Raw genomic sequence first — 57671 nt, 5'->3', positions numbered from 1 at the left:
CCGGCGCAGTAATGTCATTGGTCCGAATACAATGGCCTATCGTGTGGATCGATTTCCGGACGTACGTTTCCCAGAAAACCTGATCCAGGGCGAAGATCGCCTGTTCAAGCTGCGACTAGGTCAAAACAGGCCTCACGTTGCCTTCTCGCCGAGGGTGTACGCGGAAGAGGGCGAAGGGGTAAACATCTTCGACAAGTCTGGCTGGAACACCGAGGGCTACCTTGGGTTGATGGCCAATTACGTCACGTTGGCGCACATGATTCTGGACGAGATTCCGCTTAATGCCAGGCAAAGAGCGTTTGTGCGCGGTCAGCTTGGCAAGTCGCGGCGAGGTTTCCTAGCCGGTGTGTTGCATCAAGTTCGGCATCGCAAGCCGCTGGACTGGTCGGTGGTGGCGAAGACGTTTCGTAATGATCCTGTAGGTGCGCTGCTGGTGGGGCCGAATGTCCTTCGGCTGACTGCGGATCTCCTGACGAACCGGGGGGGCGCCCGTAGGGCGCGAAAGAGCCGCTAAGGGCCGGGTTAGCGCGATTCGCAAGGGGCTTGAAGATTCGTCCAGTTAACGATGAGCTCCGCGTGGTAACGACCACGGGGTAGTTCCATTGAGGGCAGGCTGCGACCGATGGCGCCTGCAGTAGCGGATGGCAGCGGTGTCGCGAGCCAGGCATCGGTAACGGACCTTTGCCGCTGTTTGGCAAGTTCAGACCCCGCCAGAAAATAGGATTCGGAAGCTGCCGTGCTGGTGACCGCGTGGCCGCCGGGATTCAGGTACCGCACGACTTGGCCACCGCGATTCTCTAGGGTCAGGCGTTGTTCGATGCGCGGCCGTTCCAGGTGGATGATCCATTCTAGGTGCCCCGTGACGTGCACAAGCTTCGGGCGGTGTAGCGCGGCCTTGCGGCCCAGCGCGCCGCCCAAGAGGCGCCAGTCCAGCGCGGCCAGCGCGCGTGGGCCCAGGCCGCTCGCGGTGGGGCACAACAGGCCTCGGGGTTGGCCCGAGAGGCGGATCCGGACGGTTTGTTTGCTGCGCTCGATCTCGCTCCAGTCGAAATCGGTCAGACCGAACAGCGTGCCCTCCGTTTCGAATATTGGTGTCCACCCTGCCAATGCCGCGTTGGCCACCAGCGCGTGCCTGGAGGTCCGTATGGGTGCCGGACACAACGGGCGACCTTGCCAGGTGACATGTAGCGGTATGCCCCCGGCGTAGCGCAGTTCTACCTCGCTTCGGCTGAAGGCCTGGGGGGGCTGGCCGCGACCAGACACTAGGGCGAAGGCCGCGCTGGGATTGCCCACACGAAACTGCGCTGCCTGGGGCTCGTCCGTCGTGGTCGGCCCAATGGGTCGCAGGTCGATGGGGAGAGCGGTGCGGTCCGCGCGTGCGGATCGGTCTCTCGCCCAGGCGACGATTGCGGCCGCCCAAGCGTTGTAGACCGAAAGGTGCATGTAGTTGTCCCAGCCTGTTCCAGGTGCATCCCGGTCGGCTGGGTTCAATGCGATAAAACCATCCGGTAGGGCCTGCTTCTGCCAGCGTTGCAGAATGCCCAGTAACATCCGGTCGGCAGGCGTGCCGCGCGCCTGCGCCTGGTTTGCGCCCAGCAGTATCAGGCTGGCCACCAGGCAGGCATCGCCGAACAGGGCGTGGCTGCTGCGGCCGAGACCGCCAACATGACCGTGACCATCCCAAGCTTGCAGGCTCCACTGCAGCAGGCGTTTCACGGTTGGCTGCCAGTCGTTCGCCGTATCGTATTCCGCAGCCGCCACGGCCACGAATAGTGCCTTGTGATGGTAGGCGGCTGGGGTGGCGCCGGCTCTGGCACGGTCCGGACGCGCGGGGTAGTCGATAAAGGCGCCGTCAGGGTAGGACCAGTCGTTCAGAAGATGCAGTAGTCGGCGCGCAACGCGCGTCCTGTGGCTTCCGCGTGCTTCCTGGAGTTCGCAAAGGCGTGCCAGCAATGTCCAGTTATTCGAGGGATACCTTCGCGCGAGGAGGCACTCGCTGCCGCGCGCGCGAACGGGAGCCGAGTTGTGCTGGTTGCCAGTTCTGCTGGCTCGATGTTCGACCAGAAGGTTCAGCAGAAATCGGTTGAAAGGCGCGTGTCCACGTTCCGCCGGGGCAAGCGATCGCCAGGCCTCCAGCGCGTGACGCGCGGCCGCCGAGTCGTCACCTTCCAGGAGGGTCAAGGCGAGCGCCGCGGCGGTTTGACCGTAATGGTCCTTGGGGGTGGATGCCCGGTCCTCGGGGTCCCACAGCCCAATGCCGGGGCTGATGTGATCGCGCAGGGCGCTGGTCAGCTGCCGCAGCGTGGCATCCAGCATGGGGACGTCAAAGGCGGTGCAAGTGCACCCGGAGGATGGCGGTTCGGTCCCCACATCGAGTTCATCGAGTGGAGGGTGCATTGCGACCGGGGTTGCTCATCAGTGAGCCGGACATGACGGTGTCTTGTGGGCCTGGTGTGGGCTCAGCGGGGAGCGCCGGTTTTGCTTGCGGTTCGGAAGGCGCTGACCTGGCGGTACTTACGGTGGTCGTGGCCGTCTGAGCCGTCAGCGGGACACTTTCAAGCTCTCGCCGCATGATCACCGCGAGAGCGATAAATGCATACAGCAGGTTGAAATAGGCCACGTCTAGGAATGCCCCGGCCACCAGATACCCGACCAGGCCGATCTGCAACGCCCATGCGTACTCGGACAGCCAGACTTGCCCCGTACGCCCATGAGCTGTTTTGCGCACGCGGTTCAACGTGGAAAAGGTAAATCCAACTAGCAAGAGAAACACGGCCAGCCCACCAAAGCCGTGCTGGCCCAGGATGCCGAAATAAACGCTATGAGGGGATAGGACGTGTCGCCACCCGCCTTCAAAGTTCGCGTAGGAGATCCACCAGTCATAACCCAGTGCGGTATTTCTAAAGCCCATCCCGGTGAGTGGGCGATCCATGGCCATGTTCCAAGCTACGCCCCACGACTGGATTCGCTGCATGGCAGACTGGTCTTCCTCGTAGGTCTCGATGGTCTGCCAGCGCTCGACGAGGGGCTCCGGTGCAGTCACGCCGACGACCGCGACCAGGAAGAATCCGACAAGCGCCATCAGCCATTTCTTGTGCATGTGCCAGAACAACAGGGGCACGATCGCTATTAGGCTGACGAATGCACCGCGCGAGTGGGTCGCGAGGATGGCGATGACGGTCAGCCAGAAGACGCCGTAGAGGAACCACCCGATCGGGCGCGAGAAGCGACTGAGGAACTCGAAGCCAAGGTTGGCCGACCAGCGCTGATGGAACATCCGGGCGGATACGAGGATCAGCGGCAGGATCATCAGCATGGCCAGCCCGATATAGGTGTTGCCGGACAGATACGATCCGGTGGGGCCGAGGACCATGTGGGCGCCGCCGGTCTGGATGGCGAAGATGCCGCCCTTGAACCCATAGAAGGCGAGCGAGGCGGTAATGACCAGCAGCAGCCAGACGATGCGGCGCTCGCCGTAGATCAGTAGCGGGGTGATGAAGGTGATCAGAAGGATCTTCATGAAATGGAACCAGAAGTCCCACGCCCCGCTGGAGTTGACCGCGAAATAGCTGGTCATCGCGAAGTAGCCCGCAAGAGCGAACAGCATCACCGTCTCGCGGGTGAACGGGAACGGCTTCCGGTCCTTCGCCAGGAACAGTGCGATCAGGGTGGCACCGCCGAAGTAGGTGGCTAGGGGTGCGCCGCGCATGAAGGTCCAGGTGTGCCACTGGGGCGCAAAGAGCCCGACCCAGAACCAGGCCAGGATGCCGATCCACGCGTAGCGCACGATCAGGGGCACGAGCACGACGACGATCAGGGCGAGCAGGTAGTCACGCATGCAGTTCGAACCTCGCGCCGCTGTGGCTGGTTCAGGCGATAGGGGCTGGCTCATGGCCCGTTTCGTCGCATGTTACACGCGGCCGCTCCCGTGTAACCCCGGGCCGACGAACGGGCTACTAACGGTGCGCCTGGGCTGCGGCCGGAAGCCGCTGGTGCCTGGGGTATGATCGAGCCGTCAGTTTCCGATAGCCCCGGGCGCCGAGATGTCCTTTCTTGTGCACGATTCCGTATGGATGCAAGCCGATAGCGCAGCGGCCGCCCCGGCCCTGCGCTTTCGGGAGGAGGGCGAGGACTACGCGACGTTGGCGGCCGGTATCGAGCGGGCGTCTACGCGCCTTCTGGGGTGCGGTCTGGGGCGTCAGGAACGGGTGGCGGTCTACCTCGACAAGCGTCCGGAGACGGTGCATGCCCTGTTCGGCGCCGCCCGGGCCGGTGGCGTCTTCGTGCCGGTGAACCCGTTGCTCAAGGCGGAGCAGGTGGCGCATATCCTGCGCGACTGCAATGTGCGCATCCTCGTTACCTCAGCGGACCGCCTTTCGGCGCTGAGTCCGGTCCTCGCCGGCTGCCCCGATCTGCACACGGTGCTGCTTGTGGGGCGGGAGCCTAGCCAGGACTCGGGCGATGCCGAGGTCGGACGTGTGCGAGTGGATATGTGGGATGCCGCGCCGGAGCATGACGGTCTACGCCCGCACCGGGTGATCGATACCGACATGGCGGCGATCCTCTACACCTCCGGGAGTACCGGGCGCCCCAAGGGGGTTGTGCTGTCGCATCGCAACATGGTGGCGGGTGCGCAAAGCGTTGCGACCTATCTGGAGAACCGGCGCGAGGATCGTCTCCTCGCCGTACTGCCGTTCAGTTTCGACTATGGCCTGAGCCAGTTGACCACGGCGTTTCGCACCGGGGCCCAGACCGTTCTGCTGAACTATCTGCTCCCGCGCGACGTGATTCGGGCGGTGGAGCGTTACGGCATCACGGGGCTGGCGGCCGTGCCTCCGCTCTGGATTCAGCTTGCGCGTCTGGAATGGCCCGAGGCGGCGCGGGAGACGTTGCGCTATCTCACCAACTCCGGTGGCGCGATGCCGAAGGAGACGCTGTCGGCCCTGCGAGCCGCACTGCCCGGAACCGACTGCTATTTGATGTATGGCCTGACCGAGGCGTTTCGGTCCACCTATCTTCCGCCCACGGAGCTCGATCGTCGCCCCGGCTCCATGGGCCGGGCGATCCCCAATGCGGAGATCCAGGTGGTCCGCGAGGATGGCAGCCCCTGCGCCCCCGGGGAGCCGGGTGAGCTGGTGCATCGTGGCGCCCTGGTCGCCATGGGCTACTGGAACGACCCGGAGCGTACGGCCGAGCGGTTCCGCCCGGCGCCGGGCCAGCCGTTCGGTGCTCCGCTGCCCGAGATCGCGGTGTGGTCCGGCGACACCGTGCGCATGGACGAAGATGGCTTCCTGTACTTCGTGGGCCGCCGGGACGAGATGATCAAGACCTCGGGATACCGTGTGAGCCCCAACGAGGTGGAAGAGGCGGTCTATGCCTCCGGGCTGGTGGCCGAGGTCGCCGCGCTCGGGGTGGAGCATCCGACGCTGGGGCAGGCCATCGTGCTGGTGGCCCTGCCGCAGCAGCCGGACTTGAGCCCGGAGGCCCTGATCGATGCGCTGCGCCCCGGCCTGCCGGGCTTCATGCTGCCGGCGCATGTCGGGCTGCGCGCCGAGCCGCTGCCGCGTAATGCCAACGGCAAGATCGACCGCAAGCTGCTTGCCGCGGAATTTGGTGATCTGTTCCGGGAGGGCATTCCGGCATGAACGATACCCGCCCCAGTCACAGTGCGATGGACCAGTTCGTGGTGGTGGACGACTGTCTTCAGATCGGCGACCAGTCGCTCGTGGATCTGGCCGCACGTGTGGGGCAGACCCCTTTCTACGCCTACTCGCGGGAGGCGATGACCCGGCGGGTGGCGCAATTGCGCGCCGGGCTGCCGGACGGTCTGTCGCTGCATTACGCGATCAAGGCCAACCCGATGCCGGCCGTTGTGCAGCATATGGCCGGTCTGGTGGACGGCCTGGATGTGGCCTCGCAGCGGGAAATGCAGGTGGCGCTGGATACCGGGACCCGCCCCGGGGATATCAGCTTCGCGGGGCCGGGCAAGTCGATCCCCGAGCTGGAGGCCGCCATCGCGGCCGGTATCACCCTCAATCTGGAATCGCCCACCGAGCTGGAGCGGGTGGGCGTGATCGCGGCGCGCACCGGGCATCAGGCGCACGTGGCCGTCCGGGTGAACCCGGACTTCGAGCTGAAAAGCTCCGGCATGCGCATGAGCGGCGGGCCCAAGGCCTTCGGCGTGGATGCCGAGCGTGTGCCCGAGCTGCTGGCCCGCATCGGCGAGCTGGGCTTGCACTTCCGCGGGTTTCACATCTTTTCCGGCTCGCAGAACCTGCGCCCGGAAACCCTGGTCGAGGCGCAGGGGCATACCTTCGATCTCGCCCTGCGCCTGGCCGAGTCGGCACCGGGGCCGGTCGAGATGCTGAATATCGGCGGCGGTTTCGGCATCCCGTATTTTCCCGGCGACCAGCCGCTGGATCTCGGGCCCATCGCGGAACACCTGGAGAATCGCCTGCTGGCGGTACGCGATGCGCTGCCGGACGCGGAGATCATGCTGGAGCTGGGTCGGTATCTTGTCGGCGAGGCCGGCATCTACGTGGCCGAGGTGCTGGACCGCAAGGAATCCCGTGGTCAGGTCTTCCTGGTTACGAACGGCGGCCTGCATCACCACCTGGCGGCCTCCGGCAACTTCGGCCAGGTGATCCGCAAGAACTATCCGGTGGTGGTGGGCAACCGCGTGCGTGGCCACGAGCGCGAGGTGGTGAACGTGGTCGGCCCGCTGTGTACCCCGCTGGACGTACTGGCCCAGCAGATGGAGCTGGCGCGTGCCGATGTGGGCGATCTGATCGTGGTCTTCCAGTCGGGTGCCTATGGTTGTACCGCGAGCCCCACACGTTTTCTGAGTCACCCGGATCCCGTCGAAATCTTGGTCTGACGCGGTGAGGGATATCGCGTGGTGGGAGGCCCATTGGGCGTAGCCCGCGCTTGGCTCTTCGCTTTGCGCCCATGCCGCTCAGGGGCCAATCGGTTCTAGCGTGGGTTTAGGCTGCGCGTCTTCCCGGGAATCGGTGAGGTTGCAGGCCTACCGTAGGCCTAAGCGCAAGGAGCTTTTTTCGCAAGGAATTTTGGCGATAGGTATGCAACAGGCGCAAGTCGTTCCGCAGCGTCAGTGCAGCAAGCTGCTCGTGGGCGGCGCATGTTTATATTAGGTTAATCGTGAACTTCTCGAAGCTGCGCCTCAGCCTTGAATCGAATTTGGGTTCCACAATTGTTCTCTTGGCGCTCTGCCATCGCTGACACCCGATTCGCTACAAATGAGGGGGCGTCTTTGTTTTGAGTCATGTTTTATTGGCCTACTAAAAATTCACGCCTGAGTTTTCGGGTTAGAAATCTTGTTTTGGTGGCCGATCTCACCAACAAAGATGGTTTTTTGCGAAGCATCCAGAGCTCCACATGACGCTTTCGAAGGGAGGCATTGTTGGCATGCCCTACGCGATAGCAGGCGGCCCGGTATGGTAGTGGAGTGATCTGGTAGCCGTACGAGGCCATAAGGTCGGCGGTTTTTGTGTGCTCCCCGAGTAAGAGGGGTATATTTTCTAGATTATCGGCATCCTCCGGAGAGCAGAGGCAGTGAAGAAGTTCGGTACGTAGAATATGGGAAGATCCACAGAGCTTGTGAAAGTTTGATTGTTTATGGATCAGCCGGGAGCCCATCCGATACAGCCATCCTTCGGTAATATACCAGCCGGGCTCACCGCGCCCCGCTCTTACCCAGTGGAGTAGTTTCCGGCTAACGAGGTCGTCGGCGTCGACGTTCATAACGTACTCGAATCCACGTCCTCTGGCAGCCTGAAGCCCGGCTAGACGCTTTTTTCCTCTGTCTTCGCGGGTTGCCCGAAGTCGATCACTTTCGTGTTGTCCGCGGGACTTGTAAATCGAAGTGCTTGGGAGCGGTAGATCCAGCTCCAGCACGGAGACGCCGCTCGGCATCGGCGGGAGTGGCGACCCGCGATTGACGCCCACGAAGACGTGGACGGACTCCGTTGGGTGGTCAGCGAGTAGACAATTCACTGTTTCGGTAAGGCGGGCACACACCTCGGGCCATGAGCGCGCGGCGTCTGGATGTACCAGAGGGACAAGAAAAGCCAGTAATCGGTCAGACATTGGTCAACTCATACTTCATTGGCATCACGATGCCCTCCCGTCAGTGTCGTGCGAATTGCACAGAGTTTGTGGACTTCCAGGCCGCGCAGTGCGCACCTTTTTGGTTTTGGTTTTGGTTTTGGTTTAGAAGGTGAATGGTATGAGGTTAGCCAAGCGCTTCCGATCGGTGGGCTGGCAGGAAAACCTGGCTGAGTATGTTTTGCGAGGGGCCTCCCGCGCAGGTGAGCTCATCAGGTTGCGAAGACCTTCCGGAGTTTCATGGCGCTCGCAGTAGAGGGGCGAAGCGCCGACCGGTCGCCGGTTTTCCCGAACGGCAAAGGCCCCGCCGATGCTGAACTCGGTGTCGACGGTGATATGGACGCGGGTGCTCATGCCGCTTGGCGCTCGCGGGGTTCGGCGAGGTTGCGGGCGAGGCGCAGGCCGAAGCGCAGGGGCGTGCGGTCCCAGGGCGTGAAGCGCGGGAGTTGGAACGGGTCGGAATCGGTGCGTGCGGCACCCGCGGCGGTGGAGACAGCGGCGTCGAAGCCGCAGTCGCGCGCGATCTGGATGTGTTCGGCGGCGTAGTCGCGGTCCGGGCGGCCGTTCGGGTAGGCGAACAGGCGCAGGGGTCGGTCCAGCAGGGTTTCCAGATCGGTCTTGCCGCGCTGGATCTCGGTGCGCGCGGTATCGGCATCCACTTCGGTCAAGATCGGGTGGGTGGCGGTGTGCCCGCCGATCCCCATGCCCGCCGTTGCCAGTTCGCGGACCTGGGCGCGGGTCATCATCAGGTCGTCTGGCAGGTCCAGCCCGAAGCGCACGGCCAGTGCCTCGGTGCCGGCCGTGCGCTCCTCGGCGGGCTGGTACTTGAACTGGCCGATCAGGTCGCGGATCAACTCCCGCCGGTCGGCGATCGTGTCCAGCTGCCGCTGTCCCAGGCCCTCCGGCGTCAGATCGATGAGTCCCGGCGGCAGGTGGCGCACGGTCTCGATCAGGGTGTCGTTGAACATGCGTCCGCCGTCGAGATACCCGGTGGCGATGAAGAAGGTGGCCGGGACGCCCTCCTCACGCAGGATGGGCAGGGCGACCTCGGCGTTGTCGGCATAGCCGTCATCGAAGGTCACGCTGACCGCTCGGGCGGGCAGGGTGCCGGCCCGCAGGCGGTCCACGGCTTCCTCCAGCGGAAGCGGGTTCATGGTGCGGGCGAGCAGGCGCATCTGCCAGCGGAAGTCATCGGCGTGTGGATCGCCGGGCAGTAGTGGGTCGGGCGCCGGCAGGACGCGGTGGTAGATCAGGATGGACAGGCGCGCGCGGGAGCCGCCGGGCGACATCAGGGACAGCAGCGAGCGCAGCAGCATGGTGGTCAGCCCGTGGCGCGGGCGCGTGGCTCGTGCCCCAGCCATCGGGCGAGGACGGCCGCGATGCGTTCCCCGGCCCGGCCATCCCAGTACTGCGGGATGCAGCCCTTCTTGCCTCCATGATCCATGACCTCGCGAAAGGCGGCCTGCAGACGTTCCGGATCGTTGCCAACCAGGACATTGGTGCCAGCGTCGATGGTGATGGGCCGCTCGGTATTCTCCCGCAGAGTGATGCAGGGGACGCCCAGGGCGGTGGTCTCTTCCTGCATGCCGCCGGAGTCGGTGAGGACCACTCGCGCGTCCTTCATCAGGCCCAGCATTTCCAGATAGCCCGCTGGTGGCAGTACCGCGATGGCCGCCTCGTTCAGGTGATGTTCCAGCCCGGATGCCCGCAGCCGGTCACGAGTACGGGGGTGCAGTGGAAAGACCAGGGGCAGCTCGCGGGCGATGCTCGCGAGGGTGGTGATCAGGCGTTCCAGGGTTGCCGGATCATCGACATTGGACGGGCGGTGCAGGGTCAGTACGCCATAGGCGCCGTCCGGGGCGAAGCGGGCCGGGTCCACGCCCGCGGCCTGAAGGGATTCGCTCCAGGGGACGGCCCGGTCCAGGTTGTGGAGCTGGGTGTCGATCATCACGTTGCCGACGAAGTGGACGCGCTCGCGATCGATCCCCTCGCGGGCGAGGTTGTCGATGGCGTGTCCTTCGGTCGTGAACAGGAGATCGGAGATCTGGTCGGTCAGGACCCGGTTGATCTCTTCCGGCATGCGTCGATCATAGCTGCGCAGGCCGGCCTCTACGTGGATGACGCCGATCCCCTTCTTGGCCGCGACCAGGGCGCAGGCAATGGTGGAGTTTACGTCGCCCACGACCAGAACGGCCTGTGGATTCAGGCGGTCGAGTACCGGTTCGAAGCGGCTCATGACCTCGGCGGTCTGGACGGCGTGGGAGGAGGAGCCGACCTCCAGGTTGATGTCCGGGTACGGGATGTTCAGATCGGTGAAGAAACGCTCGTTCATCGCCGGGTCGTAGTGCTGGCCGGTATGCACGAGCTGGGCACTGATGCCGGCGTCTGTCAGCGCGCGCATCACCGGGCCAATCTTCATGAAGTTCGGCCGTGCGCCGACCACGCACAGGATTTCGCATTGCGGCTGGGCAGTCATGGGCTATCGAGACATCCTGTGGGCGCATGGGCGGGCCCGCTCGCGACGACGCCAACGGGCGCGGCTCGGCATCCTTGTCGGGTTCGTCGGCCCGGTCCGGATCCCTGTCGAATCACTTTATCGTTTCGGCAGGAACGCGCGGCACCGTTCGTGAATAGCTCGTTAGATCCGGGATGCGGGTTTGCGCGTGACAACCGAGTGGGAGGCGCTCATCGTTGGATCCAGAAGACGGGTGCGGCACGAACTGCGTGAATCCGCATACCGGTACCGAGGTTCGGTGATGGGGTGTTTCGAGCACGTACTGCTTAAGTGGCTTTGCGCAATGTTTGCGGCGTGCGTCTTGCTGCTTTGGATGCCGGTGGCCGCTGCCGGTATCGTCGCTGAGGCGGTATCGGCGAGTCCTGGCGGTGGTCTGCCGGATGAGGGCTGGAATGTCGTTCAGGCTGGGCCGGAGGACTACCGGGCGGCGGTGGCTGCGCTGGGGCCCGGTGACTGGTTGCAGCTGGAGCCGGGGGACTATCCGCGTTCGCTGCGGTTGCACGGGGTGCGCGGGACGCCGGAGCGGCCCATCGTGATCAGCGGGCCGGCGGCGGGTGAGCCGGCCGTGCTGCGCGGGCGACGTGGGGAGAACACGATCAGCCTGGTGGATGCGGAACATCTGGTGATCCGGCATCTGACGCTGGATGGCGGCGGGGAACCGGTTGCGGGGGTGGTGGCGGAGGCGCGCGGTGACGGGGTGCATCACGTGACGCTGGAGCACCTGACCATCCGCCATTATGACCGTTCGCAGGGCAACACGGGGATCACGACGCGCGTGCCGGCCTGGGGCTGGGTGATCCGGCACAACGAGATCCATGATGTGGGTACCGGGATGTATCTCGGACAGCCGGATGGCACCAGCCCGTTTGTCGGTGGCGTGATCGAGCACAACCATGTGCACCGCACTCTGGGGTACAACATCCAGATCAAGCACCAGACGGAAAGGGAGATGATTCCGGATCAGGACCCGGGCCCGCGCGAGACGCGGATTCGCTTCAATTTTCTGAACAAGGCAGAACGCGGGAGCGACGGGGCCCGGGCCCGCCCCAATCTGCTGGTGGGGCATTTCCCGCCCACCGGCCCGGGGTCTGAAGACCGCTATCGCATTGAAGGGAATCTGTTCTATCAGAACCCGCACGAGCGACTGTTCCAGGGCGAGGGCAACCTCCTGATCCACGACAACCTGTTCGTGAATGATGTCGGCGATGCGGTGCTGGTCCGCCCGCACAATCACCTGCCTCGCGAGGTCCGCATTGTGAACAACACGGTCCTGGCAAGCGGGTTCGGGATTCGGATGGACGAGCCCGACCAGGCATACGAGCAGGTGGTGGAGGGCAATGCCGTGTTTGCCGGGAACCCCCTGCAGCTTTCAGGCGGTATCGCCGGTGACCACAACTACACCGCACCGCGGGAAGACGCGGCCCGGTATCTGGAGGCACCGGATGCGGGACTGGATGAGCTGGATCTCTACCCGCGCGCGGGCGGTTTGCAGGAACGTGGAGACAGCGTGAGTTCGCCCGCAATCGCGGGCGCGGATCGCGATTACAATGGCCGCCTGCGCGAACGACCGGTCTGGGGAGCCTATGCCGGTCCGCCGGGTCCCAATCCGGGGCGCGTGGAGGGGATCGGGCCGCGCGTGCCGGGTTGCGCGCCCTGCCAATAGGGAAACATGGATACCATGTTTCCCGGAGCCGGATGAGGTCCAGGGACAGAACGGCCCCCGCCGGGGTGCCGCATGACGAAGAGCAACGAGAACGGACATCTTATGCATACGCTTCCCGCGCTGGATGAAGTCACCATTGGGGTCATCGGTCTTGGGTATGTCGGCCTGCCGCTGGCCGTCGAATTCGGCCATCACTGGTCCACCATCGGGTTCGACATCGACCCGGAACGGGTGCAACAGCTGCGGGCCGGGGTGGATCGCACGCGCGAGGTGGAGGCGGACAAGCTGGCGGCCACGCCGCATCTGGAATACACCTCGGACCTGGAGGCGATGCGGGCCTGCAACGTGTTCGTGGTGACGGTGCCGACCCCCATCGACCGGCACAAGCGCCCCGACCTCGGGCCGCTGCTCGGGGCCAGCCGCAGTGTGGGGCGGGTGCTCAAGCCGGGCGATACGGTGATCTACGAGTCCACCGTGTATCCGGGCGCCACGGAGGAGGACTGCGTGCCGATCCTCGAAGCGGAGTCCGGCCTGGTGCACAACCAGGATTTCTTTACCGGCTACAGCCCCGAGCGCATCAACCCGGGCGACAAGGAGCACGGGGTGACCTCCATCATGAAGGTCACCTCGGGCTCCACGCCGGAGGTGGCCGACTTCGTCGACGCGCTGTACGCACGGGTGATCACCGCCGGTACGCACAAGGCCGAGAGCATCCGCGTGGCCGAGGCCGCCAAGGTGATCGAGAACACCCAGCGCGACGTGAACATCGCGCTGATCAACGAGCTGGCGCTGCTGTTCGAGCGCCTGGGGCTGGATACGGAGGCGGTGCTGAAGGCGGCCGGGACCAAGTGGAACTTCCTGCCGTTCCGCCCCGGGCTGGTGGGCGGCCACTGCATCGGCGTGGACCCGTACTACCTGACGCACAAGGCGCAGGCGGTGGGGCACCACCCGGAGATGATCCTCGCCGGGCGCCGTGTGAACGACTCGATGGGCGCCCACATCGCGGACAACACGGTGCGGGCCCTGGTGCGCAAGGGCATCAACCCGGTGGGCGCGCGCATCCTGGTGATGGGGCTGACCTTCAAGGAAAACTGCCCCGATCTGCGTAACACCCGCGTGATCGACATTCACGCGACCCTGGCCGGCTACAACGCCGAGGTAACCGTCTTCGACCCCTGGGTGGACCCGGCCGAGGCCGAACACGAGTACGGCATCACCCCGATAACCGAGGTGCCGGCCTCGGGGCAGTTCGATGGGATCATCGTGGCGGTGCCACACCGCGAGTTCCTGCAGATGGGGATCGAGGCGATCCGGGCGCTGGCACGCCCGGAGTCGGTGATCTTCGACGTGAAATCGGTCTTCCCGCGGGAATCGACCGACCTGCGCTTATAACAGCGGTTCGGGATGCACTCGCAGGGAGGCATCGAATCCATCGTTCGGTGTCGCCCCGGTCTTGCGACGAAACGATCTTCGACGGGTGGTACAGAGCCCGTCGAAGATCTCCGTGGTGGATGTTTCAGCTGCCGCTGTCGGACCGCTTGCGGCGCCAGAGCATCGATCCGGCTACCAGCAAACCGCTAGCAAACAATACTAGAGTGCCGGGCGTCGGGACTGGCGTAACTTGTTCGAGTTCACCGATGGTCATATTGTCGAAGCTGAAGATGTCGGTCGTCGGCCCTGCGACCAGGTCAAAGTCGAGCGAAGTGAACAGAAAGTCCTCACTTGAGGCGATTGCGCCGAAGTAGAAGACCGAGCCGTCCGTAGATCCGCCGGATCCCACGGTGTGCGGGACGATTTCCTGGTGGACGCCTCCCGAACTCAGGTTGAAATTGATCAGCAGTTGCCCGCCGAAGTCCCCGATGTCGATCCCGTAGAACCCGAAGGCGGCGATGTCCTGTCCGAAGTCCACGCCGAATCCGTCGTCTCCCGTCGCATCGGCCCGCCAAGTGTTGGTGCCCGATACGGAGTACCGACCAGCGAAGGCGCTGCCCTCGGAGACGGTCTTGATGCGGCCGTCCCCCGTAAGGGTCGCGTCAAGCGTGCCACCACCGAAGCCGGGGAAGGTCAGATTCAGTGGCGCAGTGGTCCCCGTGGCAAAGCCTTCGAAGTCCTCGGTTCCGACGCCACTGAGCGACCCGAGAAAGGCGCTTTCGGCCGCATCGGAGTTGGGGGTCTCAGACAACGGAACGGTCGCCGAGTTGTTCAGATCCTCTCCGAAATAAGTGATGAACGCGGCCTGGGCCGAGGTTCCGGCTAGCATCGCCCCCGCGGCGATCAGTGCAATAGCGAGTGGTCCTTTCATGCTGCGACTCCCTTGTTGGCATCCTGGGTCCCGTCCGAAGCAGCAATCGTGCCATTGCGCTGCAACTCACTGACTTGTCGGGATTCAACGGGGCATACGAGAGGGTTCGGCCTTGCCGGTGTAAAGGTTCGTGACGCTTGTCGCGATTCCTGTGCGCTACTGCTCCGCGGACTCCACCGGGTATACAGTGATGACCCGGCCCCATCCCCGAGCGCCACATGAACGCGATGGCGAATGCAGACGAGCCCTTGTCCCTGCGCACCTGTGCGCTGTGGGCCTGGCTGTCGCTGGGGGCGGCGATCTATCTGACGCTGCTGCCGTTCGAATTCGGCTCGATGAGTCTGGAACGCGCCTGGGAGATCTACCGCGGCATGAGCCTGACCGGCCCCGGCACCAGCGGCCGCCAGCAGTTTATGGCCAATGCCCTGATGTTCCTGCCGCTGGGGTTCTTCTGGACCGCCTGGCTGACCCATGGCCGCCGGAATCGACTGACGGCGTTTGCGGTGTTCACCTTCGTGGCAGCCCTGGGGCTGGCGGTTACGGCGAGCGTGGAGTTCCTGCAGGTCTGGCTGCCCTATCGGCACCCCGCGGGCGCCGATATTGCCGGTAACTTTTCCGGGGCCGTGGCCGGTTCGCTCGTCTGGCTGGCCCTGCGCGATCCGCTGGTGCGCTGGCGGCAGGTGCTGGAAGGCGCGGGTGCGCAGACCCTGACCGCCGGTCTGGTGGTCTATGCCGCGCTCTACGTGCTGATTGGCTTCGTCCCCTTTGACTTTGTACTGGCCGCGGACGAGTTGCGGGCCCGGTTGGCATCGGATGCCTGGGGCTGGTGGGTGGCGGCCGGCGCCTGCACGGGTGGTCTCCGCTGTATCAGCTGGCTGACGCTGGAGGTGGTGGTCAGTGTACCGGTGGGCTTGCTCCTGGCGCTTTGGCTGCAGCGGCGCGGAGCTTCGCTGCTAGGGGCCGGGATTCCCCTGGCCCTGCTGCTGGCGGGCCTGCTGGAGCTGTTGAATCTGGCGACTCTGTCGGGGATTGCCGAAGGACGTTCCGTGCTGCTGCGGGCACTGGGGATGGGGATCGGCCTCGTCCTGTTCCGGCGCCTGCCCGCGCATCCCCATGGCGTGATCCGGACGCTGCAGCAGTTCGCCACCCCGTTGCTTGTGACCGGCGCTGTCGCCTATGCCTTGCTGCTGGTCGCACTCAACCACGGCTTCGGTGCGTTTCACGCCGACGGGGAGGCGGTCCGTGCCCAGTGGGCCGACCTGAACCTGTGGCCGTTCTACTACCACTACCACGTGGACGAGATCCACGCCCTGCGCAGTACCGCGCTGCACCTGGCCATGTACGCGCCTCTGGGGATGCTGGTCTGGCTCTGGCAGTTGCGTCATCCACTGCAACCGGCCGCGTTGAACCTGCTGGCGGTCGTCGCGGGGGGTGCGCTGGCACTGGCGGTCGAGGCCGCCAAGCTGTTTGTGGACGGTGCCCGACCGGACCCGGCCAGCCTGGTCCTGGCCGGGCTGGCGGCCGGGCTCATGGCGGCCTCACTGCAGTGGCTGGAACGCGCGAGCGTGGCGGGTGTCGCGCAACCGGTCGTGGCGTCGCGAGCCGGGCCCCTCGATGCTGGCCCGGGACCGAGCGACCCCGGCCCCGTCAAGGGTTCTCTGCAGCGGTTGCGGCAGGCCCTTGGCGGTCTCCTGGCTTTGGTGGCCGTGCTGGCGGCGGTGACCTGGCCGGTGGCGCCGGTCGCGCTGGCCGCGGGGTTGCTGGCCTACGCCGCTTTGCTGGCCTGGCGCCCGCAGGCCTGGCTGGTCGTGATCCCGGTTCTGCTGGCCACGCTGGACCTGACCCTCTACCACGGGCGCCTGTTCGTCTCCGAGCTGGATCTGTTCCTGCTGATGACCCTGGCCGTGGCCCTGTGGCGGGGGCCCCATGCGCTGCATGCGGGCGTATCGCTGCTGCCGCGCGGGATCCGCTGGCCACTGGGGCTGCTGGTCGTCTCCACCCTGATCGGCCTGGGGCTGGCCCTGTGGCCGCCCGGAGGCTGGAACCCCGGCGCAGCGGTGCACTTTGCCCACGACTGGAATGCCCTGCGGGTCGCCAAGGGCCTGCTGTGGGCGGTGGTGCTGCTGGCAGTGTTGCGCGTGGCGCCCATTCCGGTCCGGGAGCAGGTGACACGCTGGTTTCTCCCGGGCGTGGGGCTCGCCCTGCTGGCGCAGCTGGCCTTCGTGGTGCGCGAGCGGATCACCTATCCCGGCCTGCTGAACTTCGACAGCGGCTATCGCCTCTCCGGGATCTTCTCCGAGATGCAGGCGGGCGGCCCTAGCATCGAGACCTTCCTGGTGCTGGCCTTCCCGCTCGCTCTGGTCTGGTGCTGGCGGCAGCGCCCCGGCGTACTGCTCGCCGGATCGGCCGTGCTGGCGGTCGGGACCGCCTATGCGGTCGCGATGACCTATTCGCGCGGCGGGTATCTGGGACTCGCGGTGGCGGTTGCGGTGCTGGCGGCCGGGATGCTGCTGGCGGCAATGCATGGGCGCATGCGGTCGGCCGGGGCCGTGGTGGCCGGTGTGCTGTTGCCGGTCGTGGCGATTGCGCTGATCGCGGGCACGACGCTGGGCGGGTTTGCCGAACAGCGACTGGGTCAGATCGAACGCGACTTCGGCAGTCGCCTGGATCACTGGCGTGCCGCGCTCGAGTTACCCGGTGCCGGGCCGCTGGCGCCGCTTCTGGGCCGGGGTGTCGGCAGTTTCCCCGAGCACTATCGCACGGGTAACCGCGACGGGCGCGTACCCGGGAACCTGGCGTTCACCCACGAGGGTGATGTGCCGCGCCTGCAGATCGGGGGCGGCGATTCGCTGTTCGTGAATCAGCGCGTGAGCCTGCCCCGTGACCGGCGCTTTACCGTAACGGTGGAGGCGGCCAGCGAGCGGCCAGCGGGATTCCGGGTGTTCATCTGCGAGAAGCCCATCCGCCATTCCTTCGTCTGTCGCAGCGAGGGGATGCGCCTGGACGATGGTGGGCGTCAGAGCTTCCAGTGGGCCTTCGATCTGGATCCCATGGAGACGCGTCCCTGGCCATTCCAGCGCGGCCTCGTGCTGTCGCTGGCAGTCGACGCACGTCAGCAGTCTGTCGTCGAATTTTACAGGGTGCAGATCCGGGATTCGGCCGGTCGCGAATATGTGGCCAATGGCGATTTCCGGCACCTGGGCCGCCACTGGTACTTCACCACGGATCACCTCTGGCCATGGCGCGTCGAGAATCAGTGGCTGGAGATCTACTTCGACCAGGGCGGGCTCGGCCTGCTGGCCTTCGTCTGGCTCACCCTGGCCGCCCTCGTCCTGCTGCTGCGGCGTGGCCTGACGGGCGATCGGGTGGCGCTGGGGGCCGCCGCCGCACTTACGGGGGCCTTGGCTATCGGACTGTTCAGCACGCTGTTCTTCTCGCCACGAATCGCGCTGCTGTTTTACCTGACGCTGTTGCTGGGCGTGGCGTCGGCGCCGCTGCGAGCCGGTTTGGATGCTAACGCTGTTTCGGCGCGGGCCGGGCCTGGAGCCAGCTGAGCTGGCCGGTAACCCCCGGTGCTGGCTTTTCGCCAGACCGGGGGTTTTTCGTGTCGGCTCACGGTCGCGCAGACGGCATGGCCCGGGGCGGGTACCTGTCGGGAAATCCCGCTGCTACTCTCGTTTGACCGACCTTCCTTGGATCCCGGGAGATGAACAAGGCCTTCGAGGCGTTTGACGAGCACCTGCTCGAGCTGGCCCGGTTTGTTGAAGAAGCCGAGTCCATGGAGAAGGGGCTGCACCAGTTGACGGTCCTGGTGGGCCACGCCATGGACTGCCGGCATTGCTCGATCATGCTGGTCAAACAGGATCCGGAGACCGGCGAACCACGCCTCCGGGTCGAGGCGCACCAGGGGGCGCTCGTGCCGCAGGCCTACGGGGAGTCCCAGCGTTTCGGGACCGGCATCGCGGGACAGGTCGCCGCATCCGGCAAAGGACTCCTGATCAACGATCTCCACCATTCCGAATTTGCCGGCGACGCCCGCCGTTGCCACGAGGTGGAGGCGGTCGACGTGATCGCGGTGCCGGTGGTGCTCGATGGCGAGGTGATCGGTGTGATCAATATTGATTCCCCGCGCGATCAGCGGCGGCTGACGCAGGAGGATCTGCGCATGGCATCGATCCTGGCGCTGGTGGTGGCCAAGTCCGTACTGGTCCATCGGCTGAAGGGGCTGCTGCGCACCAGTTTCACGCAAATGGCGCTGGCCCGTCAGCCGGGAGCGGCGACGGGGCCCATTACCCACGCACCGGAGCGCGTGGCCCGGTTGCTCGCGCGCACGCTGTACGACGAGATGAGCCGCGCCGGGTTTTCCCGCGATCATGTGCTGACGGCCGCGACCGAACTGATCGGCCAGGTGAGCGAGGGGCGGGAATGACGGCGAGGGTGCCATGAAGGACACCGGATTCGAGCGCCGCTGGCGCCAGCGTTTCCTCGAACGCGGAGCGAGCCTGGAGGATGACGCCGGGATCGCCGGCTGGACGCCGACCGGCCTGAACAGCCGCGTGCGGCAGTTCGAGCGTCTCTGGCGGGACGCGGCCCATGCGCCCGGACGCTGGCTCGATATCGGCTGTGGCGCGGGTACCTACACGCGGATGCTGCATGCGCAGGGTCATGCGGTGTGGGGGCTGGACTACTCCACCCCGTCCCTGGCGAAGGCGAGGGATCGCAGCAATCCGACGATCCCGTGGCTGGCGGCGGATATCCAGCAGCTCCCGCTGCCGGATGCCGCGTTCGACGGGGTACTCTGCTTTGGCGTAATGCAGGCGTTGTCGGAGCCTGCGCCGGCACTGGCGGAGATCCGGCGGGTCCTGCGTCCCGGTGGCGAGGCCTGGGTCGATGCGCTGAACCTGCGGTGTCTGCCCACGGCGCTTCGGGAGTGGCGGCGCCATCGCCGGGGACAGCCGCCGCATTTGCGCTACGACGATCCCGCCGCCTTGCGCGCGACGGCCGAGGCCGCGGGTCTGGTGGCGCTGGAGCTGGACTGGTTGCCGCTGGCACCCGGGCGTCTCGCGCGCCTGCAGCCACTGCTGGAGAACCGGGGCACCCGTGGTGTGCTGCAGTCGGTCCCGGTCGCCGGGGCATGGCTGAGCCATTCGTTCATTCTGCGCTTGCGCAGGGCGTGATGTACCGGCCGTCCGGCCCCTGTCGGGAAATTTTGCACTTGGCGGCGACGAGCGCCCTTGCGAACCCGAGGCCTGATGAGGCGGCCCTCGATATCAGTGAGTTACCCGTTATTCGATGGAGTGGCATTGCGCTTGCTAACTCTTGGTAGAAAGCGTCTGATTGCAGTGTGCCCCGAAATTCCCCCGGTGCGGGTGGAGGCGGGTGCCCTGGCGCGAACGGCGTGACGCCGGGGACGGACCTGGAGCAGGCAAGAATGAGCGACGAACACGATCAGAACCACAGCCATGGCCCGGAGGGCGAGGATCCGTCCGGCAGCCCCGTGGATCGGGACGAGGCTTCGTCCGGCCCGCGCAGCCGGACTCGCCGCCGCCTGACCACCGCCGGCCTGGGTGGCGCGATGTTGGTGTCTCTCCCCGCCAAGTCGGTCTGGGGTGCACAGGGGCAGTGTTCGCTGTCGGGTAATATCTTCTCCGCCAACGTCTCCAATATCGACCACGAGTGCACCGAGGGCGATGGCTGCACGCCGGGCTTCTGGAAGAACAACTGGTTCGCCTGGGACTGCACCGGCTACTCGCCGGGGACCTGCCACAAGACCAATCCACCGGGCAACCAGTGCCGCAGCTTCGATGCGACGGTGCATCCCGGTGGCGCGACCTCCTTCGAGTCGGTGTTCGGCTACAAGCCGGAGTGTCTGAGTGGCTCGCCGTCGCTGATGGAGGTGCTGCAGGCCAGTGGCGTGTGCAGTGGATCGCTGGACTGGCATGCGGTGGGGGCGGTCCTGAACGCGGCCTGCACCTCGATCGACTTTGGCGCCTCGGTGGATGAGGTGGTGAAGGCCTATTCCATGGCCCGCGATGACGCGGACAAGTACACGGCCGTGAAGAACGTCTTCGTCTACATGAACGAGCGCTTCTGCCCAATCAACAGCCAGGGCGACTGCGAGGATGGATACTCGCGCAACGAACTGGGCGTATGCGTAGAGGTGCGGACCACCACGTCCAACCAGAAGGGCAATCGCTGACCTGCGGGGCGCTGCCCCGGGTACGGCTGGCCGTACGGTAAACGAGGCGCACTTGTCCGTTCCCGAAGAACCCCTCGAACTGATTTCGCTGCCGGTCGCTCACGTGCGGGCGTGGGGCGAATCCGTGGTCGTCTTTGATCAGCGCTGTGGCGAGACACACGTGCTGCAACCGCCCCTCACCGAGCTCTTCCAGGCCCTGCAAGAGGGGCCGATGACGCCGACGGCCCTGTTCGAGTACCTTGAACAGCGTTACGAAGCCGCCGAGGGGGAGCTGGAGGATGCGATGCAGGCCGGCCTGAGTCAGTTGCGGGAGCATCACCTGATCTGTGATCCGGCGGACTCGCGGGACGCGTGACAGCCCCAGAAGACCTGCGCGCGGGGCTGCGCGGCGCCGGGGTGGCCCTTCAGGTGGGCCCGTTCGTGGTCCGGCTGCGTTCGCGGCTGGACCGGGTCGAACGCGCGCTGGCCCTGTTCTACGACCGGCAGTTGCTGCCGCCGGAACAGGCGGCGTTTGCCGATTTTCACATCACGCTCGCACGGGCCTCCGGTCTGCACTGGCTCTGGCGCCCGCAGGCGCGATTCTTCCTCGACGGTCGATCACCGTTTCGCCCCCTCCCGCTGGCCCACGCCTACCCGCTGTTCGAGTGGGGACTGAACTGGTGCATTGCCCAGCACGCCCACGACTTCCTGATGATCCACGCGGCGGTGCTGGAACGTAACGGTCGGGCGCTGGTGATGCCGGGCGAGCCGGGGGCGGGGAAGAGCACGCTGACCGCCGCGCTGACCCTGTCCGGCTGGCGCCTGCTGTCGGACGAATTCGCCCTGCTTTCCCTGACGGACGGGCAGCTGGTGGCCCTGCCGCGCCCGGTCAGCCTGAAGAATGCAGCCATTGACCTGATCCGCGAGCGCTACCCGCAGGCGGTCATCGGGCCCGCCTCGCATGACACCAGCAAGGGGACCGTGGCGCATCTGAGACCGCCGGATGCGAGTATTCAGAAGATGCACGACCCGGCGCGACCGGCCTGGCTGGTCTTCCCGCGTTTTGCCGCGGGGGGCCGTGACCACCTTGCGCCGCTGGACCGGGCCGTGGCCCTGCAGCGGCTGGTCGGGTCGTCGTTCAACTACAGCGTGGTGGGGGCCGCGGGCTTCGAGGCCGCGGCCGACCTGATCGAGCAGAGTGCGTGCCTCGAGCTCGAGTACGCAGATCTGGATGCCACCCTGGGGCTGCTGAACGACCTGACCGCGGGGGGCGCGTGACATCCTCCGCGCTGACGCAACTGCTCGCGGTCCTGGGCGCTCCGAAGTCGGCCGGGCGGCTTTCGCTGGCGGACTGGGACCTGCTGGTGCGGGTGGCGCGGGTGGCCTCCCTGGAAGGGCGGCTGCATGCATTGATCGAGGAGGCCGGGACACTGCCCGAGGTGCCACCGGCGCCGCGACGGCACCTGCACGCGGCCCGGGTCCTGGCGGACCGTCAGCACGCCATGGTCCGCTGGGAGGTGGCGCGGATCCACGAGGCCCTGGCGCCCGAGGCGATCCCGATGATGCTGCTCAAGGGCGCTGCCTATGTCATGGCGGGCTTGCCCTGCGCCCCGGGGCGTCAGTTCTCCGATGTCGACATCCTCGTCCCGCAGGCGCGGATTGAGCAGGCGGAGCAGCACCTGTTTGTCCAGGGTTGGGTCTGCGAGGGCTACGATGCCTATGACCAGCGGTACTACCGCCAGTGGATGCACGAACTGCCGCCGCTCACGCATATCCAGCGCAAGAGCGTGCTGGACGTGCACCACACCATCCTGCCGCCGACCGCGCGGCTGCATCCCGACCCGGATCTTCTGTGGCAGGCGGCGCTGCCGCTCGACGACCACCCGGGTGTGTATATCCCGGCTCCGGTGGACATGGTCCTGCACAGCGCGACGCACCTGTTCCACGACGGCGAGCTGGAGAACGGGCTGCGGGACCTGGCCGATCTGGATGCGCTGCTGCGGTACTTTGTGGCCGAGGATCCGGGTTTCTGGGAGCGGCTGACGGCGCGCGCCTTCGAGATGGATCTGGCACGCCCGCTCTTCTACGCCCTGCGCTATGGCCGCGAATTCCTGCAGACCCCCGTGCCCGATTCGGCCTTCGCGGCCCTGGCCCGCGCGCGCCCGTCGGCGCCTCTGCGTGGGCTGATGGACGGGCTGTTCCGGCGCGGCCTGATACCCCATCACTGGAGCTGCGATGGCGTCGGGTCCGGCGCCGCGCGCTGGCTGTTGTACGTGCGTTCCCACTACCTGCGCATGCCGCTCCACCTGCTCCTGCCTCATCTGGTGCGCAAGGCGGTCAAGGACCAGCGCAAGGGGAAGCGGGAACGGCCCGAACCCTGAGGGAGACGCTGATTGAATCGCACGTCCGCGTTGGTGCCCCCCCAGTTGTTCGAGACAAACGTTCCGAGACAAGGCGCGTCGTGCAGCGGGTAGTGGTTCTACCCGCCCGTTTTGGATGGATTCGGGGCGCAACGCAGGATCGGGCCATATTCATTCAGAATCGGGGGGCACCAACCCCACAAGCCATTGAAAGCAGGGGCTCGGCCGCCCGTTGTTGATCAAAAACGGGCGCGGGAACGGCGTTGCGGTTCCCTTGTGCAGAATGACTGCACGGCAGTCACCGCGCCTTGTTCGCACGCAAAAGCGACTCGAGCGCGGACGTGCGATTCAATCAGCGTCTCCCTGAGGTCCGCGCGCTCCCGAACCCGCAGCTCGACCGCCGCCCGTCTACCCGACCAGCGGGCCCTTACGCGGTGGCTGGGTCTCCATCCAGGCCCAGAGTGGCGAGGGGTGCCAGGAGCAGCTCGGCGCGAAACAGGACGCGTGGGCCGGCCACCAGGCCGAGGCAGCGGTAGCGCTGCTGTGCCATCCCGGAGCCGGCCAGGCCGCGATCCGAGGTGTCCACGTGTTCGGCCGGGCTCACCAGCATATGCAGGGCATCGGCGCTGCGCAGGGCGCGCGCCAGACGCTGGTCGACGCTGATGTGATGCGCGGTATAGATCATGGGGTCGCGATAGAAATCGTGGCCATCGGCATGGGCCTTCTCCAGCAGCGCGCAGGAGATCAGGGATGCCGGAAACATGTCGGGAAAGTTGACCCGGTCCTCCAGCTCGTCGAAGTAGTCCGCCTGGCGCACGAGCGAACCCGACAGCAGATTCTTCGCGTTGCTGTTGGTCATGAACTTGCGCTTGTGGAACCACCCGTTGTCCGGCAGTTCGCGGCGGTCCTCGAGCCGGTCGAGGTCGAACCCCGCGGGCAGGGGCAGTGCCGCGTCCGGCAGCGCGCGGGGGGTGGCCGTGTCGCGCACGTGTCCCAGCAGCACCAGACCGCCGGATGTGCGCATCGCGATGCGGTTCGACAGTTGCGGCCGTCCCGCCTCGTCCATGCGCCGGTTCGTGGGCTTGACCACGGTGGTCAGGGCCTCGTCCGGGCGCAGGGCCCCGGCAAAGGTGAACTGGTAGTTCCGGAATGGCCGTTCGCGGATGTTCCCGCTGTCGCCCTCCGCCTGGCGTACCTGCGTGATCAGGGCCTCGGCGAGGCATTCCAGTTGAAAGCCCAGCACAATCGGGCCGCCAAACGGGTTGCCGCGGATCCGCATCCACTTGTCGCCGTCATGGAACGGATTGAAGTCATCGGTGGCGTTGCGCGCCACGTCGATGTGGATCTGACGAAAGACGCGGGGGGCGTCGAGAGGGGGCGCGGCCATGGGCGTGCGTTCTACCGGGCAGGGCCTGCCGTGACGTGTGCGGGCGTCGATGGGTTACTCCCGGGCGTTTGCCAGCAGCGGACGAATCCGGTCCGCTGGCACCGCGTAACTGATCCCGCTGGGGTGGCCGACCGCCGCCTCGCGTCCGCCCTGGACGAAGACCTGATTGATCACGCCGACGACTTCGCCGCTGTCGATCCGGTAGACGGGGCTCCCGCTGTTGCCGGGGTAGGCGGTGGCATCCAGCTGAAACACCATGGGTGCGCCGGCCCGCAGTTGCCGGATGCGCGCCTCGCTCAGTTCGCTCGAGCGCCGGGCGGTGATCGCCATGGGGGTGCGCGCCGCCACGCTCGCGCGATGGGTCGCGGGATAGGTGCCCAGGACCATGCCGATCGGGAAGCCGGTAAAGGCCAGTTGTTCGCCTTCCCGCACGGCATCGGAGGATCCCAGCTGCAGGGGTGGCAGCGGGGGCCCGGCAATCCGCAGCAGGGCCAGGTCGTCGTCCGCCGAATGGGCCACCAGTTCCGCGCTGTGGATGGAGGTGTCACGGCCTTCGCCGCTGACCACCACGAGTTGTTCGCGGTTCTCGTGATCCAGGGACGTCGGGATCACATGGTGATTGGTGACGATCAGACTACCGTCGCCAACCGCAAAGCCGGTGGCGAGGTAATGGGCCCGGGGGCTGCGCGCGGGCTGGTGGGTGGCGATGCTGACCACCGAGGGTTTGACGCGCTCGATGGTGTCGGGCAGCGCATCGGCCGCGGCCGGGGGCTGGACGACCAGAAGGGCCAGAAGACTGGCCGCGGCCAGGGCCTTCAGCGTCCGCCATTTGCGCGGGCGGGTGCATGGCGCAGAGGCCGGTGACAAGAGGCCGGATCGCGTGCTCGTCGTATTGTTCATGGGCCACCCCCGCCGGTTGATGGTCCAAGTCTAGGCCAGGCGTCTCCGGTCGTGGTGGCAGTGCGTTAGGTGACGCGGGTAGTGGCCGGCGGAGGCGTTAAGCCGAATGTTCAGTTGAAGACGATGGTCTTGTTGCCGTGGGTGAGGACGCGGCCTTCGAGGTGGTAGCGCAGGCCGCGGGCGAGGACCCATCGTTCGACGTCGCGGCCCTTGCGGATCAGGTCCTGCACGCCGTCGTCATGGCGGATGCGGGTGACGTCCTGTTCGATGATCGGGCCGGCGTCGAGGTCCTCGGTGACGTAGTGGCAGGTCGCACCGATCAGCTTAACGCCGCGGGCGAAGGCCTGGTGGTAGGGCCGTGCGCCGATGAACGACGGCAGGAAGCTGTGGTGGATGTTCAGGATGCGTTCGGGGTATTCGTCGCACAGCGCGGGCGGCAGGATCTGCATGTAGCGCGCCAGTACGATGGCGTCGGGCGCGAGTTCGGCGAGTCGCGCCTGCAGGGTAGCGAAGGCGGTCTCGCGGTCCTCGCGCGGCACGGGGATGTGCTCGAACGGGATGCCGTAGCACCGGGCCAGCGGCTCCAGGTCACGATGGTTGGAGAGGATCGCCGGGATCTCCATCGGCAGTTCGCCGTTGCTCCAGCGGGCCAGCAGGTCGCTGAGGCAGTGCGGCTCGCGCGAGACCATCAGGACCACACGTGGTCGCGTTTCGGCGCCCGCCAGCCACCAGTCCATGCCGAGATCGAGGGCCAGCTCGTCCAGGCGTTCGCGCAGGGCGGGCTCGGCATCGACGGGCAGCGAGAATACCCAGCGCATGAAGAACCAGCCGGCCTCGGCATCGGTGTGTTGTGCAGCCTCGGTGATCCAGCCATCGGTGTTGGCGATCGCGTTGGCGATGCGCGCGACGATCCCGTGCTGATCCGGGCAGCGAATACTCAGCCGAAAACGCGGTCGATCATCCATGTCGTTTATGTATCCCGGATAAGGTCAAGGGCGGGTTTTACCACGAAGCTCACGAAGGCACGAAGAAGGGCAAGGGCGGATTAACCACAGAGGTCACGGAGGACACGGAGAAAACCAGCGATGGTTTTGTGGCGGGCAGGATTCCGATGAGCGTAGCGGATCGCTCCTGCCCATATAACCATTTGTCGTCTTTCTCAGTGTCCTCTGTGCACTCTGTGGTGCAATCGCCTTTGACCTTGCCCTTCTTCGTGCCTTCGTGTCCTTCGTGGTGAATCAAGGCGACGCCGGGCAGAGCAAAGCCTGTCAGGCGGATTCGCGGCGCAGGCCGGAGGGGATGGAGAAGGTGATGGTCTCTTCGCGGCCGGCGAGTTCGGAGACGGTATCGACGCCGTGCCCGCGCAGGAAGTCGAGCACCTCGTTGACCAGGACCTCCGGGGCCGAGGCGCCGGCGGTGACGCCGATGCGGCTCTTGCCCTCCAGCCAGGCGGGGTCGATGTCGGCGGCACCGTCCACCAGGTAGGAGGCTACGCCCATGCGGGCGCCGATCTCGCTCAGGCGGTTGGAGTTCGAGCTGTTCTTCGAGCCGACCACCAGCAGCAGGTCGCACTGCTTCGCCAGGTCCTTCACCGCATCCTGACGGTTCTGGGTGGCGTAGCAGATGTCCATCTTGCGCGGGCCCTCGATCTTCGGGAAGCGCGCGGTAAGGGCATCGATGATGCCGGCGGTGTCGTCCATCGACAGCGTGGTCTGGGAGACGAAGGCCAGACGGTCCGGGTTCGCAACCTCCAGATTCTCGACGTCCGCGATGGTCTCGACCAGCATCATGCAGCCGCCCCGGGAGTCGTCGAACTGGCCCATGGTGCCCTCGACCTCGGGGTGCCCGGCGTGGCCGATCAGTACGACCTCGCGACCCTCGCGGGCGTAGCGCGCCACCTCCAGATGGACCTTGGTGACCAGCGGGCAGGTGGCATCGAACACGGTCAGGCCGCGATCCTCGGCCTCCTGCTGCACGCGGCGCGGCACGCCGTGCGCGGAGAAGATCACCACCTGGCCGTCGGGCACTTCGCTCAGTTCCTCGACGAAGCGCACGCCCGCATCCGTCAGGCGGCCGACCACGTGGCGGTTGTGCACCACCTCGTGGCGCACGTACAGCGGCGCGCCGTAGATCTCCAGGGCGCGTTCCACGATCTCGATGGCGCGTTCCACCCCGGCGCAGAAGCCGCGCGGATTGGCGAGCTGGGCCTGGATACTCATGGTGTTCTCCTGCGGTCGGTCGCGACCTATTGTGGCTCCCGTACGGATACCACATCCACCTCGAAGGTGAAGTGTTGCCCCGCCAGCGGGTGGTTGAAATCCACCGTCACGGTGTCGTCCTCCACCGCTTCGATGCGGCCGGGCACGGCCTCGCCGGAGGGGCTGTTGAACTCGTAGATGTAGTCCACCTCCAGCGGCAGGTCATCCGGGAACTGCGAGCGCGGCATGCGCTGCACCGCCGCCTGATCCCGGAACGGGAACATGACGCCGGCCTCGATCGCAAATTCCCGGTGGTCGCCGGCCTCCAGCCCGACCAGCAGATCCTCCAGGCCGGGCAGGATCTCGCCGGAGCCGATCTCCAGGGTAATGGGTTCGTCGCCGGTCCCGTCCACTACAAAGCCGTTTTCGAGGATCAGGCGATAGTGCATCTCGATGTGCGCGCCCTTGGTGGCCGTGGTCATGCGTGCTCCCGTGTTCAGTGCTTGTCTTCGGAATGGCTGTGGTCACCCTCGATGAAGGTCGCCACGATCAGCGTGATCGCCCCCACCACGATGGCCATGTCCGCCACGTTGAAGGCCGGCCAGTGATAGCCCGCCCAGTGAAAGTCGAGAAAATCCACCACCGCGCCATAGCGCACGCGGTCGATCAGGTTGCCCACGGCCCCGCCCAGTACCAGGCCCAGGGCCGTCACCGACCACCACGCCCGGCGCGGCAGGCGGGCCAGCCAGCCGATGATCAGCAGCCCGATCACCACGGCGATGCCGGTCAGCAGCCAGCGGCCCCAGTCCCCGGCGCCGGCCAGGAAGCTGAAGGCCGCACCGGGGTTGTAGACCAGCGACAGATTGAAGAAGCTCGTCACCTCGACCGGGGCGAACAGCGTCAGCGCGTGTTCCGCCCAGATCTTGGTGACCTGGTCCGCGACCACGATCGCGGCCGCGATCAGCAGCCCCGGGCCCAGACCGGAACCCCGCAGTTGCATCAGGCGAAGTGCCGGGTCTCGCCCGGGCCTTCCACGTTGCTGACGCAGCGTCCGCACAGTTCCGGGTGCTGCGCGTGCTCGCCGACATCCGGACGGCGGTGCCAGCAGCGCACGCACTTCGGCTGTTCGCTCTTGTGCACGACCACGCCCAGCGCCGTGCCGTCCGTCAGTTCGGCGGTATGCGCGTCTTCCGGGGCGGCGCCCTCGGCCAGACGGGCCTCGGAGGTGATCAACACGAAGCGCAGCTCGTCGCCCAGGCGCTCCAGCAGCGCGCGCGCCGCGGAGTCGGCCGGCAGATGCAGGTCGATCTCGGCATTCAGCGAGGCGCCGATGCCCTGCTCGTTGCGCGCCAGTTCCAGTGCACGGGCGACATGGGTGCGCACCTCCAGGATGCGGTCCCAGTCGCCATCGGAGAACGTCGCGTCTTCTGGCAGCGGGGCCAGCCCCTCGTACCAGGTGGCGAACAGCACGCTGTCCGGCCGCTCGCCGGGCAGCAGCTCCCAGATCTCTTCGGCGGTAAAGGTCAGGATCGGGGCCACCCAGCGCGTCAAGGCTTCGGCTACGTGGTGCAGCGCGGTCTGCGCCGAGCGCCGGGCATGCGAATCCGCCTGCGTGGTGTACTGGCGATCCTTGATCACGTCCAGGTAGAAGCTGCCCAGCTCCACCGAGCAGAAGTTGTGCACGCGCTGGTAGATCTGGTGGAACAGGTAGTCGTCATAGGCCTTGGTGACCTGGCCCTGTACCTGCAGCGCGCGGGCGACGATCCAGCGATCCAGCGGCAGCAGCTCGTCCAGCGGCAGGGCGTGCTCGGCCGGTTCGAACCCGTTGAGGTTGCCCAGCAGGAAGCGCGTGGTGTTGCGGATGCGGCGGTAGGCATCGGCGGTGCGGTCGAGGATGTCCTTCGAGATCGCCATCTCGCCGGAGAAGTCGGTGGCCGCGACCCACAGGCGCAGGATATCCGCGCCCAGGGTAGAAACGACCTCCTGCGGCGCGACCACGTTGCCGCGCGACTTGGACATCTTCTCGCCCTTCTCGTCCACGGTGAAGCCGTGGGTCAGCACCGCCTTGTACGGCGCCGCGCCGCGCATGGCCACGCTGGTCAACAGGCTGGACTGGAACCAGCCGCGGTGCTGGTCCGAGCCTTCCAGGAACAGGTCCACCGGCAGTCCGCCGAGTTCCGGGCGCTTCTCCACCACCGTGGAGTGCAGCACGCCGGAGTCGAACCAGACGTCGAGGGTGTCGTTCAGCTTCACGTAGTCGTCGGCCTTGTCGCCCAGCAACTCCTTCGGGTCCAGCTGGAACCAGGCCTCGATGCCGTCCTGCTCGATGCGCTGCGCGACCGCCTCGACCAGCTCCGCGGTGTGCGGGTGCAGGCGGTTGGTTTCCTTGTGCACGAAGAACGGGATCGGCACGCCCCAGTTGCGCTGGCGCGAGATGCACCAGTCCGGACGGTTGACCACCATGCCGTGGATGCGGGCCTGGCCCCAGCTCGGCATCCACCGGGTGTCGGCGATCGCCTTGAGTGCATCCGCGCGCAGCTCGGCGCGCTCCATGCTGATGAACCACTGCGGGGTCGCGCGGAAGATGATCGGCGTCTTGTGGCGCCAGCAGTGCGGGTAGCTGTGCTCGAACTTCACCGCCACGATCAGCGCGCCGTGTTCCTTCAGTACGTCGATCACATGGCCGTTGGCCTGATGCACGTTCTCGCCGGCGAAATGCGGGGTGTCCGGCAGGAAGCGCCCGTCCGGGCCCACCGGGTTTTCCACCGGCAGGCTGTACTGCAACCCGACCGCGTAGTCCTCCTGGCCGTGGCCGGGGGCGGTGTGCACCGCGCCGGTACCGGTCTCGGTGGTCACGTGGTCGCCCAGGATCAGCGGGACTTCGCGGTCCAGGAACGGGTGGCGCAGCATCAGGCCTTCCAGCGCCTGGCCCTTGGCGCGGGCGACGATCCGGCCCTCGCCCAGCGAATAGCGGGCCAGGCAGTCCTCGACCAGGTCCTCCGCCAGCAGGATGCGCTCGTGCTCCAGCTCCACCAGGGCGTAGTCCAGCTCCGGGTGCAGGGCGACCGCCTGGTTGGCCGGCAGGGTCCACGGTGTGGTGGTCCAGATGACCACGCTGATCGGGCCGCGCGAGCCGTCGATGCCGTCGAAGCGGCGCAGGAAGTCGATGTCGTCGACCACGCGGAAGCGCACGTCGATCGCCTGCGAGATCTTGTCCTCGTACTCGACCTCGGCCTCGGCCAGGGCCGAGCCGCAGTCCACGCACCAGTGCACCGGCTTCTCGCCCATCTGCACGTGGCCGCGCTTGAAGATCGTGCCCAGCGCGCGAACGGTGTCCGCCTCCACCTGGTAGTTCATGGTCAGGTAGGGGTGGTCCCAGTCGCCCAGTACGCCCAGGCGCTGGAAGTCCGCACTCTGGCCGTCCACCTGTTCCTGGGCGTATTCGCGGCAGGCCTTGCGGAAGGTCGCGGCATCCACGTCGCGCCCGGCCTTGCCCAGGTTCTGTTCCACCTTCAGCTCGATCGGCAGGCCGTGGCAGTCCCAGCCCGGCACGTAGGGCGCATCAAAGCCGGCCAGGGTGCGGCTCTTCACGATCACGTCCTTGAGGATCTTGTTGACCGCGTGGCCGACATGGATCGAGCCGTTGGCGTAGGGCGGGCCGTCCGCCAGCACGAAGCGCGGCCGCCCGGCACAGTGCTCGCGCAGGCGCTGGTAGCGGTCCTCGGCCTTCCAGGCCTCCAGCCATTCGGGCTCCCGCGTCGCCAGGCCGGCGCGCATGGGGAAGGCCGTCTCGGGCAGGTTGAGGGTGTCCTTGTAGGGATTCGGCGGTGCCGGTTTGCGTGCCATGAGCGAGTTCCGGATCGGCCCTGCGGGCCGGTTTCAGTCGAGTTCGGAGAGTTGCATGCGGGCCGTGTCGACGTCGCGCGCGATCTGTGCGCGCAGCGCCTCCAGGCCCTCGAAGCGCTGTTCGCCGCGCACCTGCGCGACCGGCTCGAAGCACACGGCCTCGCCGTACAGGTCGGGCTGGCCCTCGAGCACGTGGGCCTCCAGGCGCTGTTCGGTGCCGTCCACGGTCGGGCGCCAGCCGATATTGGCGACCGCCGGCAGGGACTCGCCGGAGGCGCGTCGCAGCCAGCCGGAGTACACCCCGCGCAGCGCCAGCGGCCAGGGCCCCAGGCGCAGGTTCGCGGTGGGGAAGCCGATGGTGCGCCCGCGCTTCTCGCCATGCGCGACCCGACCGTGCAGGCGGTAGGGCCGGCCGAGCAGCTCGGTCACCCGGGCGAAGTCCCCGGCGACGGCCGCGGCGCGCACCCGCGTGCTGCTGATACGGCCCTCGGCGTCCCGCACCGTCGGGGTGGACTCCACAGTGAAACCGAGGCGTCGGCCGGCGGTCTGCAGCGCGGCCTGGTCGCCCTCGCGGCCGCGTCCGAAGCGGAAGTCGTCCCCGACCAGGACGTGCCGCGCGCCCAGCCGCTGGTACAGGACCTCCTCCATGAAGGCGTTCGCCGACAGCCCGGCCAGATGCGCGTCGAAGCGCAGGATCCAGGCGGCATCCAGGGCGCTGTCGCCCAGGGTGACCAGGCGGTCGCGCAGCCGCTGCAGGCGCCCGGGCGGAGCCGGGGCCTGGGTCCGCGCGCCAAAGTACTCGCGCGGCAGCGGTTCGAAGGTCATCAGGAGCGCCGGCGCCTGGCGATCCTGCGCCGCCTCGAGCAGGCGCCCCAGAACAGCCTGATGACCACGATGGAGACCATCAAAGTTGCCAATGGTCACCACCGCGCCGTGCAGGCCGGCCGCCTCGAACGCCTTGCTGTCGGCCGGCCCCAGGCCGCGAATCAGCCGCATCGCCCCGATCCCGCGCAAAACCGCGAGTATAACCCGCCGGGGCCACCCCGGGCATCATTGATCCGCGCCTTCCGTGGACTCGCGCAGCAACAGGTGACGCGGACGCAGCCCGGCCAGCCACAGCGTGGCGGCGAGCGTGGCGGTCCCGGCCAGAATCAGACCCGCGAGCGCCATAAGGCGTGTATCGATGGACCACTCGGTCCACTGGCCGAACTCGGGCGAGAGCCAGGCCAGCACGCCGATCATCGCGGCCAGGCCCAGCGGCAGCCCGAGCCGCAGCCGGCGCAGGCCCGGGCCCGGCTGGTAGATACCCTCGCGGATCAGCCCGCGATAGAGCAGCCCGGCGTTGATGTAGGCGGAGGCCGAGGTGGCGAGCGCCAGCCCGGCATGCGCCCCCGGCATACCGGAGAGATACCACGGCAGCACGAAGGCCCCGTTCAGCACCATGTTCCAGAGCATGGCGATGATCGCGATCTTGACCGGGGTCTTCGTGTCCTGGCGGGCGAAGAAGCCGGGTGCCAGGACCTTGATCAGGATGAACCCGGGCAGGCCCAGCGCATATGCGGCCAGCGCCATCGCGGTCATGTAGGTGTCGAACTGGGTGAAGGCCTGGTACTGGATCAGCGTGGCCAGGATCGGCACCGCCAGCACCACCAGTCCGACCATGGACGGCAGCGCCACCAGCATCGCCAGGCGCAGGGCCCAGTCCAGCGTACGGCCGAACGCGGCCGGGTCGGCCTGGTTGTACTGGCGCGCCAGGCGCGGAAGGATCACCGTGCCGATGGCGATCCCGAACAGCGCCAGCGGCAGCTCCACGAAGCGGTCGCCGAAGTACAGCCAGGAGATCGACCCTGCGACCAGAAACGAGGCGATCAGGGTGTCCACCAGCAGGTTGATCTGCACCACCGAGGTCCCGAGGATCGCCGGCAGCATCAGCTTCACGATCCGGCGAACCCCCTCGTGGGCGCGCCGGAAGCGGGGGCGGGGCAGCAGTCCCGCGCGCCACAGGAACGGGATCTGGAAGGCGAGTTGCAGGGCCCCGGCGATGAACACGCCCCAGGCCAGGGCCATGATCGGTTCTTCGAACATCGGCGCCAGCCACAGCGCCGCGCCGATCAGCGCCAGATTCAGGAACACCGGGGTGAAGGCGGGCACCGCGAAACGCCCGATGCTGTTGAGGATGCCGGCCGCCATCGCGGTCAGCGAGATGAACAGCAGGTACGGGAAGGTGATCCGCAGCATGGTGGCGGCCAGATCCTCGCGCCCGGCCTCCTGGGTGCCCAGGCCCGGGGCGAATACCCAGATCAGCGCCGGTGCCGCCAGGACCCCGATCAGGGTCACCACGGTCACCACGGTCATCAGGGTGCCGGCGGTGTGATCCAGCAGATCGAGCAGGGCTTCGCGCCCGCGCTTCTCGCGAAACTCGGCGAAAACCGGCACGAAGGCCTGGTTGAAGGCGCCCTCGGCGAACAGCCGGCGCAGGAAGTTGGGGATGCGAAAGGCGACGAAGAAGGCGTCGGTCGCGGGGCCGGCGCCGAAGGTGACCGCCAGCACCATGTCGCGCAGATAGCCCATGATCCGGGAGATCATGGTCATGCCACTGACAACGGCGGTGGAGCGGAACAGGCGGTTCATCGCGTGCGGGCGGCCGACGGGAAAGCCCCGCAGTGTACTTGAATCACCCGCGCCGGACCGCCGCCTTCGCCACGAAGCCCGCGACGAAAGACCAGGTGAAAAGCGATTTCACCACGAAGGGCACGAAGGCACGAAGAAAGGCAAGGTCAAGGGCGCTTGCACCACGGAGGGCACAGAGGGCACGGAGAAAAACAGGGTTGGTTTGGTGGAAGGGGATGTGGATGAGCGCAGCGAATCGCATCAATCCCAACGGACGGCCCGGCATCGATACATTTCGCATCGCTCACCGCATCCTGCCGCCTCCGGGCCGGTATCCACCTCAAGTCTTTGCAGCTTTCTCCGTGGTCTCTGTGTGCTCTGTGGTGAAAATGCCTTTGCCCTTCTTCGTGCCTTCGTGTGCTTCGTGGTGAATACAGGTGGTGAGATCAGAATGCCGGGCACGAAAAAGGCCGCCCGGAGGCGGCCTTCTTGGACGGTCCAGTGAAGGAGCCGTCAGCCATGGGAGTGGCGCCTTAGATGGCGGTCACTTCGCCGGCGGCGAGGCCCTTGGCGGTTTCCTGGATCTCAAAGGAGACCTTCTGGCCTTCGGCCAGGGTCTTGAAACCCGAACCGTTGATCGCGGAGAAATGGACGAACACGTCCTTGCCGCCATCATCGGGGGTGATGAAACCGAAACCCTTGCTCTCGTTGAACCACTTCACAACACCAGTATTCACAACTTGTAACCTCTTCATGTAACTAACAAATGTGTTCGCGGCATGCTGCCAACAGATCAACGGGAGCACTGGTTCAGAAACTAGAAACTTCCTAGTGTTGCCGCTCAACCACGAATCACGTCTCCGACTATACGCCGCATCCCCGGCGAAATCCAACGCCCCTCCATGAACTTTTTTTGGCGCTGCAGCGCCGATTTTCCGCACGCCGGTGGGGCAGCCGCGGCTCCACGAGGCAGGGCCAGGTCAAAAGCGGATTGACCACGAAGCTCACGAAGGCACGAAGAAGGGCAAAGGCATTTTCACCACAGAGAGCACGGAGGACACGGAGAAAGGCGGGGGCGGTTTTGTAGCGGGTGGGATGCAGATGGGCGCAGCGAAACGCATCGATCCCGTGGAGCGGCCCGCCCCCGATGCGTTTCGCTGCGCTCAACACCTCCTGCCCCCTGGGGAATCTGTCGCTTTCCTCCGTGTCCTCCGTGGCCTCTGTGGTGCGATTGCCCTTGACCTTGCCCTTCTTCGTGCCTTCGTGAGCTTCGTGGTGACAAAAAGGGGCGACAGATCAGAGCTGGCGGATGTCGACGAAGCTGCCGCGGGTGGTCTGGTGCAGGCGGGGCAGGACGTCGAGGATGGCGCGGGCGGCGTCCTCGGGGTTGGGCATGTCGCGGGTGCCGCGCGCGGCTTTCAGGCGCTGGAGGACCGGAAAGCTCTCGCGGTCGGCCTCGTCGCACAGGTAGTCCTGCATCGCAGTATCCACCAGGCCCGGGGCGAAGGCGTTGATCGCCGTCTCTTCCGGGAATTCGTGGGCGTAGAGCTGCATCATCATGTTCAGCGCCGCCTTGGAGAGCGAGTAGCCGCTCCAGCCGGCATGTCCGGAGACCGAGGCGCCGGAGGAGATGGCGATGATCTGGCCGACCCGCACGCGGTGCTTCAGCAGCGCGTCCAGGATCACCTTGTTGGCGAAGGTGTTCACGTCCATGAGCAGGCGTAGCTCGTCCATCGGCGCGTCCTGCATGCGCTGCATGTGGCCCAACAGCCCCGCGTTGAGCACCACCAGGTCCAGTGAGTCCACGCCCTGCAGCAGGCGTTCCATCGCAGCCCCGGTGGCGGTGAAGTCGCCGAGGTCCACCCGCTCGTCACCGCTGACCCCGGCCTCGGGGCAGCCGCGACGGCTCATGCCATAGACGTGTGCGCCCTGTTCCAGCAGTACCCGGGTCAGCCCCAGGCCCAGCCCGCTGGAGTTGCCGGTCACGAGCGCCGAACCAAAACGGCCGTCCTGCATATCGCTCTCCTTCAAGGTTTCGAATGTGCGGATTGTCTACCACGAAGCACACGAAGACACGAAGAAGGGCCAGGTCAAGAGCGTTTGCACAGGAAGATGCGAAGACCGGAAGAGGGATATGGGATGAAGCACGAGTGCTTTGCCGGACATCTCGGATGTGCCTCGGCCGCCCATCCAGTACCCACCAAAATCCTTCCAGACTTCCCGTCTTCCTGTGAATCGCCCTTGCCCTTCTTCGTGCCTTCGGGTGCTTCGTGGTGAATTAAGAAGGTCTACCCCGGTGTACGGGGGCGTTCGCGCCACTGGCGTTCGAGGTCGGCCGCCGGCATCGGGCGGCCGAGCAGGAAGCCCTGGACCTCGTCGCAGCCCATCTCGCGCAGGAATCGGTGCTGCGCTTCGGTCTCCCGCCCTCGGCCAGCACCCGCAGCTTGAGGGTCTTGCCCAGGCCGATAATGGCGCGGGTGATGGCCTCGTCGTCCGGGTCGTTGCCGATGCCCCAGGTGAACTCGCGGTCGATCTTGAGTGTGGTCAGCGGCAGCCGCCGGAGGTAGCGCAGGGATGATTGTCCGGTGCCGAAGTCGTCGATGGCCACCGACACCCCGAGGTGCACCAGGCGCTGGAGCATGGCCGCGGCCGCGTCGATGTCCTCGACCAGGACACTCTCGGTGACCTCCACCTCCAGGCGCTCGGGGGCGAGTCCGGCTGCCTGAAGCGTCTCGAGGATGCGCTCGGGCAGGTTGGGGTCGGCGAACTGGCGCGCAGAGAGGTTGATCGCCAGGCGTAGCGCCGGCAGGCCCTTGCGGTCCCATTCCACCAGTTGTTGCGTGGCGGTGCGCAGCACCCAGTCGCCGATCGGCACGATCAGCCCGGTCTGTTCCGCCAGCGGGATGAAATCCGCCGGCGAGATCATCCCGCGCTCCGGGTGGCGCCAGCGGACCAGGGCCTCGATGCCGACCGTGTCACCCCGATTCAGGCCGGTCTGCGGCTGATAGTGGAGCTCGAACTCGCACTGGCGCAGCGCCGTGCGCAGCCCCTGCTCCAGTTCCAGTTGCTCGCGCGCCTGGGTGTTCAGCCTCTGCGTGTAGAAGCGACAGGTGTTGCCGCCGGCGTTCTTGGCCTCGTGCAGGGCGCTGGTGGCATGGCGCAGCAGGTCGTCCTTGCCCCGTGCATCCTGCGGGAACAGGCTGACGCCGGCACTGATCGTCGCCACATGCTGGCCATCCCCCAGAGCGAACGGCTCGGCGCAGTGTTGCAGGATGGCCTGCGCGCGATCACGGGCCTCGGCCGGGTCCGCGATCGCGGTCAGGACCAGGGCGAATTCGTCCGCGGCCAGTCGTGCGAGGGTGTCGCGTGGCTGCAACTGATGCTGCAGCCGTTGTGCCAGTGCGTTCAGCAGGGCGTCCCCGGTGTCGTGTCCCAGGGTGCTGTTGATCGAGGTGAAGCGGTCGATGTCCAGCAGCAGTACCGCCAGTGGTTCCCCCTGGCGCTCGGCCTCGTCGAGGGTGGCGCGCAGGCGGGTGCGCAGCCCGGTCCGGTTGGGGAGGCCGGTCAGGGCGTCGAAATTCACCAGCTTGAACAGGGCCTGTTCAGTCTTCTCGCGCTCGGTCAGGTCCTGGTGGATGCCGAGGATGCGCGTGGGCGTCTCCTCTGCGCGTTCGCCTTCGGCCAGCATGTAGCGTTCTTCGCCGTGGGGCAGCAGCAGGCGATGCCGGATGGAGAAGCGGTGGGTCTGGCCGTTGGCCAGGCGCAGCAGGGCGAATGCCAGCGCGGCGCGATCATCCGGATGGGTGGCCTCCACCAGGGCCTCGCGGGTCAGGGTGCGGGGCTGGTCGCCATGTCCGAAGAGTTTGCTTGCCTCGGGCGAGAGGTGGACCTCGTCGGTCTCCAGGTCCAGGTCCCAGTGGCCGATGCGGGCCACACGCTGTGCGGCCAGCAGGCGTTGATGGCTGTCCTGCAGGGCCTGCTCGGCGCGCATGCGTTCCTGCACCTGATGGGTCAGCAGGTCGATAGCCTCGCGCAGGTGTTCGGCCTGCTCCGGTGTGTCGTCCGGCCGGTCCGCGCGCTGTTCGCGCAGGACCGCGAACTGCAGCGGCTCTAGGGCGTGCTGGCAGGTCCCGATGTCGATCAGGGCGGGACGGGGCCGGCCGTCCTCGCGGACCAGGTCCACCGGGTCGCGCCGCGGGATCCAGCCCTCTGCCCGGGTCGCCTCGCGCAGCCGCTCGTGCAGGTCGAAGGCCGGGTCTCGCGGCGTGATCAGGCGGGCCAGATTGCGGCCGTCCAGGCTGCAGGCGGTGGTGCCGAACAGGCGTTCCGCCGCCGGGTTGGCGTAGCGTACGGTGCCGTCGGCCGTGACGAAGAGGATCGCCTCGCTCAGCGCGTTCACCAGATCGAGCGGGGCGGGGCTTTGACGGGGCTCCAGGGCGCAGGTCATGGCGTATCGCCGGATTCGCGCTGGGCGTCGGGGTCCGCTTGCCAGCGGTAGTCCGCCTCGACCCGGTTGCCGCTGCCGTGATAGCGCACCTGTTCGCACAGCTGGCGCACCAGAGTCAGTCCGCGCCCCCACAGGCGCTGGTCGCCGCGGCCCTCCAGGGCCTCCTGAATCCGCTGGTGGTCGAAGCCCGGTCCGCTGTCGCGCACGCGGATGCGGATGCAGTGCTGGCCGTCCAGCGGGCGGTAGCGCAGGGAGAGGGCGATCCGGCCGCGGATGTCGCTCAGGGCCGCGGCGCGCTGGTGATAGTACTGCTCGAAGCCCTCCACCGTGGCCTTCATGCCGGAGTCCAGCCGCAGGACGCCGTGTTCGAAGGCGTTGTTGCACAGCTCCGCAATCACGGTCTGCAGGGCTTCGGCATGGCCCCCTCCCAGGTTCGGCAGCCATTCGAGCAGCTGGCTGCGCGCTGCGCCGACCAGGTCGACTTCGGCGAGGCGCTGGTCGCTGGCCTCCAGGGACCAGCGCAGCGTGCCCCGAAGCTCGTGGCTCTGCGGTCGTTCGCTCTCGGTGACCACGCCCGGGCTGCAGTCGATGGTCACCAGAGTCATGTCGTCGGCCGGCGTCTGGTCGCCACAGTGGGTATCCAGTGCCTCGCGGATGCGCTCGAAGGCGGTCCCGGCCGATTCGCCGGCCTGGCAGTGGCGAAGGATTGCGTCCTCGCCAAAGGCCGTTCCGGCGATATCGGTGGCTTCGAGCACGCCGTCGCTGACCAGCGTCAGCCAGTCGCCGTCGTCGAGTTCGTAGCTGCGTGCCCCGGTGTCGAGGTCCAGCCGGGCGAGGATGCCCAAGGGCATGGCCCGGGACTGGATGCGCCGGACCCGGTCCTGGCGCGCGTTGCAAAGCCAGGCGTCCGGCATGCCGCCGTTCCACAGCCGGACGCGGCTTCCGTCGGCGGAGAAGGTGGCCAGCAGGGCGCCCATGAACATCGCCGCAGGCAGGAAGTCGTGCAACACATGGTTGAGCTCGTGCAGCAGCTCCTGGTCATCCACGCCCACCTGCGTCAGGGTGTGGAAGGTCTCGCTGACCGGGTAGGTGCCGATCGCCGCGCTGAGGCCGTGGCCGGTGAAGTCGCCCACCAGCACGCGCAGGGCCCCGTCGGGGGTGTAGTCGGACAGCACCACGTCGCCGCTGAAGGTGGAGGCCGCGCAGCGATGCAGCTGCAGTCGGTCCAGCCCGCGGTTGCGGCGGGTGATCGCGCGCGAGAACAGGGTTTCGGCGGTCTCCTCCTCCCAGGCCTGGCGCGCCTGGGCGCGGAGCAGGGCGGCGTTGCGGCTTTGCAGGCCAGTGTGCAGGTCGCGCAGGCGCTCCATCGCGTGGATCTTCGCCTTCAGGATCGCGAGGTTCAGCGGCTTGCTTAGGAAGTCGTCGCCGCCCGATTCGATCGCCCGCAGCAGCGCGTTCTCGTCGTCCAGCGCGGTCAGGAAGATCACCGGAATGAAGTGGGCCCCCATCTCCGCCTTGATCCGGGACGTCGCCTCATAGCCGTCCATCAGCGGCATCATCACGTCCATCAGGATCAGGTCGGGTGCCTGTTCCCGGCAGGCCTGCAGGGCCGTCCGGCCATCCGAGGCCTCGCGCACCTCGTAGCCGGCGCCCACCAGCATCATGCGCAGCAGTCGCCGGTTGTGCGGGTCGTCGTCGGCGACCAGTACTCGGCCTTCGCCGGAGATCAGGTCACCGGGCGGGGTCGAGCGCGGCTCGGGGGCGGTGTCGTCCACGGGGCCGGTTACTGGATGCGGAACAGGCGGCCAAAATTGGCGATGTCCAGTACCTTGCGCACGCCCTCCGAGGCACCGGTGATGCTGACGTCGGAGAACTCGCCGCCGGCGTGTTCGCGCAGCAGGAGCAGCATGCCGAGTGCGGAGCTGTCCATGTACTCGGTATGGGCGAGGTCGACGATGTAGCGCACGCCGGTCCCGCCGGTGTCGCGGTAGGCGGCGCGGAAATCCTGGTGCTGCTCGAAGTCGAACCGGCCCTTGACCCGGATGCGGACTTCCTTGCCGTCGTCGGAGGTGTGCTGCTCGATACTCATGTGCGTTTCCTGGCGCTCTGGCGGGCTTCTTCATACCCGGCTGGATTCGGATGCGTTCCCCTTGTCGAACAACGGGGGACTGGGAGGATTCGACGGCAAAACCTCAGAACAATTCCACGTCGCCCGTACCCATGTTCTGCTGGTCCACAGTGCGGTGGTAGTTCTCCTGGCGGCGGTTGCGCCACTCGCGTACGCGGGCGGCCATGGCATGCGCATCCTCGGTGGCGCGGGTCTCGTGCAGAATGGCCCGAAGCTCCTGCAGGTGGGCCACGGCCTCCTCGGCGGTGCCAAGTGACTGCCGGGCAATGTCCTCGAACTGCAACGAGCGCACGGCGGTGGCGACCGCGTCGTTCATGCGTGCGCTCAAATCGGCCTCCTCGCGGATACGTGCGTCGAGCTCGTCCGTTGCGCGCTGCGCATAGGCCAATAATCGGGCCATGCGCTCCTTCTCGCTCATGCTGTCGCTCATGTCGCGCGAGGCCATGTCGTGCACGGTTCCGTGGACCTTGCTGATCGATTCGCGGGCCTGGTCGATCTGCTTGCGGATATCGTCGTGAAAGGTCGCGGAACGCTGCGACAGCGTGCGGACCTCGTCGGCGACCACCGAGAAGCCGCGTCCGGCCTCGCCAGCGCGCGCTGCCTCGATACTGGCGTTGAGCGCCAGCAGGTTGGTCTGCCCGGCGATCGCGCCGGCGCTGTCCAGCAGCTTGAACACTCCGTCCATGTGCTGGCTCATGTCCTCTATGTGGTGGGCGCTCTCCACGCTCTGGCGGCTGATCTGCACCAGGGTGTCGATGAGCATCTGCAGGGTCTCGTCCGACTTTCGGGTCAGCTCGGTGATGACCTCGGCATGGGTCATATCCTGGTCGTCGTCGCCCTCGCGCGCAACGTCGCTGGTCATCAGCTCCGTCTGGCGCCCGGCGATCTCGTGCATCTCGTTGAAGCTGGAGCCCAGTTCCTGTACGGCATCGGCGATCAGCCCGCGCTGGCGGCCGATCTCGCCCTCCAGCTGTTCCAGTTCGAAGCGCATGGCCTGGTCCAGTTCGTCCGACAGTTCGCCCCCGCCGGTGGGCTGGTCCCCGACCGTAGACTCGCCCGGTTCGGGACCCGCGACCCGCCCGCGCCAGTGCAGTCCCGCGACCAGCAGGATCGCCGGCCCCGCCAGGATCATGCTCCCCAGCGCGGCCCAGCCGGCGCCATTCAGTCCGGCGCCGATCGCCGCGATCAGGAGCAAGGCGGTGAGGGCGAGCGCCAGCCCCTTCAGGGTGGCGTCACGGGTCAGCCATTGCATGCGGTCGTCCATGTCGGTGGCTCCTATTCGCCGGCTGCGGCGGCGTTGCGGTGATCGCGGATCAGCGCGGCGGCGATCCGGCCCAATGGCAGGACCTGATCCGCAGCGTCCAGCTTGACCGCCTCGCCCGGCATGCCCCAGACCAGGCTGGTGTTTTCGTCCTGGGCGATGGTGTGGGCCCCGGCGTCGCGAAGCGCCTTCAGGCCGCGCGCGCCGTCATCGCCCATGCCAGTCAGCAGGGCGGCCACGACATTGGCGCCGGCCTGTTCCGCGGCCGAGTCGAACAGCACATCCACGCTGGGGCGATGGCGGTTGACCGGGCCGCTGCGGTCCAGGCGGCAGACGTAGCGGGCGCCGTCACGCGCGAGCCGCAGGTGGCAGTCGGTACCCGGGGCAACGAACGCATGTCCCGGCATCACGATATCGCCGTCCTCGGCCTCTTTCACGCTGAGCGCGGTATTGCGATCCATGCGCTCGGCGAAGGCACGGCTGAAGCCGGAGGGGATGTGCTGGGTGATCAGGATGCCCGGGGCATCCGGCGGCAGGGCCATGAGCACCTCGCGCAGGGCCTCGGTGCCGCCCGTCGAGGCCCCCAGGGCGATCACCCGGTCGGTGGTGCGGAAGCGCCCCGCGCCCGCGGAGCCGAGGCGCTGCGGTGCTGCTGCCGGGGTTGCGCTGCGGGCCTGCAGGCGGATGCCGGCGGCGGTGCGCACCTTGCCGATCAGGACGTCGGCGTACTCCTGCAAGGCTTCAGAGACGTCCACCTTCGGCTTGGTGACAAAGTCCACGGCACCCACCTCCAGGGCCTCCAGGGTCACATCGGCGCCTTCCTCGGTCAGCGAGGAGACCATGACCACTGGCATCGGGCGCAGGCGCATCAGGTTGCGGAGGAAGGTGATACCGTCCATCTTCGGCATCTCCACGTCGAGGGTCAGCACGTCGGGTTCGTGCTGCTTGATCTTGGTACGCGCATCAAAAGGATCCGAGGCGGTGGCCACGACCTCGATGTCCGCGGCCTGGGAGAGGATCTCGGTCAGAAGCTTGCGGATCAGGGCCGAATCGTCGACGACCAGGACGCGGATGGGCTTGGCAGTGGCAGACATCTAGAAAAGCTCCACGTCGCCCTGCAGGGGGTTGTCCTGCAGGCGGCGACGGTAATCCTGCTCGCGTTCGAGCAGGGTGTTGTTGTGCAGGGACACGAGTTTTTTGACCCGCACCCGCCCGGAGCCGGGGAAAAACAAGACCTTGCGTGGCCACGGCCCGCCGACGTCTTCGGCCACCAGCCCCAGGTTCTCGTCACGCAGAAACTGACGCAGAAAGGCGATGTTGTCGGCGCCGACGTCGCTCATCCCGGCCATCACGCGGCCACCCCCGAACATCTTCACGCGCAGGTCGCTTCGCTCCGCACCCAGCTTCAGCAGCTCGTTGATCAGGAACTCCATCGCATGGGTGCCGTAGCGTGTGGCATTGGACACCGCCGGTCCCCAGCCGCTGTCGCGGGCGCCGTCCGGCAGCATGAAGTGGTTCATGCCGCCGATGCCGGCGCTGGGCGACCACACGCAGGCCGACACGCAGGAGCCCAGCACCGTGGTGATCAGTTCGGTCGGCGAGACCGAGACGTAGCACTCCCCCGGCAGCAGCTTCGCGGCCGGGCACGCGTGCACGCGGTCCCAGTAGCGATTGATGTGCGCAAAGGCGTCATCATGCAGCTGGGGCAGGGCGGACATCAGGCGACTCTCCGGTACAGCGTCTGTTCAAGCAGGCGAAAGTCCTCGGTCACGCGGAACAACGACTCCGAGTGCCCGATGAACAGGTAGCCCTCCGGTCGCAGCAGCTGCGCAAAGCGTTCTACCAGCTGCTTCTGGGTTGGCTTGTCGAAATAGATCAGCGTGTTGCGGCAGAAGATCACGTCCAGCGGACCCTTCATCGGCCAGGGGTCGAACAGGTTCAGCTGGCGAAAGTGCACCATGGCGCGAAGCTCGTCGCGGATCTTCACCCGGTCCTCGTTGGCCCCCTTGCCGCGCAGCAGCCAGCGTTTCTGGCGTGCCTGCGGGATGCCGGTGACGCGCTTGGCCTCATACACCCCGGCATCCGCATGTTCGACCACGCGCGAGTCAATATCGGTGGCGAGGATGCGTGCGTCCTCCGGCGACGGCAGGGCCTCGGCCAGGGTCATCGCGATGGAATAGGGCTCCTCGCCGGTGGAACACCCGGCCGACCAGACCTTCAGCGGGCCGTCCGGGTTGAGTCGCCGCATCTCCTTGAGCACCGGGCCGCCCAGCATGTCGAAGTGGTGCGCTTCGCGGAAGAACGCGGTCAAGTTGGTGGTCAGCGCGTTGATGAACTCCTCGAGCTCGGCCTCGTCACCGCCCTCGACCCGGTCCAGGTAGGTGTCGAAGGCCTCCAGCCCGAGGACGCGCAGCCGCCGCGACAGCCGGCTGAACACCAGCTCCTTCTTGCTCTCGTTGAGCATGATGCCGGTGCGTTCCTGCGTCAGGCGGGCAACGCGCCGGAAGTCGCGCTCGCTCAGGCGATCGGAGGCGGCCATCTAGCATCGGTCCCCCACCCTCAGAACTCCTCCCATTCTTCGGAGGTCTCCTGGCGCGAGGGTGCCGGGTCTGGGCGCTTGGTGGCGGCGTTGCCTTCGCCCGAGGTCGGACGCTTGAGCGCAGCGGCACCGCTCTGAGAACCGGCGCCCGCCGGAGCCGGACGCGCACTCGGCTGCTTCATTGCCTGGCCAGCGGCCGCAGCCTGCTTGCCTTTGAAGAAGCTCATCAGTTCGAGCAGTTCGCGCGACTGGTCGTCCAGCGACTCGCTGGCGGCTGCGGCCTCCTCGACCAGCGCGGCATTCTGCTGGGTGACCTCGTCGAGCTGGGTCACGGCCTTGTTGATCTCGTCCAGGCCGGTGGACTGCTCCTCGCTGGCGGCCGCGATCTCGGCGATGATGTCGGAGACCTTCTTCACCGACTCGACGATGTCCTCCAGCGCCTTGCCGGAGTTGTCGACCAGCTTGCTGCCCTCGCCAATGCGCTCCACCGAGTCGTTGATCAGAGTCTTGATCTCCTTGGCGGCCTGGGCGCTGCGCTGGGCCAGGTTGCGCACCTCGGTGGCGACCACCGCGAAGCCGCGACCCTGTTCGCCGGCGCGGGCGGCCTCCACGGCGGCGTTCAGCGCCAGCAGGTTGGTCTGGAAGGCGATCTCGTCGATCACGCCGATGATGTCGGCGATCTTCTTGGACGACTGATTGATCTCGCCCATCGCGGTCACTGCCTTGTCCACGACCTCGCCGCCTTCCTGCGCCTTGTCGCGCGCGGCGCTGGCCAGCTGATTGGCCTGCTTGGCGTTGTCCGCGTTGGACTTGACCGTGGAGGTCATCTCTTCCATTGAAGAGGCCGTTTCTTCCAGCGAGGAGGCCTGCTCTTCGGTGCGCTGGGACAGGTCGGTATTGCCCTGGGCGATCTCGGCCGAGGCCGAGCGGACGTTGCCGGCGCCCTCGAGGATCTGCCCCACGAGCTGGTCGAGGTTCTCCAGCGAGGTGTGGATCGCGTCGCGGAACTCGGCGAATTCGCCCTTGAAGTCCCCTTCCATGCGTACGGTCAGGTCGCCCTCGGACATCGCCTGCATCACCCGCGAGCCCTCGCGCAGCGGCGGCACCACCGCGTCCAGCAGTTCGTTCACGCCTTCGGCGATGTTCTTCACGAAGCCGTCGTAGTCATCTGGTGTCAGGCGCTGGTCCAGCTTGCCCCGGGCCGCATCGCGGATCAGGTCGTCGATGTCCTTCTCGGCCATGCGCAGGTCGGTCACATCCGACATCTCGATCATGTAGCCGGAGAATTCGCCTTCGTCGTCCTTCAGCTCGGTGGCGTGCAGGTCGATCTGCAGTTCGGCGGCCTTCAGCGCGTATTTCTCCGGCAGGGTGTGGCGGTCGCTGCCGCGCGGGCGCGGGGCGTCCTGATAGAGCTCGGAGAGGTCGCAACCCTGCGGCTTCAGCGGATCGAACTCGCGGACCAGCCCCTGGATCGCCGCACGGTGTTCCCGCAGCAGATCCATCGCGGCGGGGTTGGCATAGACGACCTTCAGGTGTTCATCGGTCAGCACCTGGGCCTGGGTCGCGCCCTTGAAGGCGGAACGCAGGCGGGCGCGTTCGCGTTCCATCTCGTTTAGCTCGGTGACGTCCTGCCACTCGACCATGTTGCCGATGATCTGGCCGTGGTCGTCGGTGATGCCGGAGGCCTGCAGCTTGAACTCGATACCGCCGACCTCGATCTCCGCCGTGTAGGGCAGCATGGACGGGTTCTGCAGGATCGCGCGCTGATGCGACGGATCCTTGTGGAACTGGTCAATCGACTGGCCGACCAGGTTGTCCGGGTCGAAGTCCGGAAATTCCTGGCGAATGGCCTCGCGCCGGTCGCGCAGGAAGGACAGCACGGACGGGTTGGCAAAGATGATGTTCATGTCGGCATCACACATCATCACGGCCATCTGCGAATCCTCGCAGGCGGCCTGCATGAAGCGGCTGTCCATCAGTTCGTCTGGCGCGTTGCTGGCAACGTTGGTTTTCGGATTGGCGGCCATTGCTGTTTCCTCGCTTGGCTTGTTCGTTTTACGCGTCGACGGGGTACGGCGGCGCGCGGGTTTGTCCGTCTTCCGCGCCAGGGCGGTGTCGGTAGTGGGTCCCGAGTTGGATGCTTCCGCCTCGAGCGCTGCCTCGCCGGCCTGGGCCTTGGCGTCTTCCGGGCGGCCGTCTTCGCCGGATTCGCTGGATCCGGCGGGCGTCTCTATCCAGCCCAGTGGGTCGTTGCCCAGCTTGTTGCGTTTGCGTGCGGTCATGGCCCGTGGTCTCCCTGGCTCGCGGCTCAGGCGTGTGCCGCCGTCGGGCGGGTGTCGGTTTGTGCCCCGGCCGCGATCAGATCGGCGGCCAGTTGCTGGAAGTCCGCGGCCGCGCGGTGGCGCGGCTGGTACTCGAAGATCGTCTGCCCGAAGCTCGGGCTCTCGGCCAGCACCACCGACTCGCGGATGGTGGTGGGCAGCAGGGCATCGGCGAAGTGTTCGCGGATGCGCTCGCGCACCTCGCGGGCGTGGCGGCGCTGTTCGACAAAGCGCGACAGCACGATCCACTTGCGACGGCTCGTACCCAGGCGCGCCTCGATGCCCTGAAGGATGCGCATCAGACGCGACAGGCCGTTCAGGGCGAGGAAGTCGCCGGCCACCGGGATCAGCATCTCGTCGGCCGCGATGATCGCGTTCATGCCCAGCAGTCCAGCCGAGGGCGGGCAGTCGATCAGCACGAAATCGAAGGGTTGTTCCAGCCTGTCCAGGGCCTTCTGCAGGCGCCAGCCCCGCTCGGCTCCGCCTTCGTTCAGGTTCTCGACGTCCTGAAGCTGTTCCCCGGCGGCGACGATCTGCAGGCCGTTGCCGGCCTCGCTGAAGGCGTCCTCCAGGCGTGCGCCGCCCTGCAGGACCTGGTCCAGTCCGGCGGGATCCTCCAGCCCGAAGGCCATGGAGAGATGCCCCTGCGGGTCGGCGTCGATCGCCAGCACGCGATGCCCGGCCAGGGCCAGGGCATGCGACAGGTTCAGGGTCACGGTCGTCTTGCCGACGCCCCCTTTCTGATTGATCACTGCGATCGTCCGCATGATTCCGTCGAGGGACCGGGCTACGCCGGTGCGCCTTCCGCGATGGCATCCTCGCTGGCGATCAGGCCCGGGCCTAGCAGGGTGTCGATGTCCAGCATCAGGATCATTTTTTCGTCGACGGTCGCCAGGCCGCGCACGAAGTCGATCCCGATCCGGGTGCTGAAATCCGGGGCCGGCTGCAGGTCGTCTGCGCCGATGCTGTAGACCTCGGAGACCGCATCCACGACCACGCCCATCACCCGTTCGCGGTCGTCGTTGATCACCCGCAGCATGATCACCACGGTGGTGGGGCCGTACTCCATCGGTTCCATGCCGAAGCGCAGGCGCATGTCGATGATTGGCACGATCATGCCGCGCACGTTGATCACGCCGCGGATGTAGTCCGGGGTGTTGGGCAGCGGGGTGGGCCGTTCCCAGCCCTTGATCTCCTGCACCCGCAGGATGTCCACGCCGTATTCCTCCTCGGCCAGGATGAAGGTCAGGTACTGGTCCTGGCCGGCCGTGGCCGGATCGTGGATGGACTGGGTTGCGTCGTTCGCCATTGCGTTCGGCTCCTTGATTTTTACGCCGCGCGGGTGTCGCGCCCGGCGGCCATCCGCGCGATCCCCGCGACATCCAGGATCAGGGCCACCTGGCCGTCCCCGAGGATGGTCGCGCCGGCGGTGCCGGGGACCTTGCGGAAATTGGTTTCCAGCGTCTTGATCACGACCTGCTGCTGGCCCAGCAGGTCGTCCACCCGCAGGGCCACGCGCTGGTCATCGGCCTCGGCCACGACCAGCAGGGCTTGTTCCGGCAGCGGGCTGGGCTCGGCGCGGCCGAACATGGCGGCGAGATCGACAATCGGGATGTACTCGTCGCGCAAGCGATACAGCGGCAGCTTGCCGAAGGCCTGCTTCACGCTCTCCGGCAGCGTCTGCAGCGATTCGACGATCGCGATCAGCGGGATCACGAAGGTCTCGTCGCCGATCTTCAGTAGCTGGCCGTCCATGATCGACAGGGTCAGCGGCAGGCGGATGGTCAGGCGCGAGCCCTTGCCGGGCTCGGACTCCAACTCCACGTTGCCGCCCAGGCCGCGGATGTTCTTCTTCACCACGTCCATGCCGACGCCGCGGCCGGAGAGATCGCTGACCTGGTCCGCGGTGGACAGTCCCGGTTCGAAGACCAGTTGCAGGGTCTCGTGGCGGTCCAGCTGCTGGTTGGGCCCGACGATCCCGGCGTCGCGCGCCTTGGCGAGGATACGGTCGGCATCCATGCCCTTGCCATCGTCGCGGATCTCGATGACCACGTTTCCGCCGCGGTGAAAGGCTTCCAGGGTGACCTGACCGGTCTCCGGCTTGCCGGCCGCCGCACGCGCCTCTGGCAACTCAATGCCGTGGTCCACGGCATTGCGCACCAGATGCACCAGCGGGTCACCCAGGTGTTCCATCACCGTCTTGTCGATCTCCGTGGCTTCGCCCTTGAGCGTCAGTTCGATCTGCTTGCCGAGCTGCGCGGAGATGTCGTGCACCAGCCGCGGGAAGCGGTTGAAGACCTGCGCGATTGGCACCATGCGGATGCTCATCACGCTTTCCTGCAGCTCGCGGGTATTGCGCTCCAGCTCGGCCAGGCCGGTGCGCAGGCGCTCGATCTGCGCCTCCATTTGCGACGGGTCTTCCTCGAGCTGTTCGCTGATATCGGTCAGCATCGACTGGGTGATGACCAGCTCGCCGACCATGTCGATAAGGGCGTCGATCTTTCCGGTGTTCACCCGCATGGAGCTGGATTCGGCCCCGCGAGCGCTGCCCCCGCTTCCCTTCGCTGCGGTCTCCGGCCGGGCGGGCGTAGCCCCGTCGGCTCCGGGCTCGGGCGCGGACGACTCGTCGGGAGCGACCGGTGCGGCCTCGAGGGGGTCAATGACGAGATCGCATTCGTCCTCGACCCATTCGAAGACCTCCTCGATCTGGTCACGGGTCGCGTCGCCTTCCAGCTCCAGGGTCCAGGCGAGATAGCAGTCTTCCGGATCGAAGGCCTCCGCGCTGTCGGGCAGGCGATCGGTCTCGCAATGCACGGTCAGTCGCCCGAGTTCTTCCAGGACCTCGAACATGCGCAGGGGGTCGTTGCCGGTGCGCATCAGATCCGCATGGGGACGGAACTGGATGCGCCAGCCGCGCGGGCCGTTGCCGCCACCACCGCTGCTATCGGAGGCGGTGTCTCCACCCGATCCACCATTCGCCGGGGCGTTCGGGACGCCGGCGGCTGGCGCGGCGTCATCCAGGTGGGCCTCGATCAGGGTGCGCACCTCCGCAACCTCGGCGGCGTCGGCCTCGCCGCCGTCGCGGGCAGCATGCAGCTGCGCGCGCAGGATATCCACCGCGCGCAGCAACAGATTCACGGTCTCCGGCGCGGCTTCCTGCTCGCCGTTGCGCATTCGGTCCAGCAGGGTCTCGACGCCGTGGGTGAACTCGGAGATGGCGCCGAACCCGAACGTCCCGGCCCCGCCCTTGATCGAATGGGCGCAGCGGAAGATGGTATTCAGGGTCTCCGGATCGCCGCCGTCCAGCGCCAGGAGTTCGGTCTCCATGCGCTCCAGCCCCTCGAAGCTCTCCTCGAGAAAGGCATCGACGAACTGGGCCATGTCGATCGACATGACTAGCGCAGCACCCGGTTCACGGTGTTCATCAGCTGGTCCGGGTCGAACGGCTTGACCAGCCAGCCGGTCGCGCCGGCCGCCTTGCCTTCCTGTTTCTTCTCCGGGCCGGCCTCGGTGGTCAGCACCAGGATCGGGGTGAACTTGTAGTCGCCCAACTTGCGCAGTTCACGGGTCAGTTGCAGCCCGTCCATGCCCGGCATGTTCACGTCGGTGATCACCAGGTCCGCCTTCGTCCCCTGGGCCTTGCCCAGGCCGTCGTTGCCGTCGCGCCCCTCGGTGACCTCGTGTCCGGCCTGCTTGAGGGTGAATGCGACCATCTGGCGCATCGAGGCGGAATCGTCCACCACCAGAACCTTAGCCATTGTGTTCTCCTGAATCGGTATCGTGTTCTTGTCCGGCACCCGCGGAGAGCCCGTCCGGGTCGTCCGCGCCCAGGGCCTGGAAGGCCTGCGCGAGGCTGGCGCTTGCCTCGTTCAGCGAAAAGTCCTGCGCATTGCGCACGGCCGCGTGGCGGGCCATCAGCAGGACCTGCACGCCGGCGGCATCGATATCGGCCACGGCACTGGATTCCAGCTGCAGGCCGTCGCCGGCGTCGAGCGCTGCGCGCAGTTCTTGCCAGCACTCGGCTGCGGTGTCGATGCGCAGGCGTTCCGGGAGCGCAATGGCTGTCATTTGCTGTACCTTTCGGTGAAATTGTTGGCACTGTACAGGATTTGTACAGATGTTTTTAGCCCTTGGTTAGAAACTTGTACGACTGGAGGCGGGAAAACTTGAGGATTAATTCACATGGAAATGCCAAACACCGTCTGGATTTTCCCAGCCTGATGTGATCAGGCGCCAGGTTATTCTGTAAATCCCATTTTTTCAACGAGTGATTCCGTTCTGGTGAGGTGCTGATGTGGCAGCGCGTTCGCTCTACTGTCTGACGGCCGCCCCGGACGCGTTCCAGGCGGTCGGGTCCTGGTTGCGGGCGGCCTCGGCCCGGGGGCCGGTCCTCTGGGTGGGGGGGCACGCACCCGAGGGGCTGCCGCAGGTCGCGCCCGCACAGACCGGGCACTGGCTCGGGCACGAGGTGCAGGCCCTGGTGTTCGAGGCCGCGGAGCCGCTGGCCGTGGACGCGCTGGTCACGGTTGCGGGGTTGCTGCGAGGCGGTGGCGCCCTGGTGATCCTCGACGGGGTGGCTGGTGATGGCGTGTTTGCCCGGCGCTGGCGCGCGGCGCTGGCCGAAGCCTGGGTCCGGACGATCGACCCGGCGTCGATGGAACATCTTTCCCTTGCGCCTGCAACGCCGTCGGCCTCGTTTGTCTGGACACCGGATCAGGCAGATGCCCTGGAGCGCCTGGCAGGGCTGGAGCCGGGTGAGTGCCTGGCGTTGACGGCCCCGCGCGGGCGCGGCAAGTCGACGCTGCTGGGGGAATTCCTGGGCAGCATGTCGGAAGGCGCCGCAACCGGGGTCGTGCTGACCGCTCCGGGGCCACGGGCCGTGGACGCTCTCCTGGCGCAGGCCCGTCAGCGGACCCCGGAACCCGAACGGTATTACCGCGCGACCGATGTCTTGCTGGACGACCCGGCGCCGCTGGATACCCTCATCGTGGACGAGGCCGCGAACCTGCCGGTGGAACGCCTGGTGCGTCTGGCCCGGCGCGCGCGACGCCTGGTGCTGGCGACCACGACCGGTGGCTTCGAGGGGAGCGGGCAGGGCTTCCGGTTGCGGGCGCTGCCGGCGCTGGAGGCCGCGGGCTTTCGGGTGCAGATGCAAACTCTGACGACCCCGGTGCGCTGGGCGGCCGGTGATCCGCTGGAAGACTGGCTCAATCGGCTGTTCCTGCTGGAGGCGGAGAGCCAGCCGCCACTCGCCCAGGCCGTCCGTCTGCACTGGCGCACAGGCGCGGACCTTGCGGATGCGCCGCGGACCCTGGAGGCCGTGACGGGCCTTCTGGCCGATGCGCACTACCGTACCCGGCCCTCCGATCTCGCGCGCTGGCTGGATGACCCCGGGGTGCGGGTGTTGTGCATGGAGGGGGCGGTCGACGGGGCGCTGTTCGGCGTGGCCCTGATTCAGGAGGAGGCCGGTCTGGAACCGGCCGTGGCCGAGGCGGTCTGGGCGGGCGAACGGCGCCCGCAGGGGCATTTCCTGCCCTGCACCCTCGCCGCGCGGGGCGACTTTGACCTGGCGGCGGAAGCCGCCTGGCGCATCCAGCGTATTGCGGTACACCCCCGCTGGCAGGGGCGAGGGCTGGGCGGCCGATTGCTACGTGCGGTCGCGGACCGGGCCCAACTCGAAGGCATGGGGCTGCTCGGCGCCAGCTTCGGTCTGCAGCCCGCACTGCTGCGTCTTTGGCGGCGGGCGGGCTACGGCCTCGTGCGTGTCGGCACCCAGCCGGATGCGGCCAGCGGCCAGGTCAGCGGCGTGGTCCTGCGTGCGGTGGCGCCCGCATTGCAGCCCCGGCTGGAAGCGACATGGGAGGATTTTCGGCGCGACTGGCCCGTCTGGCATCCGCGATTCCTGCCCGCTGCAACCGCTGCCATGGTCGATGCGGTGCTGGCGTCACCCGCGGGTGATTCGGCTCGCGTGGACGCGCCGGTCGACCCGGTCGCGGACCGGGCGGAGGTGCGGGCCTTTGCCGCGCGCGCGCGGCCGCTGGAGTGGGTGCTGCCCGCGTTGCTGCGGCAGCTGGCGGCGTCCCCTCCGGTGGAGCCGGAAGGCCGGTTGCTCGCCGCGAGCCTGACCGCGCCGATCGACTGGCCCCGGCTGGCGCCCAAGCTGGGGGTGTCCGGGCGGCGCGGTGTCACCCGCAGGCTGCGGCGCGCCGCCCGGACCTGGCTGGAACCGCAGGATCGCTGACGCCCAGGCCTACAGGCGGAACTGGGCCAGCGCCTGCTGGATCTCCTTCTCCACCTGCTTGAGTTCGTCGGAGGCGGCGCTGACGCGGTCAGCGGTGTTCGCCGACTGATCCGCCTCGTCGGAGATCTGCACGATGTTGCGGTTGATGTCCTCGACCACGGTGCTCTGCTGGCGTGACGCCACGGCGATTTGCTCGGTCATCTCCACGATGGTGGTGACGGACTGACGGATCTGCTGCAGGGCGCCATTCACCTCGGAGGTGTGTTCCATCGTGGTCTCGGCCTCGTCCTGGCCGTGCTGCATGGCCTTGACCGCACTGTCGGTGGCAGTCTGCAGGCGCGAGATCATGGACTCGATCTCGTCGGTGGATTCCTGGGTGCGGGTGGCGAGCTTGCGCACCTCGTCGGCCACTACCGCGAAGCCGCGGCCATGCTCGCCGGCGCGGGCAGCCTCGATGGCCGCGTTCAGGGCCAGCAGGTTGGTCTGCTCGGCGACCCCGCGGATCACCTCGAGGATGGTCCCGATCTGCTTGGAGTCCTCGCCCAGCTTGGAGACGGTCCCGGCGGCCTGCTCGACGGTGCCGAGCAGCGAGGCCATGGACTCGATGTTCTTCTCCATCACCTCGGAGCCGTTGTTCACCGCATCCCCGGCCTCCTGACCGGCCTGGGAGGTCGCGTCGGTGTTGCGTGCGATCTCCTCGGCGCTGCTTTGCAGCTCGTTGATCGCGGTGGCGACACGTTCGGTCTCGTCGCGCTGGCGCGAGACCGCCTCGCGGGCCTCGTAGGCCTCCTGATTCAGGTTCTCGGTGGCCCGGTTCAGGGTCTCGGTGCTGCCGCGGGCATTGCCGATGGCCTGGGCGATCTTGTCGGTGAAGCGGTTGAACGCACGGCCGAGCTGGGCGGTTTCGATCAGGCCGTTCTCGTCCAGACGGCGGCTCAGATCGCCATCGCCATCGGCGATCTCCTCGAGCGCCGCGGTGGAGTGGGCCAGCGCGCGCCGCACGACCAGGATGATGAACACCGCGCCGGCCAGCCCGAGGATCACGCCGATCAGAGCCAGGATGCCCTGGGTCGTCTGGGTGGCGCGCATGTCGGCGGTCAGGGCGGCGGCGCTGCGTTCGGCGCGGGCAGTGATGCGCTCGCTGAGTCCTTGCAGATGATCGCGGGCCTCGACCAGCAGCGGGCCGATCTCGGTCCGAATCAGGTAGGCATCCTGCAGGGCCTGTTCGCTGCCGTGGATCTCGATCAGGTCGTCCAGCGCGGTGTTCTGGGTATCCAGGGCCATCTGGAAGTCTTCCAGCGCGATCTGCTGTTCGAAGTCGAGATCGTCGAACTGGTCCATCAGCTGCGCGGTGATGTCGTTGGTGCGGGTCGAGAACAGGCGCACGTTCTCACGGAAGGCGTCATCGCGGAAGGCGATGAACCCGCGCAGGTTGGAGGTGACCTGGACCACCGACATGCGCAGCTCATGCAGGGTGTCGAGACGGTCCCAGGAACGCTGGAAGCGCGGCAGGGCCATCTCGGCGTCGATCATCATGTTGGTCTGCTGGGTCATCTCGCGGCTGGCCGGGTTGGCCCGGGCGTTGGCGATTCCCAGGGCCGGCATGTTCTCGGCCGCGTTCTCCGCCACCTCGATCAGGCGGTCCTCGAAGCTGGCGAACTGATCCACCAGGCGGCGTACCTCGGTCGCGCTGGCGGCGAGTTCCTCGTCGGCCGCGATGACCGGATTCTCGTTCAGGGCCCGCGTGGCCGCATCGAGCTCGCGCATCGCGTTTTGCCATGCATCGCGATGCGACTGCTCCTCGCTCATCAGGTAGAAGCCGAGAAACGCCGCGCTCTCCTGCAGCAGCTGCTCGACATCGTTGACCCGGGCGACGGCCGGGTAGTCAGCCTGCGTGAGCTGCTCGACCCCCTGACTGCCCGTGCTCATCGCGCGCAGTGCCAGCAGGGAGTTGATGATCAGGATGGCGACGACCAGGCCGAACCCGGCAATCAGCAGCCCCCGGATGGAGAGTTTGTCCAGCATGCGATGACTCCTTCAGCGCGCCCTGTCCCGGGCGCTTCGCGAACCGGCCGCGGTCTCGGAGAGCGCGGACCCGAAAGGTGGCTATTCAACCCCTGTTACGGCAGACCCCCGGCAGAGTTGAGGAGTGGCCGGAAACCCGAGTGTAGACGCGCCGACGCTCAACCGGATTCCAGCTGCTCCCAGCGCTCGAAGCAGTGGGCCAGCTCGGCCTCCACGGTCTCGAGCCGCGCCTGCAGGTCGCGCATGCGTTCACCGTCGCGCAGGGCCTCGGGATCGGTCATCGCCGTGGTCAGTTCCTGTTGCTCGGTCTCCAGGGCCTCGATCCGGGCCGGGAGGGCCTCCAGTTCGCGCGCATCCTTGTAGGACAGCTTGCGCGGGGTCGCCGTAGCGTTTTCCGATGTCTGCGGCGATGGTTCGGGAGCGGGCTCGGCCCGCGGCTCCGGGGCGCCGGGGCGGGCGGCGGCCGCGGTTTCGCCCTCCAGCAGCCGCTGCGTGACGCGTTCGGGCAGGTCGGACCAGCCACCCACGAACTCTTCCACCGACCCGTCGCCCGGCAGGACCAGGGTCGAGGTCGCGACATTGTCCAGAAACGAGCGGTCGTGGCTGACCACGATCACCGTCCCGGTGTACTCGATCAGGAGCTGTTCCAGCAGCTCCAGGGTCTCCACATCGAGGTCGTTGGTGGGTTCGTCGAGCACCAGCAGATTTGCCGGGCGCAGGAACAGCTTGGCCAGCAGCAGGCGATTGCGCTCGCCCCCGGACAGCGCCGACACCGGCTGGCGGGAACGTGATGGCGGGAACAGGAAGTCTTCCAGGTAGGACAAAATGTGCCGGCTCTCGCCATTGACCATCACCCGGTCGCGCCCCTCGCCGACCGCGTCCTGCACCGTGGTGTCTTCGTCGAGGTGCGCGCGCGCCTGGTCGAAGTACGCGATCTCCAGCTGGGTGCCCAGCTTCACGTGACCGGCCAGCGGCTCCATCTGTCCGAGCAGGCCGCGCAGCAGGGTCGTCTTGCCCGCGCCGTTGGGTCCGACGATGCCCAGGGCATCGCCGCGTTGCAGCAGCAGGTTCACGTCCCTGACGATGGGTTTTTCGTAGCCGAAATCGGCGTGTTCCGCCTCGATCACCAGCCGGCCCGAACGCTGTTCCGGGCTCAGCTTCATCTTGACCTGGCCGCTGCGTTCGCGACGCTCGGCGCGCTTCTTGCGCAGGGCCTGCAGTGCCCGCACGCGCCCCTCGTTGCGGGTACGCCGTGCCTTGATGCCCTGGCGCACCCAGGCCTCCTCCTGCGCCAGCTTGCGGTCGAACTCCGCGCGCTGGGTGGCCTCGGTCTCCAGGCGTTCGGCCTGACGGCGGCGGAATTCCTCGATCGACGGCGGATGTTCATACAGCTGCCCGCGGTCCAGCTCCAGGATGCGGGTGGCTACACTCTCCATGAACTGGCGGTCATGGCTGATGAAGACCACGGTCAGGCCGCTCTCGAGCAGGAACTCTTCCAGCCAGCGGATCGCGGCCACGTCGAGATGGTTGGTCGGTTCGTCGAGCAGCAGCAGCTGCGGGCGCTGCACCAGCTCGCGTGCCAGCCAGACCCGGCGCTTGAGTCCGCCGGACAGCGCGGCGAACTCCGCCTCGGGGTCCAGGCTCAGGCGGGAGATGGTGGTCTCCACCCGGTTCTGCAGGCTCCAGCCATCGATGGCGTCGAGCTGCGACTGCACTGGCCCCATCTTCTCCAGGGCATCCATGTCGCCGCCGGCCGCGGCCTGGCTCAGGTGGTGGAAGCGCTCCAGCAGGCGCCCGGCCTCGCCCAGGCCCTCGGCCACGACATCGAACACCGTCCCTTCAATGCCCGGGGGCAACTCCTGGGTCAGGTAGGCGGTGGTGAGGCCGTCCTGGCAGGTGATCTCGCCCGAATCCGCCTGCGCCTCGCCGTTGAGCACCTTGAGCAGGGTGGATTTGCCCTCTCCGTTGCGCCCGGCGATGGCGACGCGCTCGCCGGGTTCCAGGCTCAGGTTGATGCCGTCGAGCAGGGCGGCCATGCCGTAGGCCAGGTGGATGTTGCGCAGGGTGAGCAGTGCCATTCGAGTTCCGGTCGCGAGCGAGTGTTGTAGCGGGCGCCAAGCCTATCACCTTGGCGCTCTGCGGCGTGCGGTTGGCTGCGTCCAGCCGCCTGCCTCGTGGTGGCTGGTCCTCTTTCGTCATCTGGTGTTTACGGTGCCTTCGGTCCACATACTGCCCGGCGCTGACTCGCCAGCGCGCCGCGCCCGTTGTTGATCAAAAACGGGCTTCTTTGCTCGTGCAAAGAAGTACCCAAGAAACACGCCCGACTGCCGCGACCCCGGCCCGCTGCGCGGGCCGGGGTTTCCCTCGCTCCGAGGGTTTTCGCGGGCGGCGCTGAACTCGCTACGCCTTCGGCTTCGCTCAGACATCCAGCGCCCCGTTTCTATTTTGAATCGTCCCGCGAAAACCCTCTCCACTCGGCGCGACGACAACGGGGGATTCAAGGTCAAGACAACAGCCGTCCCGACGGTCGTGCCAGTGGAGGATGGCTAACTTTTCGGACATCTTGGGCACGCTCGGCCCTCGGCCGTTGCGTGCCGCGCCCGCAGGGCGGGCGCCAGGGGCTTTC

43 protein-coding genes and 1 pseudogene (1 of these 44 running past the window's edge) are annotated in these 57671 nt (G+C 66.9%); 13 read left to right on the top strand and 31 right to left on the bottom strand.

Going from position 1 to position 57671, the window contains the following annotated elements; translation table 11 throughout:
* On the top strand, positions 1–514 hold the 3' portion of the coding sequence (locus D103_RS0109795; RefSeq protein WP_026280337.1) for a glycosyltransferase family 2 protein. The gene continues 506 nt to the left of window position 1, outside the view; the window shows 514 of its 1020 coding nt (coding positions 507–1020); its start codon lies off the left edge, out of view; the stop codon is at positions 512–514.
* Between the two features lie 8 nt (positions 515–522).
* Here D103_RS0109795 and D103_RS0109790 read toward each other — a convergent pair whose 3' ends face one another.
* Positions 523–2316 carry a hypothetical protein gene (locus D103_RS0109790; RefSeq protein ID WP_051074672.1) on the bottom strand — a complete coding sequence of 598 codons (1794 nt, stop codon included), beginning with the start codon at positions 2314–2316 and terminating at the stop codon, positions 523–525.
* 61 nt (positions 2317–2377) lie between these two features.
* Complete coding sequence (locus D103_RS0109785; RefSeq protein WP_018876675.1) at positions 2378–3838, bottom strand: putative O-glycosylation ligase, exosortase A system-associated; 1461 nt, start codon at positions 3836–3838, stop codon at positions 2378–2380.
* A 235-nt stretch (positions 3839–4073) separates the two neighbouring features.
* Here D103_RS0109785 and D103_RS0109780 point away from each other — a divergent pair, with 235 nt between their 5' ends.
* The gene (locus D103_RS0109780; protein WP_018876674.1) at positions 4074–5645 is read left to right on the top strand and encodes an acyl-CoA ligase (AMP-forming), exosortase A system-associated; all 1572 of its coding nucleotides are present in this window, start codon (positions 4074–4076) and stop codon (positions 5643–5645) included.
* The gene (locus tag D103_RS0109775; protein WP_018876673.1) at positions 5642–6877 is read left to right on the top strand and encodes a pyridoxal-dependent decarboxylase, exosortase A system-associated; all 1236 of its coding nucleotides are present in this window, start codon (positions 5642–5644) and stop codon (positions 6875–6877) included. The genes D103_RS0109780 and D103_RS0109775 overlap by 4 nt, the downstream gene beginning before the upstream one ends.
* Positions 6878–8474: 1597 nt before the next feature.
* On the opposite strand, the gene D103_RS0109770 is transcribed toward D103_RS0109775, so the two are convergent.
* Both D103_RS0109770 and wecB read right to left on the bottom strand, forming a co-directional pair.
* On the bottom strand, positions 8475–9440 hold the full coding sequence (locus D103_RS0109770; protein ID WP_026280336.1) for a polysaccharide deacetylase family protein: 966 nt from the start codon (positions 9438–9440) through the stop codon (positions 8475–8477).
* A 5-nt stretch (positions 9441–9445) separates the two neighbouring features.
* The gene (gene wecB / locus D103_RS0109765; protein ID WP_018876671.1) at positions 9446–10600 is read right to left on the bottom strand and encodes a non-hydrolyzing UDP-N-acetylglucosamine 2-epimerase; all 1155 of its coding nucleotides are present in this window, start codon (positions 10598–10600) and stop codon (positions 9446–9448) included.
* Positions 10601–11171: 571 nt separating this feature from the next.
* Between wecB and D103_RS0109760 the strand changes: the two genes are divergently transcribed.
* Positions 11172–12302: a hypothetical protein gene (locus D103_RS0109760; RefSeq protein ID WP_026280335.1), complete on the top strand. Its 1131-nt coding sequence runs from the start codon at positions 11172–11174 to the stop codon at positions 12300–12302.
* Positions 12303–12404: 102 nt separating this feature from the next.
* A complete protein-coding gene (tviB, locus tag D103_RS0109755; protein ID WP_018876669.1) occupies positions 12405–13694 on the top strand; it encodes a Vi polysaccharide biosynthesis UDP-N-acetylglucosamine C-6 dehydrogenase TviB in 1290 nt (429 codons plus the stop codon).
* 124 nt (positions 13695–13818) lie between these two features.
* Here the strand turns inward: tviB and D103_RS0109750 are convergent, their stop codons facing one another.
* Positions 13819–14604 carry a hypothetical protein gene (locus D103_RS0109750; protein WP_018876668.1) on the bottom strand — a complete coding sequence of 262 codons (786 nt, stop codon included), beginning with the start codon at positions 14602–14604 and terminating at the stop codon, positions 13819–13821.
* A gap of 218 nt (positions 14605–14822) precedes the next feature.
* Here D103_RS0109750 and D103_RS0109745 point away from each other — a divergent pair, with 218 nt between their 5' ends.
* From D103_RS0109745 to D103_RS0109715, 7 genes are all read left to right on the top strand, one after another.
* Positions 14823–18158 (top strand): VanZ family protein, encoded by a 3336-nt coding sequence (locus D103_RS0109745; RefSeq protein WP_018876667.1) that lies wholly within the window; start codon positions 14823–14825, stop codon positions 18156–18158.
* A 152-nt stretch (positions 18159–18310) separates the two neighbouring features.
* Positions 18311–19033, top strand: a complete 723-nt coding sequence (locus D103_RS0109740) for a GAF domain-containing protein (protein WP_018876666.1) — start codon at positions 18311–18313, stop codon at positions 19031–19033.
* Between the two features lie 13 nt (positions 19034–19046).
* The gene (locus D103_RS0109735; RefSeq protein WP_018876665.1) at positions 19047–19781 is read left to right on the top strand and encodes a class I SAM-dependent methyltransferase; all 735 of its coding nucleotides are present in this window, start codon (positions 19047–19049) and stop codon (positions 19779–19781) included.
* 254 nt (positions 19782–20035) lie between these two features.
* Positions 20036–20803, top strand: coding sequence for a hypothetical protein (locus D103_RS0109730; protein WP_018876664.1), 768 nt, complete (start codon positions 20036–20038; stop codon positions 20801–20803).
* A gap of 52 nt (positions 20804–20855) precedes the next feature.
* The gene (locus D103_RS0109725; RefSeq protein ID WP_018876663.1) at positions 20856–21158 is read left to right on the top strand and encodes an HPr-rel-A system PqqD family peptide chaperone; all 303 of its coding nucleotides are present in this window, start codon (positions 20856–20858) and stop codon (positions 21156–21158) included.
* Positions 21155–22060 carry an HprK-related kinase A gene (locus D103_RS0109720; protein WP_018876662.1) on the top strand — a complete coding sequence of 302 codons (906 nt, stop codon included), beginning with the start codon at positions 21155–21157 and terminating at the stop codon, positions 22058–22060. The genes D103_RS0109725 and D103_RS0109720 overlap by 4 nt, the downstream gene beginning before the upstream one ends.
* Positions 22057–23163, top strand: coding sequence for a nucleotidyltransferase family protein (locus D103_RS0109715; RefSeq protein WP_018876661.1), 1107 nt, complete (start codon positions 22057–22059; stop codon positions 23161–23163). Before D103_RS0109720 ends, D103_RS0109715 begins: the two co-directional genes overlap by 4 nt.
* A 406-nt stretch (positions 23164–23569) precedes the next feature.
* On the opposite strand, the gene D103_RS0109710 is transcribed toward D103_RS0109715, so the two are convergent.
* From D103_RS0109710 to D103_RS0109590, 24 genes and pseudogenes are all read right to left on the bottom strand, one after another.
* A complete protein-coding gene (locus tag D103_RS0109710; protein ID WP_018876660.1) occupies positions 23570–24529 on the bottom strand; it encodes a hypothetical protein in 960 nt (319 codons plus the stop codon).
* Between the two features lie 54 nt (positions 24530–24583).
* Entirely contained in the window at positions 24584–25429 is an 846-nt protein-coding gene (locus tag D103_RS0109705; RefSeq protein WP_038028714.1) for a S1C family serine protease, read from the bottom strand.
* Positions 25430–25539: 110 nt separating this feature from the next.
* Positions 25540–26394, bottom strand: a complete 855-nt coding sequence (gene purU, locus D103_RS0109700) for a formyltetrahydrofolate deformylase (protein WP_018876658.1) — start codon at positions 26392–26394, stop codon at positions 25540–25542.
* Positions 26395–26697: 303 nt separating this feature from the next.
* Entirely contained in the window at positions 26698–27648 is a 951-nt protein-coding gene (ispH, locus tag D103_RS0109695) for a 4-hydroxy-3-methylbut-2-enyl diphosphate reductase (RefSeq protein ID WP_018866652.1), read from the bottom strand.
* A gap of 26 nt (positions 27649–27674) precedes the next feature.
* On the bottom strand, positions 27675–28109 hold the full coding sequence (locus tag D103_RS0109690; protein ID WP_018876657.1) for a peptidylprolyl isomerase: 435 nt from the start codon (positions 28107–28109) through the stop codon (positions 27675–27677).
* Positions 28110–28123: 14 nt separating this feature from the next.
* Positions 28124–28627 carry a signal peptidase II gene (gene lspA, locus D103_RS0109685; protein WP_018876656.1) on the bottom strand — a complete coding sequence of 168 codons (504 nt, stop codon included), beginning with the start codon at positions 28625–28627 and terminating at the stop codon, positions 28124–28126.
* Positions 28627–31473, bottom strand: a complete 2847-nt coding sequence (ileS, locus tag D103_RS0109680; protein WP_018876655.1) for an isoleucine--tRNA ligase — start codon at positions 31471–31473, stop codon at positions 28627–28629. Before ileS ends, lspA begins: the two co-directional genes overlap by 1 nt.
* A 33-nt stretch (positions 31474–31506) precedes the next feature.
* Entirely contained in the window at positions 31507–32469 is a 963-nt protein-coding gene (locus D103_RS0109675) for a bifunctional riboflavin kinase/FAD synthetase (RefSeq protein WP_018876654.1), read from the bottom strand.
* Between the two features lie 54 nt (positions 32470–32523).
* A complete protein-coding gene (gene murJ / locus D103_RS0109670; RefSeq protein WP_018876653.1) occupies positions 32524–34104 on the bottom strand; it encodes a murein biosynthesis integral membrane protein MurJ in 1581 nt (526 codons plus the stop codon).
* Between the two features lie 512 nt (positions 34105–34616).
* Positions 34617–34838 carry a cold-shock protein gene (locus D103_RS0109660; protein ID WP_196794002.1) on the bottom strand — a complete coding sequence of 74 codons (222 nt, stop codon included), beginning with the start codon at positions 34836–34838 and terminating at the stop codon, positions 34617–34619.
* Positions 34839–35379: 541 nt separating this feature from the next.
* Positions 35380–36099 (bottom strand): SDR family NAD(P)-dependent oxidoreductase, encoded by a 720-nt coding sequence (locus D103_RS0109655; protein WP_018876651.1) that lies wholly within the window; start codon positions 36097–36099, stop codon positions 35380–35382.
* Between the two features lie 272 nt (positions 36100–36371).
* Positions 36372–38530, bottom strand: a pseudogene (locus tag D103_RS13470) (EAL domain-containing protein).
* Complete coding sequence (locus tag D103_RS0109645; protein ID WP_018876650.1) at positions 38527–40305, bottom strand: SpoIIE family protein phosphatase; 1779 nt, start codon at positions 40303–40305, stop codon at positions 38527–38529. Before D103_RS0109645 ends, D103_RS13470 begins: the two are co-directional and overlap by 4 nt.
* 8 nt (positions 40306–40313) lie before the next feature.
* A complete protein-coding gene (locus D103_RS0109640; protein ID WP_018876649.1) occupies positions 40314–40619 on the bottom strand; it encodes an STAS domain-containing protein in 306 nt (101 codons plus the stop codon).
* Between the two features lie 103 nt (positions 40620–40722).
* Positions 40723–41922 (bottom strand): methyl-accepting chemotaxis protein, encoded by a 1200-nt coding sequence (locus tag D103_RS0109635; protein WP_018876648.1) that lies wholly within the window; start codon positions 41920–41922, stop codon positions 40723–40725.
* An 11-nt stretch (positions 41923–41933) separates the two neighbouring features.
* Positions 41934–43013 carry a chemotaxis response regulator protein-glutamate methylesterase gene (locus tag D103_RS0109630; protein ID WP_018876647.1) on the bottom strand — a complete coding sequence of 360 codons (1080 nt, stop codon included), beginning with the start codon at positions 43011–43013 and terminating at the stop codon, positions 41934–41936.
* Positions 43014–43637, bottom strand: a complete 624-nt coding sequence (gene cheD, locus D103_RS0109625; protein ID WP_018876646.1) for a chemoreceptor glutamine deamidase CheD — start codon at positions 43635–43637, stop codon at positions 43014–43016. It abuts the gene before it with no gap.
* The gene (locus D103_RS0109620) at positions 43637–44458 is read right to left on the bottom strand and encodes a protein-glutamate O-methyltransferase CheR (protein ID WP_018876645.1); all 822 of its coding nucleotides are present in this window, start codon (positions 44456–44458) and stop codon (positions 43637–43639) included. The genes cheD and D103_RS0109620 overlap by 1 nt, the downstream gene beginning before the upstream one ends.
* A 20-nt stretch (positions 44459–44478) precedes the next feature.
* Positions 44479–46740, bottom strand: a complete 2262-nt coding sequence (locus D103_RS0109615) for a methyl-accepting chemotaxis protein (RefSeq protein WP_018876644.1) — start codon at positions 46738–46740, stop codon at positions 44479–44481.
* Positions 46741–46766: 26 nt separating this feature from the next.
* The gene (locus D103_RS0109610; RefSeq protein WP_018876643.1) at positions 46767–47546 is read right to left on the bottom strand and encodes a ParA family protein; all 780 of its coding nucleotides are present in this window, start codon (positions 47544–47546) and stop codon (positions 46767–46769) included.
* Positions 47547–47566: 20 nt separating this feature from the next.
* On the bottom strand, positions 47567–48088 hold the full coding sequence (locus D103_RS0109605) for a chemotaxis protein CheW (protein WP_018876642.1): 522 nt from the start codon (positions 48086–48088) through the stop codon (positions 47567–47569).
* Between the two features lie 20 nt (positions 48089–48108).
* On the bottom strand, positions 48109–50172 hold the full coding sequence (locus tag D103_RS0109600; RefSeq protein WP_018876641.1) for a chemotaxis protein CheA: 2064 nt from the start codon (positions 50170–50172) through the stop codon (positions 48109–48111).
* 2 nt (positions 50173–50174) lie between these two features.
* Positions 50175–50537: a response regulator gene (locus D103_RS0109595; protein ID WP_018866670.1), complete on the bottom strand. Its 363-nt coding sequence runs from the start codon at positions 50535–50537 to the stop codon at positions 50175–50177.
* Complete coding sequence (locus tag D103_RS0109590) at positions 50530–50847, bottom strand: lipid asymmetry maintenance protein MlaB (protein WP_018876640.1); 318 nt, start codon at positions 50845–50847, stop codon at positions 50530–50532. Before D103_RS0109590 ends, D103_RS0109595 begins: the two co-directional genes overlap by 8 nt.
* A 226-nt stretch (positions 50848–51073) precedes the next feature.
* Here D103_RS0109590 and D103_RS0109585 point away from each other — a divergent pair, with 226 nt between their 5' ends.
* Positions 51074–53020: a GNAT family N-acetyltransferase gene (locus tag D103_RS0109585; protein WP_018876639.1), complete on the top strand. Its 1947-nt coding sequence runs from the start codon at positions 51074–51076 to the stop codon at positions 53018–53020.
* A gap of 9 nt (positions 53021–53029) precedes the next feature.
* Here D103_RS0109585 and D103_RS0109580 read toward each other — a convergent pair whose 3' ends face one another.
* Positions 53030–55045, bottom strand: coding sequence for a methyl-accepting chemotaxis protein (locus tag D103_RS0109580; protein WP_018876638.1), 2016 nt, complete (start codon positions 55043–55045; stop codon positions 53030–53032).
* 158 nt (positions 55046–55203) lie between these two features.
* Positions 55204–57123, bottom strand: coding sequence for an ATP-binding cassette domain-containing protein (locus D103_RS0109575; RefSeq protein WP_018876637.1), 1920 nt, complete (start codon positions 57121–57123; stop codon positions 55204–55206).
* Positions 57124–57671: the final 548 nt, after the last annotated feature.

Source organism: Thioalkalivibrio sp. ALE31 (assembly GCF_000377405.1).
Lineage (GTDB): Bacteria > Pseudomonadota > Gammaproteobacteria > Ectothiorhodospirales > Ectothiorhodospiraceae > Thioalkalivibrio.
The sequence above is the reverse complement of the archived record's forward strand: the minus strand, read 5'-3'. Positions and strand labels throughout refer to the sequence as shown.

Coding starts and splice junctions, on each gene's coding strand:
- D103_RS0109780 (WP_018876674.1), top strand. CDS start 4,074: ATGCAAGCCGATAGCGCAGCGGCCGCCCCGGCCCTGCGCTTTCGGGAG.
- D103_RS0109705 (WP_038028714.1), bottom strand. CDS start 25,429: ATGAACAATACGACGAGCACGCGATCCGGCCTCTTGTCACCGGCCTCT.
- lspA (WP_018876656.1), bottom strand. CDS start 28,627: ATGCAACTGCGGGGTTCCGGTCTGGGCCCGGGGCTGCTGATCGCGGCC.
- D103_RS0109785 (WP_018876675.1), bottom strand. CDS start 3,838: ATGCGTGACTACCTGCTCGCCCTGATCGTCGTCGTGCTCGTGCCCCTG.
- D103_RS0109740 (WP_018876666.1), top strand. CDS start 18,311: ATGAACAAGGCCTTCGAGGCGTTTGACGAGCACCTGCTCGAGCTGGCC.
- D103_RS0109710 (WP_018876660.1), bottom strand. CDS start 24,529: ATGGCCGCGCCCCCTCTCGACGCCCCCCGCGTCTTTCGTCAGATCCAC.
- D103_RS0109770 (WP_026280336.1), bottom strand. CDS start 9,440: ATGCTGCTGCGCTCGCTGCTGTCCCTGATGTCGCCCGGCGGCTCCCGC.
- ispH (WP_018866652.1), bottom strand. CDS start 27,648: ATGAGTATCCAGGCCCAGCTCGCCAATCCGCGCGGCTTCTGCGCCGGG.
- D103_RS0109635 (WP_018876648.1), bottom strand. CDS start 41,922: ATGGACGACCGCATGCAATGGCTGACCCGTGACGCCACCCTGAAGGGG.
- D103_RS0109640 (WP_018876649.1), bottom strand. CDS start 40,619: ATGAGTATCGAGCAGCACACCTCCGACGACGGCAAGGAAGTCCGCATC.
- D103_RS0109745 (WP_018876667.1), top strand. CDS start 14,823: ATGAACGCGATGGCGAATGCAGACGAGCCCTTGTCCCTGCGCACCTGT.
- cheD (WP_018876646.1), bottom strand. CDS start 43,637: ATGTCCGCCCTGCCCCAGCTGCATGATGACGCCTTTGCGCACATCAAT.
- D103_RS0109730 (WP_018876664.1), top strand. CDS start 20,036: ATGAGCGACGAACACGATCAGAACCACAGCCATGGCCCGGAGGGCGAG.
- D103_RS0109690 (WP_018876657.1), bottom strand. CDS start 28,109: ATGACCACGGCCACCAAGGGCGCGCACATCGAGATGCACTATCGCCTG.
- ileS (WP_018876655.1), bottom strand. CDS start 31,473: ATGGCACGCAAACCGGCACCGCCGAATCCCTACAAGGACACCCTCAAC.
- D103_RS0109790 (WP_051074672.1), bottom strand. CDS start 2,316: ATGCTGGATGCCACGCTGCGGCAGCTGACCAGCGCCCTGCGCGATCAC.
- D103_RS0109615 (WP_018876644.1), bottom strand. CDS start 46,740: ATGACCGCACGCAAACGCAACAAGCTGGGCAACGACCCACTGGGCTGG.
- D103_RS0109675 (WP_018876654.1), bottom strand. CDS start 32,469: ATGCGGCTGATTCGCGGCCTGGGGCCGGCCGACAGCAAGGCGTTCGAG.
- D103_RS0109610 (WP_018876643.1), bottom strand. CDS start 47,546: ATGCGGACGATCGCAGTGATCAATCAGAAAGGGGGCGTCGGCAAGACG.
- murJ (WP_018876653.1), bottom strand. CDS start 34,104: ATGAACCGCCTGTTCCGCTCCACCGCCGTTGTCAGTGGCATGACCATG.
- D103_RS0109630 (WP_018876647.1), bottom strand. CDS start 43,013: ATGTCTGCCACTGCCAAGCCCATCCGCGTCCTGGTCGTCGACGATTCG.
- D103_RS0109655 (WP_018876651.1), bottom strand. CDS start 36,099: ATGCAGGACGGCCGTTTTGGTTCGGCGCTCGTGACCGGCAACTCCAGC.
- purU (WP_018876658.1), bottom strand. CDS start 26,394: ATGGATGATCGACCGCGTTTTCGGCTGAGTATTCGCTGCCCGGATCAG.
- D103_RS0109620 (WP_018876645.1), bottom strand. CDS start 44,458: ATGGCCGCCTCCGATCGCCTGAGCGAGCGCGACTTCCGGCGCGTTGCC.
- D103_RS0109775 (WP_018876673.1), top strand. CDS start 5,642: ATGAACGATACCCGCCCCAGTCACAGTGCGATGGACCAGTTCGTGGTG.
- D103_RS0109605 (WP_018876642.1), bottom strand. CDS start 48,088: ATGGCGAACGACGCAACCCAGTCCATCCACGATCCGGCCACGGCCGGC.
- D103_RS0109595 (WP_018866670.1), bottom strand. CDS start 50,537: ATGGCTAAGGTTCTGGTGGTGGACGATTCCGCCTCGATGCGCCAGATG.
- D103_RS0109750 (WP_018876668.1), bottom strand. CDS start 14,604: ATGAAAGGACCACTCGCTATTGCACTGATCGCCGCGGGGGCGATGCTA.
- D103_RS0109600 (WP_018876641.1), bottom strand. CDS start 50,172: ATGTCGATCGACATGGCCCAGTTCGTCGATGCCTTTCTCGAGGAGAGC.
- D103_RS0109580 (WP_018876638.1), bottom strand. CDS start 55,045: ATGCTGGACAAACTCTCCATCCGGGGGCTGCTGATTGCCGGGTTCGGC.
- D103_RS0109660 (WP_196794002.1), bottom strand. CDS start 34,838: ATGAAGAGGTTACAAGTTGTGAATACTGGTGTTGTGAAGTGGTTCAAC.
- wecB (WP_018876671.1), bottom strand. CDS start 10,600: ATGACTGCCCAGCCGCAATGCGAAATCCTGTGCGTGGTCGGCGCACGG.
- D103_RS0109575 (WP_018876637.1), bottom strand. CDS start 57,123: ATGGCACTGCTCACCCTGCGCAACATCCACCTGGCCTACGGCATGGCC.
- tviB (WP_018876669.1), top strand. CDS start 12,405: ATGCATACGCTTCCCGCGCTGGATGAAGTCACCATTGGGGTCATCGGT.
- D103_RS0109590 (WP_018876640.1), bottom strand. CDS start 50,847: ATGACAGCCATTGCGCTCCCGGAACGCCTGCGCATCGACACCGCAGCC.
- D103_RS0109735 (WP_018876665.1), top strand. CDS start 19,047: ATGAAGGACACCGGATTCGAGCGCCGCTGGCGCCAGCGTTTCCTCGAA.